31 protein-coding genes and 3 pseudogenes are annotated in these 42,184 nt (G+C 63.3%); 16 read left to right on the top strand and 18 right to left on the bottom strand.

The features are described from left to right. The first annotated feature begins 305 nt into the window (after window positions 1-305). On the top strand, window positions 306-854 hold the full coding sequence (locus tag NTCA1_RS24000; RefSeq protein WP_133085263.1) for a hypothetical protein: 549 nt from the start codon (window positions 306-308) through the stop codon (window positions 852-854). A gap of 357 nt (window positions 855-1,211) precedes the next feature. Here the strand turns inward: NTCA1_RS24000 and NTCA1_RS23995 are convergent, their stop codons facing one another. From NTCA1_RS23995 to NTCA1_RS23975, 5 genes are all read right to left on the bottom strand, one after another. Beyond that, window positions 1,212-1,508: a hypothetical protein gene (locus NTCA1_RS23995; protein WP_133085264.1), complete on the bottom strand. Its 297-nt coding sequence runs from the start codon at window positions 1,506-1,508 to the stop codon at window positions 1,212-1,214. Then, window positions 1,508-3,115, bottom strand: a complete 1,608-nt coding sequence (locus NTCA1_RS23990; RefSeq protein WP_133085265.1) for an IS66 family transposase — start codon at window positions 3,113-3,115, stop codon at window positions 1,508-1,510. Before NTCA1_RS23990 ends, NTCA1_RS23995 begins: the two co-directional genes overlap by 1 nt. Before the next feature lie 62 nt (window positions 3,116-3,177). Beyond that, a complete protein-coding gene (gene tnpB, locus NTCA1_RS23985) occupies window positions 3,178-3,525 on the bottom strand; it encodes an IS66 family insertion sequence element accessory protein TnpB (protein WP_255490591.1) in 348 nt (115 codons plus the stop codon). Beyond that, window positions 3,522-3,896 carry a transposase gene (locus NTCA1_RS23980; protein WP_133085266.1) on the bottom strand — a complete coding sequence of 125 codons (375 nt, stop codon included), beginning with the start codon at window positions 3,894-3,896 and terminating at the stop codon, window positions 3,522-3,524. Before NTCA1_RS23980 ends, tnpB begins: the two co-directional genes overlap by 4 nt. A 58-nt stretch (window positions 3,897-3,954) precedes the next feature. Then, window positions 3,955-4,764 carry an NYN domain-containing protein gene (locus NTCA1_RS23975; RefSeq protein WP_133085267.1) on the bottom strand — a complete coding sequence of 270 codons (810 nt, stop codon included), beginning with the start codon at window positions 4,762-4,764 and terminating at the stop codon, window positions 3,955-3,957. A 333-nt stretch (window positions 4,765-5,097) separates the two neighbouring features. On the opposite strand from NTCA1_RS23975, the pseudogene NTCA1_RS23970 reads away from it, so the two are divergent. Then, window positions 5,098-6,132, top strand: a pseudogene (locus NTCA1_RS23970) (IS110 family transposase). Between the two features lie 566 nt (window positions 6,133-6,698). Here NTCA1_RS23970 and NTCA1_RS23965 read toward each other — a convergent pair. The 3 genes from NTCA1_RS23965 to NTCA1_RS23955 form a co-directional block, all read right to left on the bottom strand. Next, window positions 6,699-8,132 carry an aldehyde dehydrogenase gene (locus tag NTCA1_RS23965; RefSeq protein WP_133085290.1) on the bottom strand — a complete coding sequence of 478 codons (1,434 nt, stop codon included), beginning with the start codon at window positions 8,130-8,132 and terminating at the stop codon, window positions 6,699-6,701. 163 nt (window positions 8,133-8,295) lie between these two features. Next, window positions 8,296-10,644, bottom strand: a complete 2,349-nt coding sequence (locus NTCA1_RS23960) for a TonB-dependent receptor (RefSeq protein ID WP_201282583.1) — start codon at window positions 10,642-10,644, stop codon at window positions 8,296-8,298. 82 nt (window positions 10,645-10,726) lie between these two features. Then, a complete protein-coding gene (locus tag NTCA1_RS23955) occupies window positions 10,727-12,028 on the bottom strand; it encodes a cytochrome P450 (RefSeq protein WP_133085268.1) in 1,302 nt (433 codons plus the stop codon). A gap of 215 nt (window positions 12,029-12,243) precedes the next feature. Here NTCA1_RS23955 and NTCA1_RS23950 point away from each other — a divergent pair, with 215 nt between their 5' ends. Further along, entirely contained in the window at window positions 12,244-13,344 is a 1,101-nt protein-coding gene (locus NTCA1_RS23950; RefSeq protein ID WP_133085269.1) for an NAD(P)-dependent alcohol dehydrogenase, read from the top strand. Between the two features lie 37 nt (window positions 13,345-13,381). On the opposite strand, the gene NTCA1_RS23945 is transcribed toward NTCA1_RS23950, so the two are convergent. From NTCA1_RS23945 to NTCA1_RS23925, 5 genes are all read right to left on the bottom strand, one after another. Next, the gene (locus NTCA1_RS23945) at window positions 13,382-14,083 is read right to left on the bottom strand and encodes a MerR family transcriptional regulator (RefSeq protein WP_236549542.1); all 702 of its coding nucleotides are present in this window, start codon (window positions 14,081-14,083) and stop codon (window positions 13,382-13,384) included. After that, the gene (locus NTCA1_RS23940) at window positions 14,070-15,308 is read right to left on the bottom strand and encodes a Bcr/CflA family efflux MFS transporter (RefSeq protein WP_133085270.1); all 1,239 of its coding nucleotides are present in this window, start codon (window positions 15,306-15,308) and stop codon (window positions 14,070-14,072) included. Before NTCA1_RS23940 ends, NTCA1_RS23945 begins: the two co-directional genes overlap by 14 nt. Then, window positions 15,309-16,355 (bottom strand): aromatic ring-hydroxylating dioxygenase subunit alpha, encoded by a 1,047-nt coding sequence (locus tag NTCA1_RS23935; protein ID WP_133085271.1) that lies wholly within the window; start codon window positions 16,353-16,355, stop codon window positions 15,309-15,311. Window positions 16,356-16,495: 140 nt separating this feature from the next. After that, on the bottom strand, window positions 16,496-17,275 hold the full coding sequence (locus NTCA1_RS23930; RefSeq protein WP_201282582.1) for an SDR family NAD(P)-dependent oxidoreductase: 780 nt from the start codon (window positions 17,273-17,275) through the stop codon (window positions 16,496-16,498). A 72-nt stretch (window positions 17,276-17,347) separates the two neighbouring features. After that, window positions 17,348-19,615 (bottom strand): TonB-dependent receptor, encoded by a 2,268-nt coding sequence (locus tag NTCA1_RS23925; RefSeq protein ID WP_133085272.1) that lies wholly within the window; start codon window positions 19,613-19,615, stop codon window positions 17,348-17,350. 249 nt (window positions 19,616-19,864) lie between these two features. Here NTCA1_RS23925 and NTCA1_RS23920 point away from each other — a divergent pair, with 249 nt between their 5' ends. The 5 genes from NTCA1_RS23920 (at window position 19,865) to NTCA1_RS23900 (ending at window position 26,829) form a co-directional block, all read left to right on the top strand. Further along, window positions 19,865-21,178, top strand: a complete 1,314-nt coding sequence (locus tag NTCA1_RS23920; RefSeq protein ID WP_236549541.1) for a Rieske 2Fe-2S domain-containing protein — start codon at window positions 19,865-19,867, stop codon at window positions 21,176-21,178. 149 nt (window positions 21,179-21,327) lie between these two features. Beyond that, a complete protein-coding gene (locus NTCA1_RS23915; protein WP_133085273.1) occupies window positions 21,328-22,260 on the top strand; it encodes a PDR/VanB family oxidoreductase in 933 nt (310 codons plus the stop codon). Between the two features lie 74 nt (window positions 22,261-22,334). Next, on the top strand, window positions 22,335-23,690 hold the full coding sequence (locus tag NTCA1_RS23910; RefSeq protein WP_236549540.1) for an MFS transporter: 1,356 nt from the start codon (window positions 22,335-22,337) through the stop codon (window positions 23,688-23,690). After that, window positions 23,687-25,315, top strand: coding sequence for a GMC family oxidoreductase (locus NTCA1_RS23905; RefSeq protein WP_133085274.1), 1,629 nt, complete (start codon window positions 23,687-23,689; stop codon window positions 25,313-25,315). The genes NTCA1_RS23910 and NTCA1_RS23905 overlap by 4 nt, the downstream gene beginning before the upstream one ends. Before the next feature lie 29 nt (window positions 25,316-25,344). Continuing rightward, window positions 25,345-26,829 carry an aldehyde dehydrogenase gene (locus NTCA1_RS23900; protein WP_133085275.1) on the top strand — a complete coding sequence of 495 codons (1,485 nt, stop codon included), beginning with the start codon at window positions 25,345-25,347 and terminating at the stop codon, window positions 26,827-26,829. A gap of 6 nt (window positions 26,830-26,835) precedes the next feature. Here NTCA1_RS23900 and NTCA1_RS23895 read toward each other — a convergent pair whose 3' ends face one another. Then, window positions 26,836-28,068 (bottom strand): LysR family transcriptional regulator, encoded by a 1,233-nt coding sequence (locus NTCA1_RS23895; protein ID WP_133085276.1) that lies wholly within the window; start codon window positions 28,066-28,068, stop codon window positions 26,836-26,838. 143 nt (window positions 28,069-28,211) lie between these two features. Here NTCA1_RS23895 and NTCA1_RS23890 point away from each other — a divergent pair, with 143 nt between their 5' ends. Beyond that, the gene (locus tag NTCA1_RS23890) at window positions 28,212-29,351 is read left to right on the top strand and encodes an acyl-CoA dehydrogenase family protein (RefSeq protein WP_133085277.1); all 1,140 of its coding nucleotides are present in this window, start codon (window positions 28,212-28,214) and stop codon (window positions 29,349-29,351) included. A gap of 46 nt (window positions 29,352-29,397) precedes the next feature. Here NTCA1_RS23890 and NTCA1_RS23885 read toward each other — a convergent pair whose 3' ends face one another. After that, on the bottom strand, window positions 29,398-30,588 hold the full coding sequence (locus NTCA1_RS23885) for a CaiB/BaiF CoA-transferase family protein (protein WP_133085278.1): 1,191 nt from the start codon (window positions 30,586-30,588) through the stop codon (window positions 29,398-29,400). Window positions 30,589-30,669: 81 nt separating this feature from the next. Next, on the bottom strand, window positions 30,670-31,422 hold the full coding sequence (locus tag NTCA1_RS23880) for a FadR/GntR family transcriptional regulator (RefSeq protein WP_133085279.1): 753 nt from the start codon (window positions 31,420-31,422) through the stop codon (window positions 30,670-30,672). A gap of 127 nt (window positions 31,423-31,549) precedes the next feature. Here NTCA1_RS23880 and NTCA1_RS23875 point away from each other — a divergent pair, with 127 nt between their 5' ends. The 7 genes and pseudogenes from NTCA1_RS23875 (at window position 31,550) to NTCA1_RS23845 (ending at window position 40,795) form a co-directional block, all read left to right on the top strand. Next, window positions 31,550-32,296, top strand: a complete 747-nt coding sequence (locus NTCA1_RS23875; protein WP_133085280.1) for an electron transfer flavoprotein subunit beta/FixA family protein — start codon at window positions 31,550-31,552, stop codon at window positions 32,294-32,296. Beyond that, the gene (locus NTCA1_RS23870; RefSeq protein WP_133085281.1) at window positions 32,296-33,225 is read left to right on the top strand and encodes an electron transfer flavoprotein subunit alpha/FixB family protein; all 930 of its coding nucleotides are present in this window, start codon (window positions 32,296-32,298) and stop codon (window positions 33,223-33,225) included. The genes NTCA1_RS23875 and NTCA1_RS23870 overlap by 1 nt, the downstream gene beginning before the upstream one ends. Window positions 33,226-33,262: 37 nt before the next feature. Continuing rightward, window positions 33,263-34,912 carry an electron transfer flavoprotein-ubiquinone oxidoreductase gene (locus NTCA1_RS23865; RefSeq protein WP_133085282.1) on the top strand — a complete coding sequence of 550 codons (1,650 nt, stop codon included), beginning with the start codon at window positions 33,263-33,265 and terminating at the stop codon, window positions 34,910-34,912. A gap of 962 nt (window positions 34,913-35,874) precedes the next feature. Next, window positions 35,875-36,837 (top strand): annotated as a pseudogene (locus NTCA1_RS23860) (strawberry notch C-terminal domain-containing protein); the annotation flags it as partial. Window positions 36,838-36,903: 66 nt separating this feature from the next. Further along, window positions 36,904-39,048 (top strand): ParB/RepB/Spo0J family partition protein, encoded by a 2,145-nt coding sequence (locus NTCA1_RS23855; RefSeq protein ID WP_159832028.1) that lies wholly within the window; start codon window positions 36,904-36,906, stop codon window positions 39,046-39,048. 79 nt (window positions 39,049-39,127) lie between these two features. Further along, window positions 39,128-40,063, top strand: coding sequence for an ArdC family protein (locus NTCA1_RS23850; RefSeq protein WP_159832027.1), 936 nt, complete (start codon window positions 39,128-39,130; stop codon window positions 40,061-40,063). A gap of 87 nt (window positions 40,064-40,150) precedes the next feature. Further along, the gene (locus tag NTCA1_RS23845) at window positions 40,151-40,795 is read left to right on the top strand and encodes a hypothetical protein (RefSeq protein ID WP_159832026.1); all 645 of its coding nucleotides are present in this window, start codon (window positions 40,151-40,153) and stop codon (window positions 40,793-40,795) included. A 286-nt stretch (window positions 40,796-41,081) separates the two neighbouring features. Here the strand turns inward: NTCA1_RS23845 and NTCA1_RS23840 are convergent, their stop codons facing one another. Both NTCA1_RS23840 and NTCA1_RS23835 read right to left on the bottom strand, forming a co-directional pair. Beyond that, complete coding sequence (locus NTCA1_RS23840; RefSeq protein ID WP_007686150.1) at window positions 41,082-41,612, bottom strand: GNAT family N-acetyltransferase; 531 nt, start codon at window positions 41,610-41,612, stop codon at window positions 41,082-41,084. Further along, window positions 41,609-42,121, bottom strand: a pseudogene (locus NTCA1_RS23835) (recombinase family protein); the annotation flags it as partial. The pseudogene NTCA1_RS23835 and the gene NTCA1_RS23840, both read right to left, overlap by 4 nt. Window positions 42,122-42,184: the final 63 nt, after the last annotated feature.

The raw sequence follows: 42,184 nt of genomic DNA, 5'->3' as shown, positions 1-42,184 counted from the left end.
GCGACCGACAAACCATGCTCGGACCAACCCGGAGCGGAGGCCTCATGAATAGTGCGGGTTAGCTTGCCGGTCGGCGTACTCGCTATCCGTGATGCGCGGCGGATTGCCGCCGCATCTGGGGATCTTGCGAAATCACAGGTCGTCTTCGGTCTTGGGAATTATGCATCATCTAAGAGTGACATTGACGTCATAGCTATAATTTCCCGGCGATGCCACGGAAACTCTGTCCTCATGGAGCTTCCAATCATGTTATCTAACCAGGAGATAAACTAGCATCCGACGTTTCTGTTTCCCTTCAGTTTCCGATGGACGGCAAATCGAGCCCAGCGCTTCCTGCTGAGGTATCCGATGCGTATTCGACAGATGGCCCTCCTATTACGACGATAAAGCGTACCGTTTCCGGCTCTGAGAAATGGCGATATGTCAGCTATGCTATTTCCAAGTTGCAGTCCAAAGCGATTATTAACATGGCCGAGGTCATGCAGGCACCACTTTCCATTTCGGTTAACCTCGATGAAATTGACAAGAGGTTTGCTGGCACAATCCAAATGGAATATGCTTTACAAATTCCCGTGACCGTCGCGAGCGGGGATGATCTAGACGTTCGAAAGATTTCTCTTTCGACAATTCGCGCAAACAGTTTAAAGGACGCTCAGCCGCAGATCTCCGCATTCATGAAGAAGCGGGTTACGGAACAATCAAACGGCGACACGGGTATATTTTCCGCCGCCCGTTGGCTGAATTCGCGCCTACCCTACGAAGTCTTCGTATTGTATCCCGAAGACTCAATGTGCGATCTCAATGGTCCTCTCACCCGCACGCACATGGTCAAATTGATCGAGTACGGTGCGTGAGCCATGTTCGCTCTGCTTGAGCGTGTAGTTCAATAAGCCCAGCGATCGGATGGCACCCGACAGGCTGAAGCCCCGACAAGACTCTCAGCTAAAGGTCGGAGTAGCTGGCTGATTCACAAAGCCCCAGTGACCGCCTTCGTCAAACTGCGCCGTTCGCGCTACCAGGAACGAACGTCGTTATTTGGTCGACATTGGTAAGCGGCAGTTGGGGCCGGAAGGGGGGCGTTTGTGCCACCAAGAAGCCCACTCACGGGTTCACACATGATGCCCAGGTTCTATCTGCTCGGCCCCGATGTCCGCTCCCTGTTGCGCTTATCAGCAACAAAGCTCTGTCCATTCTCAGTAACCGTCCGATTGTTACCGCGGTGGTTGGGCCTTGAAGCGAGTGGCGAGTTCGGGATCGTCAACGAAGTCATCGAGGAAGCCGTGCCAGGTCTGGGTGGTGCGACGTGCTTCTCGAAGCATATCTGACAGTTCGTCGAGGGCATCGTCGGTGAGCGCCGTAATGGTCTCATCCGGGCCAGTGTAAACGGTGATGATGCTGCCGTATGTCAGATTGTCGTCGTTCCAGACGATAGCTTCCAACAGCTCCACGTCCTCACCGAGCATTTTGGCAGCATAGTCCAGCGTGCGTACGTGAGTGATCGTGGCCATCAGGCTACCTCTGCCAACGGTACCAAGGGCACCCATTTCCAAGGCAGCAATTCCTCGATCCGGTTGATCTTGTGATCGTGGATACGGCCGAGCACGTCGGCAAGGTAAGCCTGCGGATCCAGACCGTTCATCTTGGCGCTTTCGATAAGCGTCATAGCACGTGCCAGGGTTTCAGCGCCTGCTTCGGAGCCCGCGAAGAGCCAGTTGCGTCTTCCCAGACCAATAGGTCTCACGGCTCGCTCAGCGGCATTGTTATCGATGGCGACGCGCCCGTCTTCGATAAACAGTAAGAATGCCTGCCAGCGACTCAAGCCATACCTGATGGCGCTGGCCAGGTCGCCCTTGACGGGGATGCGGGTGAGTTGCTGCTTAGCCCAGACGCGCAACGCCTCGAGTTTGGGTTTGCTATGCTCCTGGCGGACGGCGCGCCGAACATCGGCAGGTTTCCCGGCGATTTCGCGTTCGATGTCGTACAACTGGCCGATGCGATCGAGGGCTTCTCGCGCTATCGGTGATTTGTTCGCTTTCCAGATGTCGTGGAAGTCACGCCGCCAATGGGCGAAGCAGGCAGCTTCCCGGAAGCGCGGTTCGCCGTCTGCGCCGGGCTCATAGAGCTTCGCATATCCCTTGTAGGCGTCGGCCTGGAGAATGCCGCTCGCATTGCAAAGGTGGTTTTGCACGTGCTCCGCCTTCCAGTTGGGGGCAAAGCGATAGACCACACCCGGCGGTGCCGGCCCGTTCCACGGGCGCTGATCGCAGACATAACCCCAGATCCTGCCTTGCTTCACGCCCTTACCGAGGCCCTTGGCCCGCCTTGTGTGATCCAGCACTTGGATCGGTGTATCATCGGCGTGGATAACGGTGCTGGCCAGGACCGATGCCTCAATACGCTCGATCAGGGGCTGCAGGGTTCGCATCGCCTTGCCGCACCAGTCAGCCAGCGTGCTGCGGGGAATGTCAGCGCCCATGCGGGTAAGGATTTCGTTCTGCCGGTACAGCGGCAAGTGATCGTCGAACTTTGAGACGAGCACGTAGGCAAGCAGGCTGCTTCCGGCCATGCTGCCGGGGATCGGGCGGCTCGGAGCCGGCACCTGCACCATTTTCTCACAGCAGCGGCAGGACTTCTTCGGCCGCGCTACCTCGATCACCTTCAGCTTGGCTGTGATCATCTCGAGGATTTCGCTCACGTCCTCGCCGACGAGGCGTAACTCGCCCCCGCAATCGGGACAAGCGCTGCCCGGGTCGAGTTCTTTTCGCTCATGAGGGGTGTCGGGCGCAATGCGCGGGCGTCGGACCATGGCTCGGGCACTTGCCGCATGCGCAGTGCCCTCATCTTCTGCATCACTCGGCAATGCGACGGTCTGTGCCGCGGCAACCAGAATATCTTCCAGCGCCAGTTCCAACTGTTCGATCTCGCGCTCGATCTTTTCCGAGGACTTGCCGAAGGCCTGTTTCTTCAGTTTGACAATGCGCAGACGCAGGGCCTGCACCACCAGATCATGTGCGCGGACCGTTGCCGTCAACTTCGCGTTTTCCGCCTGCAAGTCGGCGATTATCGCCTTCAGCAAAGCTGGGTCTTCGGGAAGATCTTGCGCCGCGCTCAGCATGATCCTGCTTACCAGCCAGCGGCAGGAATATCCATGAAAACAGGTAGATTCAGGACCAAAAATCAGCCCACATGGGAAGGCGGCGCGCCCCAACTTGGACGCCTCCAGTCGATGCCTTCCCAGAGCATTGCGAGCTGGGCCGAGGTCAGCCGCGCCGTCCCATCCGCCGCAGAGGGCCAAGGAAAACGGCCACGCTGCAAGATCTTGTAGTACAGGCAAAATCCCTGCCCATCCCAGTACAACAGCTTCATCCTGTCGCCGCGACGTCCTCGAAAAGCGAACACCGCGCCGCTTGTCGGTTTCTGTCGCAGCACCGTCTGGGCCAGCTGACCAAGGCCAGAGATGCCTTTTCGCATATCAGTGACGCCGCAGGCCAGATAAACTCGCACGCCAGTTCCCGGGCCGATCACGCTGCCTCCACGCAGCGGATGAGCCGGGTCAGGGCGATGGCCTGAATGTCGCTTCCAAAGCGCAAAGTCCGGGCTTTCGTCAGGCGCAGCTCAACCATGGACGTCGCGCCTGGGCCAAGGTCGTAAGCAACTTCAGGGGCTCGAACGGCAGGCAAGTCCAGGGGGAGAAAGACAGGCTCGGGGGCGGCTCCCAAGAGCCCGCGTTTCTTCAAATCATACCGCCAAGTATAAATCTGTTGTCGGGTTACATCGTGGCGCTGCGCCACCTCTGTCAGTGTCGCGCCATTCACGCCAACGGCACTGATGATCTCCAGCCGCTGCTGATCGGTCCACCGGCGCCGACGTTCCTGACCCAGTATCTCCACCCTCATCGCAATCCCCGATCAAGAAACGTCGTTAGCGACGTCGCTATGACCGTCTCTTAAGAGATTATCGCGCCATCAGGCAGGCGGTCCCAATCGGACGGTTACCATTCTCAATGCGCACCACCTCGAACAATCCTGTCGCTTCGAACAGCGCCGTAAAGTTCCTGACGCCGAAATTGCGTGGGTCGATCGGAGCCTGCCTTCGGGCAGCAAGGCCCGCCGCCGCCATGTGGGCCCAACCGTCTTCGCGGGCGGTGGCCTCGACTGCCCCGCGCAACACGGTGACGAGCTTGGTGTCCTGCGGCAGCGCCTTGGGCACTGCCTTCGGGGCAGGCACGGCCGGACCTTTGCCATCTGATTTTGCCGTGTCCTTCGGTTTCGCGGCTGCTGCCATGGGGGCGGCTGCAATGACGGGTTCGCCCAGCGTATCGAGGTAGAGAAACGCGGTGCAGGCGTTCACGAACGGAGATGGCGTCTTTCGCTCGCCGAAACCATACACTTCATGCCCGTTTGCTCGCAGCTGCATCACTAGCGGCGTGAAATCTGCATCGCTTGAAGCGATGCAGAAGGCATCGAGTTTCTGCGTGTAGAGCAGCTCCATGGCGTCGATCACCAGCGCTATGTCCGTGGCATTCTTGCCCGTGGAATAGCTGAACTGCTGGACCGGACGGATCGCGAAGTCATGCAACTTGTCTTTCCAGTTCTTCAGGCCTGCGCTCGCCCAATCCCCATAGGCGCGTCGTATGTTCGCGGTCCCGTACTTGGATAGCTCCGCCAGCATTTCGGCGATCTTGCCGTGCGGCACATTGTCGGCATCGATAAGCAGCGCAATTCTACGATCCTGTGTGCTGCGGCCCCTTTCTTCCAGTTCCACGAAATTCTCCCATGCTCCGCTTGCTATCTTTTCGCGCAAGGGTGCCATCAACGCCACCTACATTTGCGCAAGCAAGTCCGGGGCTTCAAGAGGCAAGGGCATTCGAGACGGAAATACAGAGCGTCACCTGTTGGACGCCACAAATTGGCTGTTGAATGACCGAAAGGGGGCGCGATCCTTCGTAGGCGCCCTGCCCGGTACGGCTCGAGATGTTCGCCGACTAAGCAGCAATTCGCGGGACAAAGTTCAGCCTTGCAAACCTGATGGGGTGGACGCCCCCCGACAGCCTTTATGGCAAAGTGGAGGTGTTGAAGCACCACTGAGGAGGCGTCCGTGTCACAGGTTACCACAATCGGTCTGGATATCGCCAAGAACGTTTTCCATGCGCATGGCGCTGACGAGCGGGGTGCGATGGTTTTCAGTCGCAGGCTGACGAGAGGCAAACTGCTCGAGTTCTTCGCCGGTCAGCCAGCCTGTGTGGTGGCGCTCGAAGCGTGCGGTGGCGCCCATCATTGGGCGCGTCAGCTGCAGACAATGGGGCACGATGTGCGGCTGATCCCGCCATCGTACGTGAAGCCATTCGTGAAGCGGATCAAGAACGATGCGATTGATGCTGAAGCGATTGCCGAGGCTGCGCAGCGCCCAGGCATGCGCTTCGTGGCGGTGAAGAGCGAAGAGCAACAGGCCGCAGGGCTCGTGTTCCGCACACGTGACCTAGCTGTGCGGCAGCGCACTCAGCTGATCAAGCCATCCGCGGGCACCTAGCGGAGTATGGTTGGGTAGCACCGCGCGGCACAGCGCATATGACAATGCTCGCCGACCTGCTCGAGGATGAGGAAATGACTTCAAGTCTGCCTACAGCGGCACGGCCCATGTTCAAGCTCATGGTCGACATGCTGGCCGAATCTCGACAAGCAGGTTGCCGTGCTGGACCGTGAGATCGCACGGCGTGCCAAGGAGGATGAAGCAGCCAGGCGGCTAATGACCATTCCGGGGATCGGTCCAATCGCGGCGACCGCCATCATCGCGCTGGCCCCGCCGGTCGAGACGTTCCGTAAGGGCCGCGACTTCGCGGCTTGGCTTGGCCTCGCCCCCCGTCAGCACTCGACCGGCGGCAAACAGCGGCTCGGCAGCATATCGAAGATGGGCGAGCGGACGATCAGACGACTACTGATCATCGGCGGCAGCTCAATGGTACGCCAGGCATGCCGATTTGGCGCGTCTGCCGGATCGTGGCTTGAGCGGATGCTGGCGCGCAAGCCGCGCATGCTCGTCTCGGTAGCGCTCGCCAACAAGATGGCGCGCATGGTCTGGGCACTGCTCACCAGGAAGGAAGATTACAGAGCTCCGACAGCTGTCGCGGCGTAAGCCAAGACTGCGGTCAGAGGCGTCGGGGACGTAGGCGGTCGAAGGAGGGTATGGCACAACAGTCGGCGAGACGGGGCTGGAAGAACCAGGGAATGGCAGAGCGCTAGCCAAGCGCGTAAACCTGTAATGGATCCAGTCCGCGAACTCCCATACTGGCCCGCAGCTTATGGCGCTGCTCATCGAGGCCGGACAGATGACAGCATCCGACTACGTGCCAACATACCCCGATTTACTGCTTGCATCCGAAGGGGCGTCCACAGATGCCCTACGTTCACCCAACAATGGGTTGACCTGAATGCTCGAGAGTTAGCCAATCCTGCGAGTCACTAAACCGCCGTCGACAGGCAGGCCTTGGCAAGAATAGGCGATTTAGCACTTTGAAAATCAATCGCTCAAGCGGAGAAAGGTCGATCTCAGGCCGCTGGAACCCAAGCCTCCCGACCCCTTGTCTTTCCAGGACGAGCTCCGCATCAAAGAGCCCCGGCGACACTCCGAAGGCGTTCTTGAAAAACTACCGAGGGAAACGTCGGAACGCCCGCAGTTCCCTCAGCGAAATGGTGAGGGGTTCAGGAATCCAGCAAGACCGTCACTGTCTTGCTCTCCGTATAATGAAGAACGCCCTCTTCTCCGACCTCTCGTCCCCATCCGGACTCCTTCACGCCACCAAACGGTGCGGAAGGGTCGTTCATGCCGTGCGTGTTGACCCAAACGACACCTGCCTGAAGTTGTCGCGCCGTCAGGTGGGCACGTGAAATGTCGCGCGTCCAGATATTGGCGGCAAGGCCGTAGCGCGTATCGTTTGCGGCCCGAACCACCTCATCGACATCGTCGAACGGCGTTGCCACCAGCACCGGGCCGAAGATTTCCTCGCGCACGATGCTGGCGTCCGGGTCGGGATTGGCAAAGATCGTTGGTTCCACGAAATAACCTTCCCGGCCACCCGTGCCACCGCCGAAGACCAGTTCCGCACCGGCCTGCTTGCCCTGTTCGATATAGTCCAGCACCCGGCTCTGCTGCCCGCGCGAGACGAGCGGCCCGAGCATGGCATCCGGATCGCGGCCATGGCCTAGCTTGAAGCCCGCCGCCGCCTTGGCCACCCCTTCGACCACGCGGTCGAACACCGAGCGCTCGACATAGAGGCGCGAGGCTGCGAGGCAAACCTGTCCGGAATTGAAGAACACCGCCAGCGCAGCCCCCATGGCCGCTGCGTCGAGGTCAGCATCGGCAAACACCAGCGAGGGCGACTTGCCGCCCAGTTCCAGCGTGACGCGCTTCAGGTCCTGCGCGGCGGTCTGGACGATCTGCTTGCCCACGCGCGTCGATCCGGTGAAGGCGATCTTGTCGATGCCGGGATGCTCGACCAGCGCCTGTCCCGCTTCGTGGCCGTAGCCGGTGACGACGTTGAGCACACCTTCCGGCAGACCGGCTTCCAGCGCCAGTTCGGCAAGCCGCAGCGCCGTCAGCGGAGTCACTTCGGACGGCTTCAGGACGATCGTGCAACCGGCGGCAAGCGCAGGCGCGATCTTCCATGCCGCCATCGCCAGCGGATAGTTCCACGGCACGATCTGGCCGACGACGCCAATCGGTTCGCGAACTGTGTAGGAATGGTACTGCCGCCCATCGCCCGAGAACGGGTTGACCTGTCCGCCGATTTTGGAGGCCCAGCCGGCCATGTAGCGGAAGATGTCGACAGCCGAAGGTACGTCCACCGCCAGCGCGTGATGATAGGTCTTGCCGTTGTCGTAGCTTTCCAGCAGTGCCAGTTCGTGGGCGTGCTCCTCCACCTTGCGGGCGATCGCCTCGATGATGCGGCCCCGGTCGAGCGGCCGCATGCGCGACCATTCGGCGCTTTCGAATGCCTTGCGCGCCCGCGCGACGGCACGGTCCACATCGGCCGCGCTGCCCGCCGGTACGCTGGCGAAGACCTTGCCGGTGGCCGGGTCTTCCACGTCGATCCGCTCACCGCTTTCCGCTTCGCAGCGCGCGCCGCCGATCAGCATCCGCGTGACCGGCAGGTCCACCTCGTGGCCGGGTTCGCCATGGCGGGTCGCAGCGAAAGTCGCCGCTAAAGTCGGGGGTGCATTCATCTCGGTCTCTCCAGTGAAAACGCAAAAAGGAGCCGCGCCGGGTTCGAAATCCCGGCGCGGCTCATGGGGAGGAGCTTCAGAAGCTGGCCGACACGGTCAGGCCATACGTGCGGGGCCGACCGGCGAAGCGGACGGTCGTGTCGGTGATGCGGGTGGCGTTGGACCAGTAGTACTTGTCGGTCAGGTTGCGCACGAAGGCGGTCAGCTTGTACCGCTTGTCGTCGAAGCTGAGCCCGGCGCGCAGGTCGATCAGCGTATAGTCGGCGATGGTCAGCCCGCCCATCCGCGTCAGTTCTTCGGAAGGGGTGTCGCGCGCGTCGCCGAGGACCGCCTTGGTATCGCTCTGGAAACTGAGGTTGCCGCCGACGAAGGCGCCGATCGTTTCGCCCAGTGCCCAGTCATACTGCCCGTCGATCACGATCTGGTACTTGGGCGTATAAGGGAACGACGATCCGCCGAAATCGACCTGATTGCCGTAGGAATCGTAGTTGACGAAGCTACCCTTGATCTTCGTATCGAGGTAGGTCGCCCCGATCGAGACGCGCAATCCGTCCGTGGGGGCAAGATCGAGCTGGATTTCGGCGCCCTGCACGCGCGACTTGGGCACGTTCACCAGCGCTTCCAGCGGACCGAAGATGTCAGGATCGGCAACGACCCGGCCCTTGAACTGCTTGTTGCTGTAATCGTAGTAGAACACCGCGCCGTTGACCTGCGCGGTCCTGTCGAGCAGCGTCAGCTTGGCGCCGATCTCATAGGCCGTTACCGACTCCTGCTTGACCGGCGCGAACTGGTTGGCGTCGCTGGCCGAGAGCAAAGGGAAACTGCCCGACTTGTAGCCCTTGCTGACCGAGGCATAGAGCAGCGTGTCCTTCGAGGGCTTGAAGTCCACGCCCGCGCGCCAGGACACGTTATCCTCGTTCAGGCTGTTCTGCACCTCCACCGCCGTCAGCGTGGAGGCATCGATGGTCACACAGGCGCCGGGTGCGATCGAGATCGGATCCAGCCCGGCACCGCCGCGTATCGCGTTGAGCAGGTTCTGGATGCCCTGTCCCAGTGCGAAACCGCGGTCGGCGGTGCATCCGGCAAAGTCGATTTTGGTGTCGGTGTAGCGAATGCCGCCGTGGAGCGTGATCATCTCGCCGATGTCGTAATCGAGATTGGCGAAGACCGCCTTGTTGACGAACTTCTGCCGCGCATACTGGCTATAGACGAAGAACGGCACGCCCAGCCCGGCATCGACGAAGTTGTAGGCCGAAGTCGACTGGTCGTAAGGGCCGGCGTCATCCTGCTGATAGGTCTTTTCACGCGCGTAATTGGCACCGACGATCCAGGTGAGGCCGCCGGTCCTCCCTTGCAGGCGAAGTTCTTCGGACAGTGCGGTAATCTTGCCGGTGGTGTTGTAGAAGTAGTCTCGCAGCGCGACGCCGTCCGGGTCGATATCGGCATCGTTGTGATACTTGGAAAAACTGGTGATCGAGGTCAGCGTGATATCGTCGTTGAGGTCCACGTCGCCGCGCAGCGAGGCTTGATAGAACCAGTCGTCGCGCCTCGGGGCCTGTTCCGGCGTCCAGTCGGCATCGCGGTTGTTGGCGGGCGCGACCGGATAAGTGGCAAGCGCGCCGAGCCGCGCCGGATTGCCGAGCGGCACCACGCCGATGAGTTGCGCTGCCTGCCCGTCGCTCTTGTCGATGAAGCCGTTGAGGTTGAGTTCGAAACGCACGCTGTCGGCGGGCTGGAAGTCGACCAGCAGGCGGCCGGTGGTGAAGTTGCGGTCCCCCAGCTTGTCGTCGCGCGTATAGCTGCGTTGCCATGCGCCGCCCTGCTCGGTGCGCACCGCGACGCGGGCGGTCAGCGTATCGGAGATCGGGCCGCTGACATAGCCGCCCCCGCTGATCTCACCGAAGTTCTGGATGCCTGCATCGATGCCGGCCTTGAACGTGGAAGTCGGCTTGGCGGCGATGTAGTTGATCGCGCCGCCGGTCGCGTTCGATCCGAACAGCGTGCCCTGCGGGCCTTTCAGCACTTCCACCCGCTCGAGATCCAGCGTCGCGCCGCGCGTCATGATCGAGAACGGCAGCGGCACCTGGTCCTGGTAGATGCTGACGGTGGGCTTCGCGGCCAGGCTGGTATCGTAGAAGCCGACGCCGCGCAGCGTGTAGACCGGCGTGGCGTAAGCGCTCTCGGTATAGTTGAAGCCCGGCACGATCTTCACCAGATCACCGACATTGGTAATGCCCTGATCGCGCAGTTTGTCGCCGGAAGCGGCGGTGATGGACAGCGGCACGTCGTTGATCGCCTCCGAGCGCTTCTGCGCCGTTACCACGATCTCCTGGATGCCCCCGGCAGACGCCGAATCCTGGGCATGGGCCTGTGCCGAGATGGCGAGCAAAGATGCCCCTGCCATCAGCAAGATATTGCGATTCATGGTTTTACCTCTCCCGTGATGTCCGCGCTTTTGCGTCGGACTGTTCTTGTCTCGGCCCGATCCCACGCCGGGTCGGTACTCCTCAGTTCTTGACGAAGCGGATCGGCAGCGACTTGTAGCCGCCGACGAAGTTGGTCTCGACCAGACGCGGTTCGCCCGCGAGCTCGACGGACTTTAGATGGGGCAGCAGCTCCTGGAACAACACACGCATCTCCAGCTTGGCGAGATGCTGGCCGAGGCACATGTGCGGCCCGAATCCGAAGGCCACGTGCTGGTTGGGCGAGCGCGTGATGTCGAAACGGTCGGGATCGACGAAGACGTCGGTATCGCGGTTGCCGGAGGGGTAGCACATCATCAGGCGGTCCATCGCCTTGATCGACTGCCCGCGCAGCACGGTATCCTCCGCCGCATTGCGCATGAAGTGCTTGACCGGGCTGGTCCAGCGGATCGCCTCGTCCACCAGTCCGGGGATCAGGCCGGGGTCCTCCTTGACCTTGGCGAAGTTCTCCGGATTGACGATCATGCCGTGCAGACCTCCCGCCGTCGAGGACGAGGTGGTGTCGTGCCCGGCGGTGGCGATGGCGACGTAATAACCGTTGGCCTCGGCGCGCGGGATCGGCTCGCCGTTGATGCGGGAATTGGCGATCAGCGAAAGCAGATCGTCAGTCGGCTCGGCGCGGCGTTTGGCGCTGAGGTCGTCGAAGTAGTCGTAGAAATCCTCCAGCGCGGCAGCCCACATCTTCGCCCCGACCACCGGATCGGCGACCATCTCGGGACGCTGCTCCTCGGGATCGTGGACGCCGAAGAACTCCTGCGTCAGCTTGAGCATGCGCGGCTCGTCCTCGGGCGGAACGCCGAACAGCGTCATGATGACACGGAGCGGATAGTGCAGCGCGAAGTCGCGCACGAAATCGCATTCGCCGTCGAAGCTCAGCAGGTTGTCGACCGACTGGCGCGCGAGTCGGCGCACCTGCTCCTCCAGCTGGCTGACCCGGCCGGGCAGGAACCAGTTCGAGGTGAGGTTGCGGTAGGAAGCGTGCTCCTTGCCGTCCATGTAAGTCAGCGAGGAGATGATCTTGGTCGATCCGCCGTTGATCGAGCGGGTGAAATCATCCGAGGCGCGGTCATTCAGCACCGGATTGAAATCGGCGTTGCGGAACAGCTTCGAATTGCGTTCCGCCTCGCGGATATCCGCGTGCTTGGTCACGATCCAGATCGGATCGAAGCCCGGAACATGCGCCTTGGCCAGCGGCATGTTCTCGCGCAGCCAGCGGAAGGTGCCGTAAATCAGCGCGTCGTCGGTATAGGATTTCGGCGAGATCACGATGCGTGCGATATCGTCGGGAATGACGGGGCAGCTCTCGGTATCGAGCGAAACGGTCATGGGCTCTCCCTCGGGCGGTTGGTTCCGCCGAAATTGCGTGTTGCCAACACGTAACTATGGACAGGCCCCGAGGTCAATCGTAGATATAGGTCAGACCATTCGAGCGATAAAATGGCAGGAATGGCCGTTTTCCGGTACTCAAGAGACCAATCGGCCGCAGGACCATCCCGCTAATCGAATGGCGAGGCGAAGATCGAATAGGAGAGAGATGCGCCATGGAAATACGTGCAGCAGTGGTCCGCCGCCCCGGCGAGGACTTTGCCGTCGAGACGCTCAGGCTTTCGGGGCTGCGGCCCGATGAAGTGCGGGTGAAGATCGTCGCGACGGGCCTGTGCCACACCGATCTCGTCGTGCGCGACCAGATCCTGCCGGTGCCGCTACCCGCCGTTCTGGGGCATGAGGGTGCGGGTATCGTGGAGGCGGTCGGGTCGGAAGTGACGACGCTGCAAGTGGGCGACAGCGTCATCCTCGGCTTCGCCGCCTGCCGGGCCTGTCCGCAGTGCGACGCCGGGGAACCCGCCTATTGCCGAGACTTCGCCGCGCTGAACTTCGGCGGACGCCGGATGGACGGCAGCACCTGCATCCAGGACGGCGATCACGACGTCAGCAGCCATTTCTTCGGGCAATCCTCGTTCGCCACCCATGCCATCGCCGCCGCGCGCAATCTGGTGAAAGTGCCGAAGGAAGCGCCGCTGGCGCTGCTCGGCCCGCTCGGCTGCGGGATCATGACCGGGGCCGGGGCGGTGCTCAATGCCCTTGAGGTCAAGGCGGGAGAAAGCCTGCTGGTGACGGGTGCGGGTCCGGTGGGCCTGAGCGGGGTCATGGCTGCCGCCTCGGCCGGGGCGCGCGTGATCATCGTCTCCGACCCGCTGGCTTCACGGCGCGAAATGGCGCTCGATCTTGGCGCGACCCATGCCCTCGATCCCGCCGCGGGACCGCTGGCCGAACAGGTTCGCGCCATCCTGCCGCCTGGGGCAGACGCCATGCTCGACACTTCGGGCATTGCGGGGGTGATCGAGGATGGCCTCGGCGCCATGGCCGTGCTGGGACGCCTTGCCATGGTCGGGGTGCCGCGCAGCCCGGACGCGGCAATCTCGCTCAACCTCCTGCACATGCTCTCGCTCGGCCTGAAGGTCTGCGGTGTGACCGAGGGCAATGCGGACCCGCAGGAATTCCTGCCCCGCCTGATCGAACTCCATGCCGCCGGGCACTTCCCGTTCGACCGGATCATCCGCACTTATCCGCTCGACCGGATCAACGAGGCCGTCGCGGACCAGCACGCGGGCCGCTGCGTCAAGGCGGTCCTGACGATGTAGCCCCATGGGCCGGACGACCCTCGGGGGCTGTCCGGCCTCAGCCCTCGGTGTGGCCCCTGATCGCGTCGAAGTGGCGGAAGAACGCGCGCTGACGCAGGACGCCGAAGAAATCGAGCATCAGCGGCAGCGCCTGCTCGACGAGATCGGCCGCCTCGCCCACTTCCACCCGCCCGGTCACGCGTTCGAGGAAAGTCGTGGCTTCCCACTTGCCGACGAAGTCCGCCGCCTCGACGTAGAAGCCCAACACTTCGGGGGTATAGTCCAGATGCGCGTCGAACCCGGCCTTGCGCATGTCCCCCCAGATGCGGAGCATCTGCGCATCGGAAATGGATAGGGCATCGCCGTCCGGCGTCTCGACGATCGTGAGCACCCCGATCCCGGCAAGTATGCGAGCGTCCTCGGCCGCAGAGGGATAGCTTTCGAGCAGCGAGGCGACCGGAACCGGCCCCTGGTCCTCGCCCGCGCGGTGCGCCACGAGTTGCTCCAGCTGGTCCAGCGCGCTGGTGTCGACGCGGGGCTGCTGGCCGCCGCCCTCCATCAGCGCCTTGATCTGCGGCAGGGTGAGGCGGCTTTCGTGCTGGAGCTTGCGGACCGTGGCTATCGCCTGGACGTGATCCTCGCGGTAGATCGCAACCGTGCGCTTGGGCCGATCTGGCTCGGGGATGACGCCGCTGCGCAAGTAGAGGCGGATGACCTCCCGGTGCACGCCGGTGCGTTGTTCAAGCTCACGCATCTTCATGGGCATGTCTAGAGCACGGCAAGGGAACCTTCGCAATGCGGCGCGCCCGGCCTGCGAAAAGGCACAGCGCGGCGATCTCGCAGCCGATCAGGATCGCGATCGCCGTCATCGTCCCGTCGCCGCCGAAGCTTGCCCCTGCCGCCGCCAGCGCGCCGACGGCCATCTGGATCGCGCCATAGAGCCCCGAAGCCGAGCCGAAGGCGGCGGGATCGACGGAGGTCGCCAACGCCAGCGCCGCCGGTCCGGCAAGACCGACGCCGCAGGTGAAGAGGAACATCAGGCCCGTCACGAGGATCGGGCTGGCAAGGCCCGAAAGGAATGCCGCCAGCAACCCGAAGGCCGCGCCAAGCGACAGCCGGCATCCTAAAGCCAGCATTCGAGGCGCCGCCCAGTAGTGACTCAGCCGCGAGGCCGTAAAGCTGCCGACCCAGGCTCCGGCCAACACCACGCCGAGATGCACGCCGCTGGCATCGGGCGTCAGTCCGAAGCGCTGCTGGTAGATGAGCGGGGCAGCGCTGAGGAAGGCGTACCAGCCGGTGGTGACGCAGCCACCGCCAATGGCATAGGCGGCGAAATGGCCCGAAGTTACCAGCCGCGCATAGTTCCCCAGCACGCCCCGTGTCGTTGCCGCACGCGGCGTGCCGGTTTCCGGCAGGAGCGAGACGATCGCGGCGGTGTTGAGCGCGCCCGATAGCGCCAGCAGGATCAGGATCGACTGCCATCCTCCATGCGTGACCAGAAAGCCGCCGATCATCGGCCCCAGCCCCGGCCCGACCAGAATCATCAGGTTGAGCCTGGCGAGGCCGCCGGTCGAGCCCTGCTCCGTGCTCACGTCGCGCACGATGGTCCGGGCGATCACCATCCCCGCGCTGCCGCCCAGCGCCTGCGCGAACCGGCACACGTTGAAGAAGCTCGCCGAAAACGCCGTCGCCGCGATAAGGCTCGCCAGGGTGAAGACGGCGCTACCGCCGATCAGGACCGGCCGCCGCCCGAAGCGGTCGGACAGCGGGCCATGTACCAGCTGCCCGAAGGCGAGCCCCCAGACGTAGAGGCTGATGCCGAGTTGCAGTTCGGCGTTGCGGGCACCGAAGGCCTGTGCGGCGACCACCAGCGCGGGCGTGAAGATATGGATGCCGAGCGTACCGCTCAGCGTCATCGATCCGAGCAGCCAGATCGGCACCCCTCTGCGGGTGCCGATCCGGGTTTCGCTTATCTCGGCGGGCATTTACTCGGCGGCGACGAGTTCGCCCTGTTCCGCCTCGAAAAGGTTGCTCAGGACGCGGCGGGCCTGATTGACCGCGCCGTCGCTGGCGATGCCCACGAAAGGACGGCCCGGATTGTCGTCGATGCGCAGCTGCTGCGCCTGAAGCGTTTCCTCGTCCTCGGTAATGGTGTCGAAGAACTGGTCGAACAGCACCTCCGGCACGCCGCTTTCCTTCGAGGCGGTCGTGCAGATGGTCCAGAGATAGTGGCTGGTCTTGTCCGTCTCCGGCGTGATGAAGTGGTTGTTGGCGAGCATGAAGCCGTTGTCGCGCCTGCCTTCGTAGGCCCCGGTCCCGACATCGCAGCCTCCGGCATTGACGCGGCAGGTCATGCCCACGCGCGGTTCGAAGCGCACTTCCTGCCAGCGGTCCACCCTGCCCTTGAAGCCGCCGGCATCGATGTAGGAGCGCGGCGGGACGGAGTTGGGCATCTTGCGCAGCAGCGTGACCTTGTTGCCGTCGAACTCCACCTTGGTATCGGCGCCGTAATGCTGTTCCGGATTGCCGCCGATGGTGCGCGCATGGATGTACGGGACGTGCGTCAGGTCCATGATGTTGTCGATGATGAGTTGCCAGTCGGCCTTCACGTGGAAGTTGTAGGGCCTCCAGGTCCAGGCCGGATCGTTGTGCTCGGGACTGTCGATCACGGTGGCGGGATCGGCCAGCGCCTCATCGCCCATCCAGATCCAGATCAGGTGATCCTTTTCCAGCACCGGATAGTGGCGGACATTGGCCGAGGGCGGGATGCGGGTCTGGTTGGGGATGCGCGTGCAGGCGCCCAGCCGGTTGAATTCGACGCCGTGGTAGCAGCAGCGGATCACGTCCCCTTCGACATGGCCCGCGCTCAGCGGCATGGCGCGGTGGCTGCACCGGTCCTCCAGCGCCGCGATCTGGCCGTCCGAGGTGCGGAAGAGGACGACCGGTTCATTCAGAAACCGCCGCGCCAGGGTCTTGCCGGGCTCGATCTCGGCGGCGAAGGCGGCGACGTACCAGGTGTTGCGAATGAACATGTAACTCTCCTTGTCCGGATCGGTCTTGCCGCCGTCCGGCTTGCTTTATGGATAGAGGCTATCCTCGCGGAAATCCCGCCTCCAATCGCAATTGAATAAAGCCATTGGAAAAACGGGACGAGCCCCGCCATGCCATGCGCTTATCGGAGGTAGAGTCCGCCGTTCATATCGAGCGTGGCCCCGACGAAGAACCCGCCGCGATCCGAGGCGACCAGCGCGACGGCGGCAGCGATTTCGCCCACTTCCATGAACCGGCCGACCGGCACTTCCGCCTCCACGCGCGCGATCTGCTCTTCCGAAAGCCGGCCCTTGGCGGTGTCGATCGGGCCGGGCGCAATGGCGTTCACGGTCACGCCAGTTCCGGCGAGATAACGCGCGAAATACTTCGAGAGCATGATCGCTCCGGCCTTCGAGGCGGCATAGTGCGGCGAGGCGACGGTGCCGCCGTTCTGGCCCGCCAGCGAGGTGACGTTGACGATACGGCCATAGCCGCTGGCTTTCATATGCTCGGAGAAAATCTGGCAGCTGAGGAACACGCTGCGCATATTGATGGCGACGATCTCGTCGAATTCTTCGGGGCTGATGTCCTGCGTCGGCGTGCGGCGTGCGAGGCCGGCGTTGTTGACGACGATATCGACCCGCTCCCACGCGCATGCGATCCGATCCCGCGCGGCGAGGAAGTCGTCCTTGCTGCGAACGTCGAGCGCAATGGCCATGGCCGTCTCGCCCGAGGGATCGAGCGAGCGCGCCACCGCCTCGGCAGCGGCAAGGTCGATGTCGCTCACCGCCACCTTGCCCCCGCCAGCATGGATTTCCCGCGCGACCGCCTCTCCCACGCCGCGCGCCGCGCCGGTGACGAGCGCGGTACGCCCCGAAAAGGAGAAGCTGCCGTTGGCGGGAAGCTGGGTAGGCATAGTCATCTCGGATTCCTTGGTTCTTGAATTTCCATCGAAAAAGGCGGGGGAACGGCGTGCCGTTCCCCCGCCAGGCCGTCAGCGCCGAATGGAGAGAGTCACGCCGTAAGTGCGCGGCGTGTTGGTGAAGATCTTCCAATACGTCGTGCCGTTGCCGGGCGTCGCGAGGAACGCCGTGATGTCGTCGGCATTGACGATCTGGTAGTTGTTGGTGAGGTTCTTGCCCCAGATGCCCAGGGTCCAGCGGCCATCGGCGGACTCGTAGTTCAGGCGCGCGTTGAGCGTGCGGCCCCGCGTATCGTTGTAAAGGTTCTGGTAGAGACGCAGCGTGTTCGCATCGTCGGTCGAGATGCGCGCGGAGTAGTTGAAGTCCATCTGCGGCGTCAGGCTTGCCCCGTTGCCGAGCACCGCCTGATAGCTCGCACCGATGGTGAAGGCGTCACGCGGCGCGAACTTCGCCGGATTGCCCGAATAATCGAGGCCGACCAGCGGATCTTCCAGCGAGGTATATGTGCCGATCAGGTGGGTATAGTTCCCGGTCAGGCGCAGTCCGTCCATCGGCCGCAGCACGGATTCGATTTCCCAGCCCTTCATCTTGAGCGTGCCGTTGTAGGTATGGGCGATACCACCCGCGCCGGAGAAGTTCTGGAGGTCCTTGGTCTTCTGGCGGAACAGCGCGACATTGAAGTCCAGCATGTCGCCGAACAGGCGGGTCTTGGCGCCGATCTCGTAGTTTTCGGCATGTTCGGGCGCGAGCGGGATGGTGGGATCGCGATAGGCATTGTCCACGAAGCCGCCCGACTTGAAGCCCTTGGCATAGGTCGCGTAGAGGTTGACCTTGTCGAAGGGCTCGTACTTGATCGTGAAGCGCGGGGTGAAGGCGTTCCAGGTCTTGCCGCCCGAGGCGATCACTTCTCCGGGGAAGCCGAAGCCCGGAATGGCGCCAGCGTCGGTGGTCGAGAACGCGTGATAGTCGATCTTCTTGCGATCGGACGTATAGCGCCCGCCCGCAACAAGAGAGAGCTGGTCGGTGACTTTGAGCGTCGCCTCGCCGAACACCGCGAGGCTGCGCACGTCGCCCTGCTGCACGCGGGTGATGTTGGTCACGTCGGGATTGCGGCGCACGCTGGCGGGAACGGCCGAGCCGGACAGCGGGCTGTAGTTGAAGATGTTCGTGGTCGAGACGTCTGCCGAGAGGTAATAGGCGCCGACCACGTAGGACAGCACGCCCGGCGCCGAGGCGTAGCGCACTTCCTGCGTGAAGCTGCGGTTGCGCACCACCTGACGGCGGTCGAACACGGGCACTTCGGTGCCGACCGGCACGTCGTCGTTGGTCGCGCGGCTGTCGTTCATGCGGTAGCCGGTGATCGAGGTCAGCGTGCCGCCCAGCAGGTCGAGATCGCCGCGCAGATAGCCGCCGCGCAGGCGCTGGCGATAGGGCGAGGCCGTGTAATCGTTGTTCACCCACTTGTCGTTGGTGAAATCACCGAAGGTATCCGGCACGACCTGGTTGCCGCCGATACCGAGACCGATCGCACCGCCATTGCCCTTGGTATAGCTGTAGTCGCCCGAGAGCACGACCTTCAGCGTGTCGGTGGGCTGGAACAGCAGCTTGCCGCGCATCGCATAGCCGTCCGTCTTGCCGTAGCTGCCCGACTGGTTGGGCGTGTCGATCTGGCCGTCCGAAGTCTCGGTGCTGAACGAGAAGCGCGCGGCGATCTTGTCTTCGACGAGCGTGGTGTTGACCATGCCTTCGCTGCGGAAGTAGCCCGCATTGCCGCCGGTGCCCTGGAGGAAATAGTCGTCCTTGAATTCTGGGTTCTTGCTGATCACGGCAATGGCGCCGCCCACGACGTTGCGGCCGAACAACGTACCCTGCGGGCCGCGCAGCACTTCTACGCGCTCCACGTCGAAGAAGTTGGCGTTCAGGTCGTTGTTGAACACATAGTAGATGTCATCCATGAAATAGGCGACCGGAGTATCCAGCGTCGCCGTGCGGAACGTCGAGACGTTGCCGCGAATGGCGACGATCGACAGCGACTTGTCCGACGTGTTGACAGTGATTCCCGGCATCTGCTGCGTCAGCGCGGTGGGGCTGAAGACCTGATCGGTGCGAAGCTGTTCGCCGCCGAACGCAGCAATGGAGAAGGGAACCTCGCGCACGGTGGAAGCACGGCGCTGGGCGGTGACGATGATGTCCTGCGAATCGACGCTGGGGCGCGATGCGGCAGCAGGGCTGTCGTCCGCTTCGGCCGTTTCCGGCGCGGCGGTCTGCCCAAAAGCCGGTGCAATCGTTATAGTAGACAGGGCGCAAACGGCCGCGGAAGTCATATACTTGAATGTCATGGATGGCATCTCCCCAAGGGCTTTATCGCGGCTTCCCTGCCGCCTTGAGACGGTGAGAAGCGGCAAACGCGATGCCTTGCAATAGTTTCATCCCGGTTTTCGAATGGTAAGACCATATTCCGATTGGGGTTGGCGGAAATCTGCGGGTAGCTCGAATGGGCAAACGAGAACCGCCACCGCCTCACCGGAACCACAGGCTTCAGGAGGAGGGTCGAGGCGATCGAAGACGATCAAGGAAGAGCCTGAACCATGCAGCCACAAGACAGCACCGACCTCACCCGCGTTGGCCCCGGAACCGTCATGGGTTCCTTCATGCGGCAGTACTGGATGCCTGCCTGCCTCTCCTCCGAGGTGAAGGCGGACGGCGATCCGGTGCGCCTGATGATCCTGTGCGAAAAGCTGATCGCCTTCCGCGACAGCTCCGGCCGGGTGGGCATCATGGATCACCGCTGCCCGCACCGCTGCGCCTCGCTGTTCGTGGGCCGCAACGAGCAGAACGGCATCCGCTGCGTCTATCATGGCTGGAAGTTCGACGTGGACGGCAAGTGCGTGGACATGCCCTCGGTGCCCGCCCGCATGGACTTCAAGGAAAAGGTCCACGCCAAGGCCTACAAGACGCACGAGGCGAACGGGCTGATCTGGGTCTACATGGGCGAGAACCAGGCCAGCCCGCCGCCGCTTCCCGAGATCGAGGCGACCATGCACGCCGATGCCGAGATCTGGTGCCTCCAGCGCGACTGCAACTGGCTTCAGGCGCTGGAAGGCGACATCGACACCAGCCATGTCGGCTTCCTCCACGTCGGCTCGATTGAGGCCGAGGATCTCGACGAAGACCACCCGATGCGTCCGACCGTGCTCAACCGCGCGCCGGAATATGAAGTGCTCCAGTCGGACTGGGGCGTGATGTACGGCGGCTATCGTCCCAACGACGACGGGCAGATGTCGTGGCGCGTGGCGCACTACATGTTCCCGTTCTGGACGCAGACGCCCAACAACCGCTTCGCCACCCGCGCCATCGCCCGCGCCTGGGTGCCGATGGACGACGAGCATTCCATGCTGTTCGACATCACTTGCGGCGTCGATGCCGGCAATCCGGCCTATACGTCCACGCTCAAGGACGGCACCCCGCTGTTCGGCCCGCTGGAATATGCGCCGAACACCACCGACTGGTTCGGCCGCTGGCGCTCGCCCGACAGCGAGGCCAACGACTGGGCGATCGACCGCGAATCCCAGCGCAACGGCACCCAGTTCACCGGCATCGCCAATATCACGATGCAGGACCAGGCGGTGACCGAGAGCATGGGCCCGATCACCGACCACAGCTTCGAGAACCTCGCCCCGACCGACCAGATGATCGCCCGCGTACGCCGCCGCGCCCTGATCGCCGCCCGTGCCTTCGCCAACAAGGGCGTGGTGCCGCCGGGTGTCGAGGACCCGTCGATCTTCTACCGCGCCCGCGCCGGATCGTTCCTGCACGATCCGCAGGACAGCTTGCAGAACGCCTATGAATCCGCGCTTGCAAGGGCCGTCCGCTGGCCCGAAACGGTTGAAGCGGCAGAGTAATCGAAACCGGCGGGAAGGTGCGATCCATGCACCGTCCCGCCCGATAAAAAAGGACAGAGGGTGACGAGACGCATGAGGGTCTCCAGCGGGCGCCGATCCATGGCGCACCGGGGCGACCACCGGACGCATCGTGCCTCAAGGAGAGTGTGATGCAGGCATTCATTCGGACCATTCGCTGGGAAGCGGAAGGCATCAATTCCTACGTGCTCGAACCTGTCGGCGGCGGCCTGCTGCCCGCCTTCGAACCGGGCGCGCATATCGACGTCCAGCTCAAGCCGGGCCTTGCTCGCAGCTACTCGCTGGTCAACGATCCCGCCATTCGCGGCTATTACGAGATCGCCGTCCACCATGCGATCGACAGCCGCGGCGGTTCGAAGCACATCCATCAGGAATGGCGCGTGGGCGAGCGGATCGAGATCTCGGAGCCCAAGAACAACTTCCCGATGGTCGAGGATGCGGCGCATACCGTGCTGGTCGCAGGCGGCATCGGCATCACCCCGATGCTTCCGATGATCGCCCGTCTCGAGAAGCTGGGCCGCTCCTGGGAACTGCACTACGTCGCCGCCACGCCCGAACGCGCCGCCTATGTCGAGCGGATCGAGGACCATGACCGCGTCAACGTCGTCTATGACGGACTGCCCGGCGCGCAGCGGCTCGACCTTGCCGCGATCTGCGCGGCCGCGCCTGCCGACGCCCATCTCTATTGCTGCGGGCCGAACGGCATGCTCGATGCGTTCGTCGCCACCAATGCCGCGCGGCCCAAGGGCCATGCCCATATCGAATATTTCTCGGCCGAGACCGAACTGGCGACCGAAGGCGGCTACACGCTGGAACTGGCGCGCAGCGGCAAGACGCTGACCGTGAGCGAAGGCGAGACGATGCTCGACGCGCTGCTCGGGGCCGGGGTCGATGTCGGCTTCGCCTGCTCCGAAGGCGTCTGCGGCACTTGCGAGGTCAAGGTGCTGGACGGCATTCCCGACCACCGCGACCACTTCCTGAGCGAGGACGAAAAGGCGGCCAACCGCTCGATCATGGTCTGCTGCTCTGGCGCGAAGACGGCCAGCCTGGTGCTCGATATCTGACGGCCATGATCAAACGGGATCGGCCATCCCGGCGATAACAAGAAGGGGCAAAGACCCCATGAAGAGGAGAAGCTGTGGCGATCATCGCGACAGACCGGGACGCGAAGGGCTTGCTGGACGACGCACCGATGTCGTCCTTCCAGGTATGGACGGTCCTGATGATAGCGGCGACCGTCGTCCTTGACGGTCTCGACAACCAGATGCTGGGCCTTGCCGCCCCGTCGCTGCTGAAGGAGTGGGCGATTGGGCGTGAGGCGCTGGGCGGCGTCTTTGCGCTGGGCTTCGTCGGCATGGCGGTGGGCACGCTGGCGGCAGGCTATATCGGCGACCGCTTCGGACGGCGCGGCGCGCTGCTGGCAGGCGTCGCGCTGTTCGGCGTGGCAACCCTGCTGACCGGCACCAGCACCAGCCTCTGGCACATTGCCGCGCTCAAGACCCTTGCCGGGGTCGGCCTGGGCGGTGTGCCCGGAACCGCCAGCGCCATGATCGCCGAATTCACGCCGACCCGCTGGCGCAGCGTGGCGGTGACGTTCGGAGTCGTCTGCGTCTCGATCGGCGGCATTCTCGGCGGGATCGCGGCAGCGGCGGTGCTGCCCGTGCTGGGCTGGCGCTGGCTGTTCTATCTCGCCGGGATGGTGACGATCGCCTTCACCGTGCTGCTCCACTTCATCCTGCCGGAATCGCCGCGCTTCCTCGAAAGCCGTCCCGAGCGGCGCGGCCAGTACGAGCGATTGATGCTCAGGATCGGCCACGCGCCTCTGCGGAGCGGCCCGGCCACCGTGGAAACCACCGACCACGTACCGTTCGGCGCGCTTCTGCACGGACGGCTGCTGCGCGACAGCCTCGCGCTTTCGCTGGCGATGTTCTCCGGCATGTTCATGATCTACCTCATGTTCAACTGGTCGCCGACGCTGCTGTTCTCTTCCGGTTTCAGTCTCGCCTCGGCCAGCCTGGGCCTCACCAGCTTCAACATCGGCGGCACGCTGGGCGCAGTCGGCGCTTCGGTGGCGATCATGCGCTTCGGCTCGCGACCGACCCTGATCCTGATGGCGCTGGTCGGCGCGGCGGTCTGCCTGTTCCTGGCATTCCTGCGCACGGGAGGGGGCGATGCCGAGACCTCCATGCTGATCGGCCTCGGCGCGCTGGGTCTGTTCGCCAGCGCCGCGCAGTCAGCCATGTTCGCGGTCGGCGCCCATGCCTTCCCCACCGCAGTGCGGGCGCGCGGCCTCGGGCTGATGGGAGCAGCCGGGCGGGCCGGGGCCATCGTCAGTTCGGTAGCCGGTGCGGGTCTGATCGGCGGGGGCAATTTCCTGTTCTTCGGCGTTCTGGCGGCGCTCATGCTGGTCAATGCCATCGGTTTCATCGCCGTGCGCGGGCATGTCCCGCCGCTCGGCCGCCCCTCATTCGGCCGCAAGGAAATGACCGCGTGAACGACAGCTTCGACTATATCGTGATCGGCTCCGGTTCGGCCGGAAGCCTGATGGCCAATCGCCTCTCGGCCGATCCCGCCAACCGCGTCGCCCTGATCGAGGCGGGACCGTCCGACCGGAAATGGCCGGTCAACCTCAAGACCGTCATGCCGGTGGGCAACATCTTCCTGCTGCCGAGCGATCGGACCAACTGGAAGCAGGCGCTGCAAGGCAATGCCGCCGTCGGGAACCGGACGATCAACTTCCCGCGCGGCAAGCTGCTGGGCGGATGCAGCGCCATCAACGGCGGTGTCTATATTCGCGGCCAGAAGGAGGACTACGAGGCCTGGGAAGCCGCCGGGAACGCAGGCTGGTCCTACGATGACGTGCTTCCGGCGTTCAAGGCAGTCGAGAACTATGCCGGGCCGGACAAGCCCTGGCACGGCAAGGGCGGCGAACTCGACGTGCAGAAGCCGCGCTCCTTCAATCCGGTGACAGGTGCCATTCTCGATGCCGCCGAACAGGCCGGGCACTACCGCAACGACGACTTCGCCGGGGAGCGCAAGGACGGTTTCGGCCGCTACGACCTCAACCAGCGCAAGGGCACCCGCCTGTCGAGCGCGCGGGCGTTCCTGCACCCTGCCCTTGGCCGCCCCAACCTGACCGTGCTCGACGAGACTCTCGTCCGCCGCATCATGTTCGACCGTGGCCGCGCGACCGGGATCGAGATCGAACGGGAAGGGCTGCGCAGCGTGCTGAATGCCCGGCGCGAGATCGTGCTCTGCGCGGGCGCGACCAATTCCCCGCAATTGCTGATGCTCTCCGGCATCGGCCCGGCGGATCACTTGCGCGAAGTGGGCATCGAGCCGCTCCACGACCTTCCCGGCGTCGGTGCGCATCTCCAGGACCATCCTACCGTCCATGTCGCTATGGAGAACCCGAGCGGGGAATCCTACGCCGTCTCGGCCAAGTCGCTACCGCGGATTCTTGCCAGCCCGCTGCAATATCTCGCCAGCCGCACCGGCATGCTCGCCTCGAACGTCGCGGAATGCGGCGGGTTCCTCTGCACCGACGGCAGCGGACGACCGGACATCCAGATCACTTTCCTGGTCGGCCTCAAGCTCGACGCCCGCGCCATTCCGCGCCGCCACGGCTATATGGGTCTCGTCCAGTTGCTGCGCCCGCGCAGCGCCGGATCGGTGCGCCTCGCCAGCAACCGGCCCGAGGACAAGCCGGTGATCGATCCCAACTTCTTCGCCGATCCCTACGACATGAAGACCCTGATCGCCGGTTTCCGCGAGGCCCGGCGCATCTTTGCCCAGCCAGCCCTCGCGCCCCTCACCGGCGCAGAGATCGAGCCCGGCGCGCAGCACCGGAGCGATGCCGAGATCGATGCAGCGCTGCGCAAGATCGTCAACACCGCCTACCATCCCACCGGCACCTGCAAGATGGGGCCGGATTCCGATCCGATGGCCGTGGTGGACGGCCGCCTGCGCGTACGCGGAGTCTCCGGCCTGCGCGTGGTCGATGCCTCCGTCATGCCCGAGATCATCAGCGGCAACACCAGCGCTCCCACGATGATGATCGCCGAGCGCGCCGCACGCTTCATCCTCGAGGATGCCGCCCGCTCCAACATAGCCGCCTGACCGGCACGCCCTTTTCCAAGGAAACCGACATGGAACTGACCTCTATCGCCCGCCCCCGCCTGCTCGATATGCCGGAGCAGGACATGCTGATCGGCGGCCGCCGCGTCCCCGCTGCCTCGGGCAAGCGGTTCGAGACCCGCAATCCGGCAACCGGCGAACTGCTCGCCATGGTCGCGCAGGGCGATGCCGAGGATGTCGACCGCGCCGTCAAGGCCGCGCGCACGGCGCTGGAAGGGCCATGGCGGCGCATGAAGCCCGCCGAACGCCAGCGGATCATGCTGCGCCTCGCCGATCTCGTGGAAGAGCATTACGAAGAACTGGCGATGCTCGACACGCTCGACCTCGGCGCGCCGCTGTCCCGCACCGTCCTGGGCAAGACCCGCGCCGCCGCGCTGCTGCGCTACTATGCGGGCCAGGCGACGCTGATCGCGGGCGATACGCTGAACAACTCCGCGCCGGGCGATGTGCTGTCGCACACGCTGAAGGAGCCGGTCGGGGTGGTCGCCGCGATCAATCCGTGGAACGGCCCTGTCGGCATGGCCGTGTGGAAGACCGGCCCGGTCCTGACGAGCGGCTGCACTTTGGTGATGAAACCCGCCGAGCAAACGCCGCTTTCGGCGCTGCGCTTTGCCGAACTGTGCCTGGAAGCCGGCGTGCCGGAAGGCGTCGTCAACGTCGTGACCGGCCTCGGCGATGCCGGAGCGGCGCTTTCGGCCCATCCCGGTGTCGACAAGATCGCCTTCACCGGATCGACCGGCGTGGGCGAGAAGATCATCAAGGCCGCCGCGCCGACGATGAAGCGCGTGACGGTCGAACTCGGCGGCAAATCGCCCAACATCGTCTTCGCCGATGCCGATCTCGACCAGGCGATCCCGGCTGCCGCCATGGCGGTCTTCGCGAACTCCGGACAGATTTGCAGCGCCGGCACGCGGCTCTTCGTCCAGTCCTCGATCCGCGAGGAATTCATGGAGCGCCTTGCCGCCTTTACCCGCACGATCCGGGTCGGCGATCCGCTCGATCCCCAGACGCAGATCGGCCCGGTGGTTTCGGCACCGCAGATGGACAAGATCCTCGGCTATATCGACGGTGCGCGCAGCGAAGGCGCGCAAGCCTTGGTCGGCGGTGCGCGTCTTGCAGGACCTGGTTACGACGACGGCTTTTTCGTCGCGCCGACGATCTTCACTGACGTGCATGACGACATGACCATCGCACAGGAGGAGATCTTCGGCCCGGTGCTCTCGGCTTTCTCCTTCGACACCATCGACGAAGTGCTGGAACGCGCCAATGCCACGCCGTTCGGCCTCGGCAGCGGCGTCTGGACGCGCGATCTCTCGACGGCGCATCGCATGGCGCGGGGCATCCGCGCCGGTTCGGTCTGGGTGAACTGCTACCAGATGCTCGACCCCGGCGTGCCGTTCGGCGGCTTCGGGGTCAGCGGGTTCGGACGCGAATCCGGCCCGCATCACATCGAGGAATATCTCGAAACCAAGGCCGTCTGGATCAACCTCGACTGATCGGGGCTATACCCAGCCCGACGCGCGCAGATCGGGCTGGGTGAAGTCCGAGCGGATCTGCCCGGCGCTTTCCTTGAGCAGATCGAGGAAGCGCCGCTGGATCGCGGTAGGCCGCCAACTGCGCCGCGTGGTGATGCCGATGACACGGCGACTGTGTTCGAGCGGCGCACCGATCTGGGTGAGAAGCCCACTGCGGATCTGCAGCGCGACCTGGTCGGGCGACAGCAGCGTCAGGAAATCGCCGTCGGTCAACAGGCGGCCGATAATCATCACCGAGCCGCATTCGATGGGCGTAGGCGGCAGCGCGTGCCCTTCGAACAGTTCCTGCCACTGCTCGCGCAAGGGCGAATTGGCCGGTGCAACGATCCAGGGAAAGGCCGAAAGCTGCTCCATCGTCGGTCGCTCCACGCCCGCGAGCGGATGCTGGCTTCCGGCCGCGATCACCAGACGGTCCTCCACCAGCGGCATCTGGTAAAGGTCGGCGATTTCATAGGGCCGCAGAGCCCCCACGACCATATCGATCACCCCGTCGCGCAACGGCTCCACCAGTTCGCGCCAGCTGCCCTCCAGCACCTTGAAGGCAGCGCGCGGCTCTTCACGGGCGAGCCCGGCCATGGCGGCAGGCGCGAGATAGGGCCGCGCCAGAGGCAGCGCGCCGAACGCGATCAACTCGCTGCCGCTGCGGCTATCCAGACCAAGGTCCGCGATGGCGGCGGCAATCTCGGCACTGGCAAGGCGGGCCCCGCGCGCCAGCTTCTTGCCCGCCGGATTGAGCCAGACCACCCGGCCCCGGCGTTCGAGCAGCTTGCCGCCGATCATGTGCTCCAGATCGCCGACCGCGCGGTGCACGGCGGTCTGCGACAGGCCGGTGGACTGGGCAGCCGCGGAAAAGCTCCCGGCCTCGGCCAGTGCCATGAAGGCGCGAAGCTGCGTCATCGTCATCAGCCGTTCGGGATGGGCGAAGACCGCCGAAAGCCCCTTGGCCGCCGTGGAGAGATGTTCGAGCGCCAGGGTCGCACGCTCGATGACGATTGCCCCCATCGGGGTCATCACCATCCCGCCCGAGCGCCGTTCGAACAGCGTATAGCCGAACTGCTGCTCCAGCTTGGCAAGCCCCTGCGTCAGTGCCGGTTGCGAGAGGCTGACGACATCGGCGGCGGCCGTAATGCTGCCATGCTCACGGATCGCGAGAAGCGCGCGCAGATGCCGCAGGTTCAGGTCGAACGGATCGGTCGTCATGGACTTCCTTGCTCTACGTCATGGGGACCCCGGCACCAAGCCCGGAAAAATCGCATGGACGACCTATATATTGAATGGTACGACCATTAGGTCAATGACTCGTGACGGCTATTGCCCGTTCATGCCAAGAGGAGAGGCTTCCCGTGGATTTCGAACTTCCCGAAGACGTCCGGAACATCTGTGACGTTACCCGCGACATCGTTCGCGACCTGTTGCCGCTGGAACAGCAGTTCGTCGAAACCGGAGAGGTTCCGCCGATCGTGCGCCAGACGCTGGTGGAGAACGGCTACTTCGGCATGGCTCTGCCCGAGGAATACGGCGGCCTCGGCCTCGGCGCCCTGGCGCAGGCGGCGGTGCAGATCGAACTGGCCCACCTGCCGCCCCAGTTCTGGACCGAACTGCGCCCGCTCATGGGGCCGGGTGCCAAGAACATCATCTACCACGCCAGCCAGGCCCAGCGCGAACAGCTCCTGCCAGGCATGGCCACCGGCGAAATCGGTATCGCCTTCGCGCTGACCGAGCCCAACTCCGGCTCCGACCCCGGCTCGATGCGCTCGACCGCCGTTCGCAATGCCGACGGTTGGGTCATCAACGGCAGCAAGACCTTCATTTCCAACGGGAAGAAGGCCAAGTACGTCATCGTCTATGCCTATACCGACAAGTCGGCGGGCACACGTGGCGGAATTTCCGCCTTCCTCATGCCGGCGGACACCCCCGGTTTCTCGGTGACCGGCACGATCGAGCTGATGGGCACGGCGACGCCGGGCGTGTTCGAACTGAGCTTCGACAATTGCCAGGTTTCCGCCGACGCCCTGCTCGGCGAAGAGGGCCAGGGCTTCCGCTATGCGCTGGAAGGTCTCAACGAGGGCCGCATGAACGTCGGCGCAACGGCGGTGGGCATGGGCGAATTCGCGCTGCAACTGGCCATCGAGGAATCGAAGCAGCGCCCCGCTTTCGGCGGCGTGATCTCGGACTTCCAGGCGATCCGCCACTACATCGCGACGATGGCGACCGACATGCGCGCGGCGCGGTTGATCCTGCTCGACGCGGCCTGGCGCTACGATCAGGGCGACAAGCGCCGCGAACTGGCCTCGATGGCGAAGCTCTTCGCGACCGAGGCGGGCAGCCGCACCGTCGACACCGCCGTGCAGATCTTCGGCGGCACCGGATATTGCCGCGGTTTCGCGGTGGAGCGCCTCTATCGTGATATCCGCATCACCCGGATCTACGAAGGTTCCTCGGAAATCCAGCGCAACACGATTGCGAAGGAACTCCTTCGCTGACGACCGAAGGGGGCGGGCGCCCTGCCCTGCCCCCTGACACCGGCGCCTAAAGCAATTGGCCCGCGTCCTTCAGAGCCATCACGGCTTCCTCGCCCAGGCCCAGTTCCTCCTCCAAGACCGCCGCGCCATGTTCTCCGAGTTCGGACACGAACGGGCGCACCTGCACCCGGCTTCCGCTCATCGTGAACGGCGGGTTCGGCACGAGATAGCTTCCGGCCGCATCGCCGACGGACGACATCGCCCCGCGCACCGCGAGTTGCGGATCGGCCAAGACCTCATCCATCTCGCGGTAACGCCCGCAAGGCACCCCGTGCCGGGACAGGACTTCCTCCGCTTCCGCCGAGGAGCGCTGGCTGGTCCATTCCTCCACGAGCGAGAGCATGGTCGCCCAGTTCGCATTGCGATCGGCATTGGTGAGGAATCGGGCATCCTCGCGCCATTCCGGATGGCCCACCGCTTCGGTGAGCTGCTCGAAGTTCTTGGGGCTGGTCGGCGCCACCATGACGAAGCCGTCCTGCGTCCTCAGCGGTGTATAGAGCGGCCGACGCGGGCCGCCCGGAAATTGCGCCTCCTGCGTCTCGAACACCAGCATGCCGACCATCGCCTCCAGCATGGACAGATCGATGTACTGCCCCTTTCCGGTCCGTTCGCGTTGGAAAAGCGCGGTCTGGATCGCGCCGAAGGCATGGGTGCCGCCCAGCACGTCGGCCACGAAGATGCCCGAAGTCGCGGGTCGGCTCGCGTCGTCCTGATAGTGCAGGTTGACCATGTCGAAGCCGCTGGCGGCATGGATGACCGGGGCATAGGCGGGGAAATGTGCCTTCGGCCCCTGCTGGCCATAGCCTGAAATCGAGCAATAGATCAGGCGCGGATTGATCGCTGCAAGCGTCTCGTAATCGAGCCCGAAGCGCTTCATCACGCCGGGACGGAAATTCTCGACCACCACGTCGTAGCTTTCCGCCAGCCGCTGGATGAGGTCGCGCATTTCAGGGGACTTGAGGTTGCAGGCCAGGCTGCGCTTGCCCGCATTGAGATGGCCGAAATAGGCCGAATGCCCCTCGCGAACCGGCGGGCGAGCGCGGACCTGATCGCCTTCCAGCGACTCGATCTTGAGCACGTCCGCGCCCAGATCCGCCAGCATTCGCGTGGCGAACGGCCCTGCCATGACCGATGTGAAATCCAGCACCCGTACGCCCGCCAGAGCGTCCCCCGGTTCCCGTCCCGCCTGTTCGTCCATCCTCGCCGCTCCAATAGGTCCATATATCTAATGGTCCTACCTATTGCACCGACGGAGGATGCGGTCAATGACCGCTCCGGATCAGGCCTTGCGCGCCTTTCCCGGTCCGGCCTGCACCTTGATGTTCTTGCGGACATGGCGATAGACCCGCTCCAGATGCTTGCGCATTTCCTCGGCGGCGGCCTCGGCATCGCGGGCACGCAGGAAGCGGATCAGCTTGAAGCGGGATTCGATCAGGGTTTCCTGCAAGGTCTCGTAACCCGGCCCGCGTACGAATTCGTGGAGGACGCCGGAAAGGGAATCGACGAATATCCCGAACATGCGGTTTCCCGTCGCGCGGGCGAGCACGTCGTAATAGGCTGCCGCGCATTCGTAGCGCGCTTCCACCGACGTTTCCTCGCGCGTGCGCTCGGCGATCTGTTCGAGTTCGGCGAAATGCCCCTCGGTCCCCCGCTCGCAGGCAAGGCGCACGACGATGTCTTGGATCGCGATGCGCGCTTCGGTCAGTTCGTCGAGAGTGACGTCGCCGAGGTGGACATAGTCCTGCATGGCCTGGACGATGCGATCGGGCTCGGCCGACTGGATCACCGCCCCGCCCTTCACGCCCTTCAGGTTGCGGATGATGCCCGCAACTTCCAGACTGCGCAGCGCCTCACGCAAGGCGCTGCGGCTGACCTGGAACTGTGCGGCCAATTCGCGCTCGGCGGGCAGCTTGTCCCCCGCTTTCAGCGTACCGGCGGCGAGCTGGGCGCGGATTTGCTCGCAGATGACTTCGAACGCCCGCTGCGTCTTGATCGGCGCGAAAGCGGGTTTTTCGGTACTTGCTGTTGCCACTTCTGTTCTCTCTTGGTCGATGCCCCAAGGTACGCCCATCTCGCCCGATTGGGCAATGCCCGGACCACTGAGTTGACAGACAGATACAAAGCTATAATGGTCCTACCATTCAATGAGGAGTGGAGAGATGAAGATCCTCGTGCCCGTGAAGCGGGTGATCGACTACAACGTAAAGCCGCGCGTGAAGGCGGATGGCACGGGTGTTGACCTGGCCAACGTCAAGATGAGCATGAACCCGTTCGACGAGATCGCGGTGGAAGAAGCCATCCGCATCAAGGAAGCGGGCAAGGCTGAAGAGATCGTTGCCGTCTCGGTCGGCCCGGCCAAGGCGCAGGATACGCTGCGCACCGCGCTCGCCATGGGTGCCGACCGCGCGATCCTGATCGAGACGGATGCCGAAGTCGAGCCGCTGGCCGTCGCCAAGATCCTCAAGGCGATCGTCGCCGAAGAGAATCCCGGCCTCGTGATCCTCGGCAAGCAGGCGATCGACGACGATTCGAACCAGACCGGCCAGATGCTCGCCGCGCTGCTCGGCCGCCCGCAGGGTACGTTCGCCAGCAAGGTGGAGATCGACGGCGATCACGTCGCCGTGACCCGCGAAGTCGATGGCGGTCTGGAGACCGTGAAGCTGGCGCTGCCCGCGATCGTCACCACCGATCTGCGTCTCAACGAGCCGCGCTACGCTTCGCTGCCCAACATCATGAAGGCGAAGAAGAAGCCGCTCGATGTGAAGACTGCCGCCGACTACGGCGTCGACATCGCGCCGCGCCTCAAGACCCTCAAGGTTTCCGAGCCGCCCGTGCGCTCGGCAGGCGTCAAGGTTGCCGACGTCGATGCGCTGGTTGCAAAGCTCAAGGAACTGGGAGTCGCCTGATGAAGACGCTTGTTTGGGTCGAACACGACAACGCGTCGGTCAAGGACGCGACGCTCCACACCGTCACCGCTGCCGCCAAGCTGGGTGAAGTTCACCTGCTGGTCGCAGGGTCTGGTTGCCGCGCCGCTGCCGAAGCCGCCGCGAAGATCGCCGGTGTCGCCAAGGTCCACCTCGCCGACAACGCCGCCTACGAACACGCGCTGGCCGAGAACGTCGCGCCGCTGATCGTGGATCTCATGGGCCACCATGACGCCTTCCTGGCGCCCGCGACCACCACCGGCAAGAACGTCGCTCCGCGCGTCGCCGCGCTGCTGGACCTCGCGCAGCTGTCGGACATCCTCTCGGTCGAGGGCGAGAAGACCTTCACGCGTCCGATCTACGCTGGCAACGCCATCGCCACCGTCGAATCGAGCGATGCCAAGCTGGTCATCACCGTGCGCGGTACCGCCTTCGAGAAGGCCGCTGCCGAGGGCGGCTCGGCCGTGATCGAAGACGTTGCCGGTGCCGGTGACGCGGGCCTCTCCAGCTTTGTTGGCGCCGAAATCGCCAAGTCGGAACGTCCGGAACTGACGAGCGCCAAGGTGATCGTCTCGGGCGGCCGCGCGCTGAAGGATTCGGAGACTTTTGAGCAGGTGATTCTGCCGCTGGCCGACAAGCTCGGCGCCGCTGTCGGGGCTTCGCGCGCTGCGGTGGACGCAGGCTATGTGCCGAACGACTACCAGGTCGGCCAGACCGGCAAGATCGTGGCGCCCGAAGTCTACATCGCGGTCGGCATCTCGGGCGCGATCCAGCACCTTGCGGGCATGAAGGACTCCAAGACCATCATCGCCATCAACAAGGACGAGGACGCCCCGATCTTCCAGGTCGCCGACGTCGGGCTCGTGGCGGACCTGTTCAGCGCCGTGCCGGAGCTTACCGGCAAGCTTTGAGCCCATATTACCCGAGCCCTTTTCGAGATAGAGCAGCATGATTGAACGCGAAGAGATGCCGTATGACGTCGTCATCGTGGGCGGCGGGCCTGCGGGACTGGCGACGGCGATTCGGCTGAAACAACTGGATGCCGAGCTTTCGGTCTGCGTGCTCGAAAAGGGTTCGGAAATCGGCGCGCATATCCTCTCGGGCGCGACGATCGATCCCAAGGCGCTCGACGAACTGCTGCCGACCTGGCGCGAGGACGGCTGCCCGCTGGCCGAGACCCCGGTGACCGATAACTGGCACTGGCACCTGACGAAGAAGAAGAAGTTCTCCCTGCCGCATCTGGTGATGCCGCCGTTCATGTCGAACGACGGCAACTACACCGGCTCGCTGGGCAACCTCTGCCGCTGGCTGGCCGAACAGGCCGAGGCGCTGGAGATCGAGATCTTCCCCGGCTTCCCGGCCGCCGAGATCCTCTATGACGACAAGGGCGCCGTGATCGGCGTCCAGACCGGCGACATGGGTATCGACCGCGAGGGCAATCCCAAGGGCGATTTCCAGCCCGGCATGAACCTGCTCGGCAAGTACACCGTGTTCTGCGAAGGCGCGCGCGGCCACCTGACCAAGCGGCTCAAGGCGAAGTACGATCTGGAGGCGGATTGCCAGCCGCAGATCTACGGCATCGGCATCAAGGAACTCTGGGACATCCCGGCGGACAAGCACGTCCCCGGCCGGGTGATCCACACCCAGGGCTGGCCGATGAGCGAGAGCGATTCCTGGGGCGGCGGCTTCCTTTACCACCAGGCGAACAACCAGGTCGCGCTCGGTTTCGTGACCGCGCTCGATTACAAGAACCCCTACGTCTATCCGTTCGAGGAATTCCAGCGCTGGAAGCAGCACCCGGAAATCCGCGCGATCCTGGAAGGCGGCAAGCGCGTGGCCTACGGCGCGCGTGCGATCAACGAGGGCGGCTGGCAGTCGGTGCCGATGCTGGCCTTCCCGGGCGGCGTGCTGGCGGGCTGCTCGGCAGGTTTCGTCAATGTGCCGCGCATCAAGGGTACCCATACCGCGATGAAGAGCGGCATGCTGGCGGCCGAGGCGATCGCTGCCGCGATCAAGGCAGGCCGCGAGCAGGACACGCTTGGCGAATACGATACCGCCGTGCGCGAAAGCTGGATCGCCAGGGAACTGAAGCTCGTCCAGAACGCCGAGCCAATGGTCGCCAAGTGGGGCGGCGAGATCGGCACGGTGCTGGCGGGCGCCGACATGTGGCTGCGCACGCTGTTCGGCTTCGGGCTTGCCAAGCCGATGAAGCATCACACCGATGCCTCGACGCTCCAGCGCGCCGACCTTTATAAGCCGATCGCCTATCCCAAGCCGGACGGCGTGATCAGCTTCGACCGCCTGACCAGCGTGTCCTACTCGTTCACCAACCACGAGGAAGACCAGCCGGTTCACCTGAAGCTCAAGGATCCCTCGGTTCCCACCGCTATCAACCTGCCGCTCTATGCCGGGCCGGAAGCGCGCTATTGCCCGGCGGGGGTCTACGAGTTCGTCGATCCGGACGGTTCGGGCATGAAGCTCCAGATCAACGCGCAGAACTGCGTCCACTGCAAGACCTGCGACATCAAGGACCCGACCCAGAACATCGAATGGGTCACGCCCGAAGGCGGCGGCGGGCCGAACTATCCGAACTTGTAGCGTTCGATACTCATACACAAGGATGACGGGCACCCATTGGAGGTTCTTCAACAGGACACTACGCCATCAGCGGAGCACCCGCCCGCGCCGACAAAGCTGCCGTTTACGCACAGGTTTCAGATCGCTGATAGCAGACGCCTGTTCATGGGCAGAGAATTGGAAAAGCCGCACGCCTATAGATTTGCTTGCGTCTGGCCCGGAGACTAGAGCCGTTTCGGGAGGTCGGTCAGCGTGGAGGAGGTCGAGCCCCTCGCGAAGACGCATGGAGTGGAGGTCGCCGACCTCGAAAAGCAATCGAGTCTGCTGGGCTCAAAGATGTCATGTAACAGACGCTCGCGTTGACGCGATCCAACCGATCTCGATGGCTATCTCGCAGTCGCGACACCAAGGCTTTTGGACGGTATCGCGCGGTTCTTGTCGGCTAGGTCGCATCACGCCGAGGACTGATGGCGATTTGAAGGTCGAGGCGACGCTGTCCGGAACAAGGTCGAGCATCATTGAAGTGGACCTCGACCGTATGTCCTCCGGCGCGGAAGAGGCACGCCACCGAGCGTGCGGTCGCCGCGGCGGCCAGATTTCATGCTTACGAATGAACGCGCGTGCACGCTACCAGCAAAAGGGCGAAGCTTCACTTCGACGAATCCTCCAGCTTGAGGACGGTTTGAACTTCTACCTCCTCAGGACAATTCCGCTCGACCGATCTTGAGTGACAGCCCTGTTCACATGAAGCGCGCGGTAAACCTACGGATCGATGTCAAATCAACTTTCACGACAGTCTTGTCATCGCGCATCATCGTTAAAGCTGGGCCTGTGATCGCGCCTTCTCCCTCTCGGCAGCCGTCCAATCGCAGCAGCTTGCCCTGTATGTTCGCCCAGCCGCGCCAGTAGCTCGATGCGGGCTTGGCGCCCGGCATGCTCGATAGAGTCAGTGAGCGGATGGATGTCTTGTCGAAGAACTACCACCCATCACCCGGTGGCTCAACCGCATCCTCGCGTTGCCGATCGGTATGCAGAACAGCATTTTCGAGGAGTTTCTCGGGCTCGTCGAAGCGCGGGTTTCAGCGGCGCGCGATGCCGGCACTCTCGACATTGGCGTCGAAACCATCTCTGTCGATAAGGCCAGGGTGAGCGAAGATGTGATCCTGCGCACAGACCAGCGCACCGGAGCGACGACTCACCTTCTTTCGATTGAGGTGGAAACGGCCGTTCGCCCCGTCACCGCAGCCCGCATCCTTGGTATCGCCAATGCCAGCGATAAGCCTCGTTTCATGCGCAACGCCAAGTCAGGCAAAGTTGCGTTTGTCGAAACCGCCCGATCACTCATGGAGGAATCCGGTGAGCTTATTCGCCGGGTAACGCTCACACGACCAACTCGCACGGAATACAAGATCCTCGACGAATTGACCGAGAGTGCCTGGGAGCCTGTTGATCGCGATGCCTTCGAAAAGCTTTGGGAAGCTGAAGCGACTGAAGCTGCTGCTCAGATGGTCAAGGAAACGATCCATCTTGCCGCAGGGCTGCTACTGCCGATCTGGTCGTCTCTGCCGAGCGACTATCTTTCGGTGCGGCGCGTAGTCGATGCCGCAGGCAATAGTTGGCTCGGCCGCATCGTCCATGAAAGCGACGTCCCAGCGCTCCTCAAGAAGTTCGATGTTAGTTCCACATTCCAGGTTACGCCGGAGGGCGTGCTGGCTGCGCTGAATCAGAAGGGCAGCACGGTGGTCGAATGGCCATGGCCGATGACGATCAGGAAGAGCGTGGTGAACACAGAAACACGCATCGAGCTGATCGGTGTTCCCTACGACCAGCTCTCCTGGCTGAAGTCGTTCGGCTGCTTCACCGAAGTGATCGCCTACAAGACCAGGACCTTTGTGCCGCTGGCGCGCGCGCAGGAGATTGTCTCGCAGATCCTCCAGGGCGCGTGAGGAAAGGGGAGGGGGAAGGGGTGGGGTGTCCCGGCAGAAGAACGGGACATCAGAAGGAGACATCAGATGCAAGAACTCATCCCCCTCAACAAGCTGCTTCTTTCAGCGAGCAATGTCCGCAAGACCCAAAATGCGGCGAAGGACGAACAGCTTTCCCACGATATCGAAGCCCGCGGTCTGTTGCAGAACCTGGTTGTCACCAAGTCCAAGAAGCGCGGCCATTACGATGTGATCTGCGGCGGGCGCCGTCTGCGCGCGATGACCCTGATCGTCGCACGCGGCGCGTGGCGGGCCGACCAGGAAGTTGCCTGCAAGCTCCTTGTCGCCAATGAGGCAGAAACCACCGAAACTTCGCTTGCAGAAAACTTCCAGCGTGATGAGATGACGCCGGCAGAAGAGGTTCAGGCCTTCCAGCATTTCATCGGCGTCGATGGCGACACTGCGGCTGTTGCCAAGCGGTTTGGTGTCGAGCGCCGTTTCGTAGAAGGACGCCTGCGTCTTGCCGCGCTCGCCGAACCCATCTTCGAACAGTTCGCCGCAGGCAAGATGTCGATCGAGCTTGCCAAGGCATATGCCTCCACCGATCAGCACGAAGTCCAGACCCGCGTGTTCGAGCGAATGCACCGCTCGTACGGCGGCGATAGCCCGGACGCTGTGCGGCGCCTGATTGCCGACGGTTCGACGCGGGGAAATGACTCGCTCGCCCTGCTGGTCGGTGAAGATGCCTACACTGCCGCCGGGGGGCGGATCGAACGTGACCTCTTCAGTGAGACCGCCGACGACCGCTGGCTCGATCGCGAGATCATCGAAGGCCTGGTGAACACCAAGCTTCAGGCCGAAGCCGAACGCCTGCTTGCGGAAACGGGTCTCGGTGCGATCTGGCCGGTGGCAGGGTCTGCAGTCTGGAACGTCCGGCAGGAAATGAAGCTCAAATCCGTCGCTCTACCGCCTGCTCCCCTTTCAGAAGAAGCCCAGGCCCGCATCGAAGCGATACAGGGCCGTCTCGGTGCGATCTGCGACGAGATCGAGGCTTTGGACGAGGAGTCGCCGGAGGCAGCTGAGCTGGACGCTGAATACGACCGGCTCCAGGAAGAGATGGAAGATCTGTCGACATCAAGGATGGAGCTTCCCGACGAATGGAAGAGCGAGGTGGGCAAGTTCCTTCTGGTTACCGCCACAGGCGAGATGGTGCTCGATTCCGACTACTACAGCGAAAAGCTGCTGCGTATGGAACGCGACGAAGAGGGCAACGTCTCGGGCGGCACTTTCGAGCTTCCGCGAGGTTCGGGCGAAAACAAGCCGTCGCTTCCAGAAGCCACCGGTCCGGGCGGCAAAGCCTATAGTGCTCGCCTGTTCGACGAACTCGCCCTCCAGCGCCGCAACATTCTCGCCGCGAACCTGCTGAACGATCCGGCGCTCGCGCTCGACTACGCGATTTTCGCCATGGCCGAAGGGATCGCGCGAACCGGGCTCAGCAACACCGGAACGACCATCCGGGCGCCCCATCCCCAGGATGCGATCCTCTCCAGCAATCTGCCCACCGGCATGGCCGAAGAGATCATGGCCGGCGCGTTCGATGCGCTTGACAAAACCTGGTGCGACGGGGCGAACGAGGTCGACCGCTTCATGGCCTTCCGCGAACTCGATGACGACACGAAGGCTGCCTGGATCGCATACACCATGGCCCGGTCACTTGAAGCGAAGAAGGGCTATGCTGCAGGCTACAATCCGATCCATGCGCAGCTCGGCACGCTCCTTAATGTCGAGCCAGCGGCGATGTGGCGACCAACGGCCGCAAACTACTTCGATCGGGTCAGCAAGGGCACCATCCTCTCGCTGCTGCAGGAGATCGGCGGGGTAGATCTCTCCAACCGCTACGCCAGCTCCAAGAAGACCGAGATCGCTGTATCGTGCGAAAAGATGTTCGCCGGCGACGTCATCGTCGAGGACGAGATCAAGCAGCGTGCGCTCGCTTGGGTGCCTCCTGCAATGCGGTTCGAACTGGATGCTGATTTCAGCGGCGACCTTGATGGCCAGGACGACAAGGGCTGCGATCCTGACGGCCTCGAAGACGAGAATTACGATGATCTCGATATTGATGATGTCGGGGACGATCGCGATGAGCGGAGCGGCGATCTGGACCCGGACATCAATGATAATCTCACGGAACAAAATTCTCCTGAGGACGCAGAAAGCTACGCCTCGGCTTGAACCTGAACGACAAGTCTCCTGATGACCTTGGACCCGGGGCGCAGTCCCGGGTCCTTTTTTTCGAACAAAGGATGCGGCCATGGTTCCGCGAGGTAAGCGAGACATCGCACAGGAAATTACTGATATCATCATCGCTCGGATTGAAGCGGGCGTGGCGCCATGGAAACGACCATGGAGAACTTTTGCCGGCGGACGGCCACGCCGTGCCTTAGGGCAGGCCTACACCGGCATAAACAGCCTGCTGCTCTGGGCGATCGCCGATTGCCAAGGTTTCAATTCTCAATATTGGATGACCCGCAAGCAGGCTCACGAACTTGGCGGCACGGTACGCCGAGGTGAACCCTCTTCGCCCAGCATCTATTTCAATACTTTCTCCAGGGCCGGACAGCCGACGCTGACAGGTGAAAGCAGCCCGGTCACCATACGCTTCATGCGTTCGTACAGCGTGTTCAATTGCGATCAGATCGATGGCCTACCGGCGCACTATTACCCCCAACCTATGGCGCACCAGCAAGCAGAGCCATCACAGCGTCAGGCCGCGATCGATGCATTCTTCTCGCCAATCCCGATCGAGATCCGTCACGGCGGGAACCGGGCGTTCTATTCACCGGGCGGCGATTACGTGCAGATGCCCCCCAAGGCCAATTTCCTGACCAGCGATCATCATGCAACGACTCTCGGGCATGAGATGGCTCACGCGACCGGCGCTGCCCACCGACTGGCACGTGAATTCGGCCGCCGCTTTGGGGACAAAGCCTATGCGTTTGAAGAGCTAGTAGCTGACATTACTGCTGGAATCGTTTGTTCAGAGCTCGGGCTTCCGCCTGAACTACACGACAATCATGCCAGCTACATATCCGGTTGGCTCGCCATTTTGAAGGGCGACAAAACCGCCATCATCACTGCCGCGGCGAAGGCCGAGCAGGCTTATCGCTGGTTGTGTGGGTGGTCTGATCCTGACGGGACGGCCGCAGGCGGCCGCGTGCCTGTCGCCGTCGTGGTGGAGGCCGGCTGACACAGGGTCTCGTGCTCCGGGCCTGCCGGAAAGAATGAAAGGGGAGGGGGAGGGAAACAGGCGACCATTCACACGATGGAGGTTGCTGTGTTCTACGATCTCGATTTCCGTTTCCGCCGCGCCCTGGCTCCCGAGGGGCTGACTACTTTCACACATTGCATGGCGGCGCTCAGCGATGCCGCGGCCGATGCCCAGCGCGCTGGTTTTGAGCCGGGAAATGATCCAGCGGTGCAGTTGCTGGCACGCCGCCTAGCACGTTTTTCAACAGACACGCAGGACGAGATTCATCCCGATGATGCACTTCTGCGGGAAGATTGTCTGACCCGCCTCGCCGACCTCAAGCATAGGCCTGCCATCGTCGCTCTTTTGAGGAAGGGCGTCGACTACCTCCCTCAGGATCTTGCGGATTTCCGCCGTGAAGGCCAGCGGACTTTGCGCCAGTTGGCCGTTGCACTCGGCATGGATCGTAGTGACTATCGTCTGGATTACCGCACGCCAAACCCTTCGATCGCTGGCGATCATGAGCTGACCTCGAACAATCTCTACGTCAGGTTGTCCGTAGAGCGCTTTGGATCGGCCGCGATTACATATCGCCATCCTCAGTGGAAGGGACCAGGAGGCCAGGTTCGCCATGCGAGCGCCACAGCCCTTACCGACATCAATGCACTCGCTCGGCAGATCTCTGGGCATCTGAAGCTGCCCATCGCGGCCGCCCAGGCCAAACTTATTTAGGAGAAACGTTCATGGGCTGGCTCTCAATGAACCTTGCCGGCATGGCCGATACGCCCACGCCCAAACAGTATCTCGACAAACAATTCACTTACGAGCGCGAAGCCGCAGACGGGGTGCCATTTTATGGCTCCCGTGTTCTCGCCAGCGCCTGCAGGGGAACCTATTATGCAGCTGTCCAGTCCTACGACAAAACCGGCGCTGGCATAGTCGCTGCCGTCATATGGGGGCGTTTGCGGGAGGGGGCGGAATCCTACGCCAAGCTCGCCCAGATAGCCGGCGCGAGATCTTACTTGTTGCTGCCTTCTACGGTCGCGCCAGAAAGGCGACGGCTCAGTTCTATCCGGCGATGGCTACGCATTTTGAAGGTGTCTGGCCCAACGCGCCGATACTCAATGAAGCCGAGAGAACGCCAAAATCGCTCTGCCGCTTCATTCGCTTCCAGCACGGCCAACCGAATCTCTGTGGCACCTCTCGCAGCGGCCCAGCTTTCGACCGTCGAGTAAATTGAGCGTCCGACGCCACGACCACGCTGTGCGGCATCTACGATCATGAAGCCGAGATACCATGTGCCATCACGCGGATAATCGCGGAGGATGGCCGCGATTGCATATAGGCCGCCAGGCCCCTTCCATCCCAGGACAGCTTGATTGTGGGCGCTCTTTTCGGGCGGCACATCGGAGAAAAGCTCGCGAGCATCGTCCAGCGTGGGCGCGGCCCCGTCCTGCAACAGGAAATAGTCGCTGCAACGGTTGTACAGGTCTGCAACGTCTGCGGCGTCCGCTTGGGTAAGTTTGATCGGGGCTCCCGTCATCATCATCGCGTTTTGGCAGCAAGCACGCGCTGACCGTAATCCCGGAGTTCCCCGTTGGGACCGACATAGCGGTAGAGAGTGACGCGCTCGATCCCGAGTTCCTTGCAGAGGTCGGAAACGGACGTGTCGCGTTGGGCCATAGCAGCCTGAGCGAGCCGCACCTGGGCCTTGGAGAGGGCGAACTTGCGGCCACCCTTGCGTCCCCGCGCGCGGGCAGCGGCCAGGCCAGCCATGGTGCGCTCGCGGATCATATCCCGCTCAAACTCCGCCAGTGTGGCAAAAATGCCGAACACCATCCGGCCCGATGGCGTCGTGGTGTCGATCTGCGCGCCCTTGCCGGTGAGCACCCGCAGACCGATACCGCGATCCGACAGATTCTGCACCGTGCTGACCAGGTGGGTGAGCGTTCGGCCGAGCCGGTCGAGCTTCCAAACGATGAGGACATCGCCGTCGCGCAACGATTTCAGGCAGGCGGCAAGACCGGGGCGATCATCACGGCTACCGGATGCACGATCATGGCGTCACCTCAAGGTTTGTGCGCCAGACAACGATTTGGCAGACATAATGCGAACATCGGC

This window comes from Novosphingobium sp. TCA1 (genome assembly GCF_009811895.1).
In the GTDB taxonomy this organism is placed as follows: Bacteria; Pseudomonadota; Alphaproteobacteria; order Sphingomonadales; family Sphingomonadaceae; genus Novosphingobium; species Novosphingobium panipatense_A.
Note: the sequence above shows the minus strand (reverse complement) of the source record. Positions and strands in the feature narration are given on the sequence as shown.

Excerpts from the sequence above, each read along its gene's own strand:
- NTCA1_RS24000 (WP_133085263.1), top strand. The coding sequence starts at position 306 with ATGGACGGCAAATCGAGCCCAGCGCTTCCTGCTGAGGTATCCGATGCG.
- NTCA1_RS23995 (WP_133085264.1), bottom strand. The coding sequence starts at position 1,508 with ATGGCCACGATCACTCACGTACGCACGCTGGACTATGCTGCCAAAATG.
- NTCA1_RS23990 (WP_133085265.1), bottom strand. The coding sequence starts at position 3,115 with ATGCTGAGCGCGGCGCAAGATCTTCCCGAAGACCCAGCTTTGCTGAAG.
- NTCA1_RS23980 (WP_133085266.1), bottom strand. The coding sequence starts at position 3,896 with ATGAGGGTGGAGATACTGGGTCAGGAACGTCGGCGCCGGTGGACCGAT.
- NTCA1_RS23965 (WP_133085290.1), bottom strand. The coding sequence starts at position 8,132 with ATGCTGATCGGCGGCGCGCGCTGCGAAGCGGAAAGCGGTGAGCGGATC.
- NTCA1_RS23960 (WP_201282583.1), bottom strand. The coding sequence starts at position 10,644 with ATGAATCGCAATATCTTGCTGATGGCAGGGGCATCTTTGCTCGCCATC.
- NTCA1_RS23955 (WP_133085268.1), bottom strand. The coding sequence starts at position 12,028 with ATGACCGTTTCGCTCGATACCGAGAGCTGCCCCGTCATTCCCGACGAT.
- NTCA1_RS23950 (WP_133085269.1), top strand. The coding sequence starts at position 12,244 with ATGGAAATACGTGCAGCAGTGGTCCGCCGCCCCGGCGAGGACTTTGCC.
- NTCA1_RS23945 (WP_236549542.1), bottom strand. The coding sequence starts at position 14,083 with ATGAAGATGCGTGAGCTTGAACAACGCACCGGCGTGCACCGGGAGGTC.
- NTCA1_RS23940 (WP_133085270.1), bottom strand. The coding sequence starts at position 15,308 with ATGCCCGCCGAGATAAGCGAAACCCGGATCGGCACCCGCAGAGGGGTG.
- NTCA1_RS23935 (WP_133085271.1), bottom strand. The coding sequence starts at position 16,355 with ATGTTCATTCGCAACACCTGGTACGTCGCCGCCTTCGCCGCCGAGATC.
- NTCA1_RS23930 (WP_201282582.1), bottom strand. The coding sequence starts at position 17,275 with ATGACTATGCCTACCCAGCTTCCCGCCAACGGCAGCTTCTCCTTTTCG.
- NTCA1_RS23925 (WP_133085272.1), bottom strand. The coding sequence starts at position 19,615 with ATGACATTCAAGTATATGACTTCCGCGGCCGTTTGCGCCCTGTCTACT.
- NTCA1_RS23920 (WP_236549541.1), top strand. The coding sequence starts at position 19,865 with ATGCAGCCACAAGACAGCACCGACCTCACCCGCGTTGGCCCCGGAACC.
- NTCA1_RS23915 (WP_133085273.1), top strand. The coding sequence starts at position 21,328 with ATGCAGGCATTCATTCGGACCATTCGCTGGGAAGCGGAAGGCATCAAT.
- NTCA1_RS23900 (WP_133085275.1), top strand. The coding sequence starts at position 25,345 with ATGGAACTGACCTCTATCGCCCGCCCCCGCCTGCTCGATATGCCGGAG.
- NTCA1_RS23895 (WP_133085276.1), bottom strand. The coding sequence starts at position 28,068 with ATGACGACCGATCCGTTCGACCTGAACCTGCGGCATCTGCGCGCGCTT.
- NTCA1_RS23885 (WP_133085278.1), bottom strand. The coding sequence starts at position 30,588 with ATGGACGAACAGGCGGGACGGGAACCGGGGGACGCTCTGGCGGGCGTA.
- NTCA1_RS23875 (WP_133085280.1), top strand. The coding sequence starts at position 31,550 with ATGAAGATCCTCGTGCCCGTGAAGCGGGTGATCGACTACAACGTAAAG.
- NTCA1_RS23870 (WP_133085281.1), top strand. The coding sequence starts at position 32,296 with ATGAAGACGCTTGTTTGGGTCGAACACGACAACGCGTCGGTCAAGGAC.
- NTCA1_RS23865 (WP_133085282.1), top strand. The coding sequence starts at position 33,263 with ATGATTGAACGCGAAGAGATGCCGTATGACGTCGTCATCGTGGGCGGC.
- NTCA1_RS23855 (WP_159832028.1), top strand. The coding sequence starts at position 36,904 with ATGCAAGAACTCATCCCCCTCAACAAGCTGCTTCTTTCAGCGAGCAAT.
- NTCA1_RS23850 (WP_159832027.1), top strand. The coding sequence starts at position 39,128 with ATGGTTCCGCGAGGTAAGCGAGACATCGCACAGGAAATTACTGATATC.
- NTCA1_RS23840 (WP_007686150.1), bottom strand. The coding sequence starts at position 41,612 with ATGATGATGACGGGAGCCCCGATCAAACTTACCCAAGCGGACGCCGCA.